General features: G+C 48.7%; 49 protein-coding genes (2 of these 49 running past the window's edge). 35 read left to right on the top strand and 14 right to left on the bottom strand.

Translation table 11 applies throughout. From position 1 onward, the window contains the following. The 9 genes from MKY82_RS15370 to MKY82_RS15410 all read left to right on the top strand — a co-directional run. Nucleotides 1-852 carry the 3' portion of a zinc ABC transporter substrate-binding protein gene (locus tag MKY82_RS15370; RefSeq protein WP_194542541.1) on the top strand. 120 nt of this gene lie to the left of the window's left edge, so the window shows 852 of its 972 coding nt (coding positions 121-972); its start codon lies beyond the left edge, outside the window; the stop codon is at nt 850-852. Nucleotide 853: 1 nt separating this feature from the next. Then, on the top strand, nt 854-1,582 hold the full coding sequence (locus MKY82_RS15375; protein ID WP_339296501.1) for a metal ABC transporter ATP-binding protein: 729 nt from the start codon (nt 854-856) through the stop codon (nt 1,580-1,582). A gap of 3 nt (nt 1,583-1,585) precedes the next feature. Then, on the top strand, nt 1,586-2,524 hold the full coding sequence (locus tag MKY82_RS15380) for a metal ABC transporter permease (RefSeq protein WP_071220638.1): 939 nt from the start codon (nt 1,586-1,588) through the stop codon (nt 2,522-2,524). Then, nucleotides 2,521-3,423, top strand: coding sequence for a metal ABC transporter permease (locus MKY82_RS15385; RefSeq protein ID WP_339296502.1), 903 nt, complete (start codon nt 2,521-2,523; stop codon nt 3,421-3,423). Before MKY82_RS15380 ends, MKY82_RS15385 begins: the two co-directional genes overlap by 4 nt. A gap of 133 nt (nt 3,424-3,556) precedes the next feature. Continuing rightward, on the top strand, nt 3,557-4,084 hold the full coding sequence (locus MKY82_RS15390) for a GNAT family protein (RefSeq protein ID WP_339296503.1): 528 nt from the start codon (nt 3,557-3,559) through the stop codon (nt 4,082-4,084). 32 nt (nt 4,085-4,116) lie between these two features. Beyond that, entirely contained in the window at nt 4,117-4,476 is a 360-nt protein-coding gene (locus MKY82_RS15395; protein WP_339296504.1) for an NUDIX hydrolase, read from the top strand. 147 nt (nt 4,477-4,623) lie between these two features. Beyond that, nucleotides 4,624-5,583 (top strand): glycosyltransferase family 4 protein, encoded by a 960-nt coding sequence (locus MKY82_RS15400; RefSeq protein WP_339296505.1) that lies wholly within the window; start codon nt 4,624-4,626, stop codon nt 5,581-5,583. A 13-nt stretch (nt 5,584-5,596) separates the two neighbouring features. Then, the gene (locus tag MKY82_RS15405; protein WP_339296506.1) at nt 5,597-6,295 is read left to right on the top strand and encodes a galactosyltransferase-related protein; all 699 of its coding nucleotides are present in this window, start codon (nt 5,597-5,599) and stop codon (nt 6,293-6,295) included. Nucleotides 6,296-6,312: 17 nt separating this feature from the next. After that, a complete protein-coding gene (locus MKY82_RS15410; protein WP_339223960.1) occupies nt 6,313-7,071 on the top strand; it encodes a glycosyltransferase in 759 nt (252 codons plus the stop codon). An 81-nt stretch (nt 7,072-7,152) separates the two neighbouring features. On the opposite strand, the gene MKY82_RS15415 is transcribed toward MKY82_RS15410, so the two are convergent. Continuing rightward, nucleotides 7,153-9,756: a glycosyltransferase gene (locus MKY82_RS15415; RefSeq protein WP_339296507.1), complete on the bottom strand. Its 2,604-nt coding sequence runs from the start codon at nt 9,754-9,756 to the stop codon at nt 7,153-7,155. Between the two features lie 238 nt (nt 9,757-9,994). Between MKY82_RS15415 and MKY82_RS15420 the strand changes: the two genes are divergently transcribed. Both MKY82_RS15420 and MKY82_RS15425 read left to right on the top strand, forming a co-directional pair. Further along, the gene (locus MKY82_RS15420) at nt 9,995-10,459 is read left to right on the top strand and encodes a hypothetical protein (protein WP_339296508.1); all 465 of its coding nucleotides are present in this window, start codon (nt 9,995-9,997) and stop codon (nt 10,457-10,459) included. Nucleotides 10,460-10,484: 25 nt separating this feature from the next. Next, nucleotides 10,485-10,688: a hypothetical protein gene (locus MKY82_RS15425; protein WP_071220647.1), complete on the top strand. Its 204-nt coding sequence runs from the start codon at nt 10,485-10,487 to the stop codon at nt 10,686-10,688. Here the strand turns inward: MKY82_RS15425 and MKY82_RS15430 are convergent. Further along, nucleotides 10,662-11,594, bottom strand: coding sequence for a glycosyltransferase family 2 protein (locus MKY82_RS15430; RefSeq protein ID WP_339296509.1), 933 nt, complete (start codon nt 11,592-11,594; stop codon nt 10,662-10,664). The two genes, MKY82_RS15425 and MKY82_RS15430, sit on opposite strands and share 27 nt — an antisense overlap. Nucleotides 11,595-12,220: 626 nt before the next feature. On the opposite strand from MKY82_RS15430, the gene MKY82_RS15435 reads away from it, so the two are divergent. Beyond that, a complete protein-coding gene (locus tag MKY82_RS15435) occupies nt 12,221-14,032 on the top strand; it encodes a DUF3658 domain-containing protein (protein WP_339296510.1) in 1,812 nt (603 codons plus the stop codon). Nucleotides 14,033-14,107: 75 nt separating this feature from the next. Further along, nucleotides 14,108-15,181, top strand: a complete 1,074-nt coding sequence (locus MKY82_RS15440; RefSeq protein ID WP_339296511.1) for an acyl-CoA dehydrogenase — start codon at nt 14,108-14,110, stop codon at nt 15,179-15,181. Nucleotides 15,182-15,293: 112 nt separating this feature from the next. Here the strand turns inward: MKY82_RS15440 and ureC are convergent, their stop codons facing one another. The 5 genes from ureC to MKY82_RS15465 form a co-directional block, all read right to left on the bottom strand. Continuing rightward, nucleotides 15,294-17,006 carry an urease subunit alpha gene (ureC, locus tag MKY82_RS15445; RefSeq protein ID WP_339296512.1) on the bottom strand — a complete coding sequence of 571 codons (1,713 nt, stop codon included), beginning with the start codon at nt 17,004-17,006 and terminating at the stop codon, nt 15,294-15,296. After that, nucleotides 17,003-17,650 (bottom strand): urease subunit gamma, encoded by a 648-nt coding sequence (ureA, locus tag MKY82_RS15450; RefSeq protein ID WP_339296513.1) that lies wholly within the window; start codon nt 17,648-17,650, stop codon nt 17,003-17,005. The genes ureC and ureA overlap by 4 nt, the downstream gene beginning before the upstream one ends. 238 nt (nt 17,651-17,888) lie before the next feature. After that, nucleotides 17,889-18,995: a Ger(x)C family spore germination protein gene (locus MKY82_RS15455; RefSeq protein ID WP_220685352.1), complete on the bottom strand. Its 1,107-nt coding sequence runs from the start codon at nt 18,993-18,995 to the stop codon at nt 17,889-17,891. Nucleotides 18,996-19,001: 6 nt separating this feature from the next. After that, complete coding sequence (locus MKY82_RS15460; protein WP_220685351.1) at nt 19,002-20,078, bottom strand: GerAB/ArcD/ProY family transporter; 1,077 nt, start codon at nt 20,076-20,078, stop codon at nt 19,002-19,004. A gap of 6 nt (nt 20,079-20,084) precedes the next feature. Beyond that, nucleotides 20,085-21,584, bottom strand: a complete 1,500-nt coding sequence (locus MKY82_RS15465; RefSeq protein ID WP_259445289.1) for a spore germination protein — start codon at nt 21,582-21,584, stop codon at nt 20,085-20,087. Nucleotides 21,585-21,752: 168 nt separating this feature from the next. On the opposite strand from MKY82_RS15465, the gene MKY82_RS15470 reads away from it, so the two are divergent. The 4 genes from MKY82_RS15470 to MKY82_RS15485 all read left to right on the top strand — a co-directional run bounded on the left by MKY82_RS15470 (nt 21,753) and on the right by MKY82_RS15485 (nt 26,774). Further along, nucleotides 21,753-22,535: a YqzG/YhdC family protein gene (locus MKY82_RS15470; RefSeq protein ID WP_339296514.1), complete on the top strand. Its 783-nt coding sequence runs from the start codon at nt 21,753-21,755 to the stop codon at nt 22,533-22,535. A 185-nt stretch (nt 22,536-22,720) separates the two neighbouring features. Next, a complete protein-coding gene (locus MKY82_RS15475; protein WP_339296515.1) occupies nt 22,721-24,283 on the top strand; it encodes an ATP-binding protein in 1,563 nt (520 codons plus the stop codon). Nucleotides 24,284-24,410: 127 nt separating this feature from the next. Next, nucleotides 24,411-25,661, top strand: a complete 1,251-nt coding sequence (locus MKY82_RS15480; protein ID WP_220685347.1) for a multidrug effflux MFS transporter — start codon at nt 24,411-24,413, stop codon at nt 25,659-25,661. A gap of 180 nt (nt 25,662-25,841) precedes the next feature. Continuing rightward, nucleotides 25,842-26,774: a VanW family protein gene (locus MKY82_RS15485; RefSeq protein ID WP_194542562.1), complete on the top strand. Its 933-nt coding sequence runs from the start codon at nt 25,842-25,844 to the stop codon at nt 26,772-26,774. On the opposite strand, the gene MKY82_RS15490 is transcribed toward MKY82_RS15485, so the two are convergent. From MKY82_RS15490 to MKY82_RS15500, 3 genes are all read right to left on the bottom strand, one after another. After that, nucleotides 26,771-27,481, bottom strand: a complete 711-nt coding sequence (locus tag MKY82_RS15490; RefSeq protein WP_339296678.1) for a cytochrome c oxidase assembly protein — start codon at nt 27,479-27,481, stop codon at nt 26,771-26,773. The two genes, MKY82_RS15485 and MKY82_RS15490, sit on opposite strands and share 4 nt — an antisense overlap. Nucleotides 27,482-27,602: 121 nt before the next feature. Next, on the bottom strand, nt 27,603-28,091 hold the full coding sequence (locus tag MKY82_RS15495) for a DUF2243 domain-containing protein (protein WP_339296516.1): 489 nt from the start codon (nt 28,089-28,091) through the stop codon (nt 27,603-27,605). Nucleotides 28,092-28,429: 338 nt separating this feature from the next. Beyond that, entirely contained in the window at nt 28,430-29,626 is a 1,197-nt protein-coding gene (locus tag MKY82_RS15500) for a cytochrome P450 (protein WP_339296517.1), read from the bottom strand. Nucleotides 29,627-29,857: 231 nt separating this feature from the next. Here MKY82_RS15500 and MKY82_RS15505 point away from each other — a divergent pair, with 231 nt between their 5' ends. The 11 genes from MKY82_RS15505 (at nt 29,858) to MKY82_RS15555 (ending at nt 41,967) form a co-directional block, all read left to right on the top strand. Beyond that, nucleotides 29,858-32,167: a helix-turn-helix domain-containing protein gene (locus MKY82_RS15505; RefSeq protein ID WP_339296518.1), complete on the top strand. Its 2,310-nt coding sequence runs from the start codon at nt 29,858-29,860 to the stop codon at nt 32,165-32,167. A gap of 198 nt (nt 32,168-32,365) precedes the next feature. Beyond that, complete coding sequence (locus MKY82_RS15510) at nt 32,366-33,238, top strand: ABC transporter permease subunit (RefSeq protein ID WP_220685343.1); 873 nt, start codon at nt 32,366-32,368, stop codon at nt 33,236-33,238. A gap of 16 nt (nt 33,239-33,254) precedes the next feature. Continuing rightward, nucleotides 33,255-34,151 carry a carbohydrate ABC transporter permease gene (locus MKY82_RS15515; RefSeq protein WP_194542567.1) on the top strand — a complete coding sequence of 299 codons (897 nt, stop codon included), beginning with the start codon at nt 33,255-33,257 and terminating at the stop codon, nt 34,149-34,151. 30 nt (nt 34,152-34,181) lie between these two features. Continuing rightward, entirely contained in the window at nt 34,182-35,852 is a 1,671-nt protein-coding gene (locus MKY82_RS15520; RefSeq protein ID WP_071220663.1) for an ABC transporter substrate-binding protein, read from the top strand. A 15-nt stretch (nt 35,853-35,867) separates the two neighbouring features. Next, nucleotides 35,868-36,740, top strand: coding sequence for a sugar phosphate isomerase/epimerase family protein (locus tag MKY82_RS15525; protein ID WP_339296519.1), 873 nt, complete (start codon nt 35,868-35,870; stop codon nt 36,738-36,740). A 319-nt stretch (nt 36,741-37,059) separates the two neighbouring features. Continuing rightward, complete coding sequence (locus MKY82_RS15530; protein WP_194542569.1) at nt 37,060-37,542, top strand: Rrf2 family transcriptional regulator; 483 nt, start codon at nt 37,060-37,062, stop codon at nt 37,540-37,542. A 21-nt stretch (nt 37,543-37,563) separates the two neighbouring features. Beyond that, nucleotides 37,564-38,556 (top strand): LLM class flavin-dependent oxidoreductase, encoded by a 993-nt coding sequence (locus tag MKY82_RS15535; RefSeq protein WP_220685339.1) that lies wholly within the window; start codon nt 37,564-37,566, stop codon nt 38,554-38,556. A 134-nt stretch (nt 38,557-38,690) separates the two neighbouring features. Beyond that, complete coding sequence (locus MKY82_RS15540; RefSeq protein ID WP_339296520.1) at nt 38,691-39,437, top strand: DUF4184 family protein; 747 nt, start codon at nt 38,691-38,693, stop codon at nt 39,435-39,437. A 32-nt stretch (nt 39,438-39,469) separates the two neighbouring features. After that, the gene (locus MKY82_RS15545; RefSeq protein WP_339296521.1) at nt 39,470-40,324 is read left to right on the top strand and encodes a protein phosphatase 2C domain-containing protein; all 855 of its coding nucleotides are present in this window, start codon (nt 39,470-39,472) and stop codon (nt 40,322-40,324) included. 178 nt (nt 40,325-40,502) lie between these two features. After that, nucleotides 40,503-41,696, top strand: coding sequence for an epoxide hydrolase N-terminal domain-containing protein (locus tag MKY82_RS15550; protein ID WP_339296522.1), 1,194 nt, complete (start codon nt 40,503-40,505; stop codon nt 41,694-41,696). A gap of 100 nt (nt 41,697-41,796) precedes the next feature. Continuing rightward, on the top strand, nt 41,797-41,967 hold the full coding sequence (locus MKY82_RS15555; protein ID WP_194542573.1) for a hypothetical protein: 171 nt from the start codon (nt 41,797-41,799) through the stop codon (nt 41,965-41,967). Between the two features lie 134 nt (nt 41,968-42,101). Here MKY82_RS15555 and MKY82_RS15560 read toward each other — a convergent pair whose 3' ends face one another. The 3 genes from MKY82_RS15560 to MKY82_RS15570 are packed head-to-tail and all read right to left on the bottom strand — an operon-like array spanning nt 42,102 to nt 45,927. Then, nucleotides 42,102-43,271 carry a Ger(x)C family spore germination protein gene (locus tag MKY82_RS15560; protein WP_339296523.1) on the bottom strand — a complete coding sequence of 390 codons (1,170 nt, stop codon included), beginning with the start codon at nt 43,269-43,271 and terminating at the stop codon, nt 42,102-42,104. A gap of 31 nt (nt 43,272-43,302) precedes the next feature. Next, nucleotides 43,303-44,835, bottom strand: coding sequence for a spore germination protein (locus MKY82_RS15565; RefSeq protein WP_339296524.1), 1,533 nt, complete (start codon nt 44,833-44,835; stop codon nt 43,303-43,305). Nucleotides 44,836-44,838: 3 nt separating this feature from the next. Then, the gene (locus MKY82_RS15570) at nt 44,839-45,927 is read right to left on the bottom strand and encodes an endospore germination permease (RefSeq protein WP_339296525.1); all 1,089 of its coding nucleotides are present in this window, start codon (nt 45,925-45,927) and stop codon (nt 44,839-44,841) included. Nucleotides 45,928-46,081: 154 nt separating this feature from the next. On the opposite strand from MKY82_RS15570, the gene MKY82_RS15575 reads away from it, so the two are divergent. Next, nucleotides 46,082-46,213, top strand: coding sequence for a hypothetical protein (locus tag MKY82_RS15575; protein ID WP_339296526.1), 132 nt, complete (start codon nt 46,082-46,084; stop codon nt 46,211-46,213). Between the two features lie 244 nt (nt 46,214-46,457). On the opposite strand, the gene MKY82_RS15580 is transcribed toward MKY82_RS15575, so the two are convergent. Then, nucleotides 46,458-48,512 (bottom strand): GxGYxYP domain-containing protein, encoded by a 2,055-nt coding sequence (locus MKY82_RS15580; RefSeq protein ID WP_339224003.1) that lies wholly within the window; start codon nt 48,510-48,512, stop codon nt 46,458-46,460. A gap of 319 nt (nt 48,513-48,831) precedes the next feature. On the opposite strand from MKY82_RS15580, the gene MKY82_RS15585 reads away from it, so the two are divergent. The 6 genes from MKY82_RS15585 to MKY82_RS15610 form a co-directional block, all read left to right on the top strand. Then, nucleotides 48,832-49,980, top strand: coding sequence for a GntR family transcriptional regulator (locus MKY82_RS15585; protein WP_339296527.1), 1,149 nt, complete (start codon nt 48,832-48,834; stop codon nt 49,978-49,980). A 165-nt stretch (nt 49,981-50,145) separates the two neighbouring features. Then, nucleotides 50,146-52,365, top strand: a complete 2,220-nt coding sequence (locus MKY82_RS15590; RefSeq protein ID WP_339296528.1) for a hypothetical protein — start codon at nt 50,146-50,148, stop codon at nt 52,363-52,365. Nucleotides 52,366-52,405: 40 nt separating this feature from the next. After that, entirely contained in the window at nt 52,406-55,483 is a 3,078-nt protein-coding gene (locus MKY82_RS15595; protein ID WP_339296529.1) for a glycoside hydrolase family 38 C-terminal domain-containing protein, read from the top strand. Nucleotides 55,484-55,526: 43 nt separating this feature from the next. Continuing rightward, on the top strand, nt 55,527-56,453 hold the full coding sequence (locus MKY82_RS15600) for an ABC transporter permease subunit (protein ID WP_113059944.1): 927 nt from the start codon (nt 55,527-55,529) through the stop codon (nt 56,451-56,453). Between the two features lie 12 nt (nt 56,454-56,465). Beyond that, nucleotides 56,466-57,362 carry a carbohydrate ABC transporter permease gene (locus MKY82_RS15605; protein WP_071220677.1) on the top strand — a complete coding sequence of 299 codons (897 nt, stop codon included), beginning with the start codon at nt 56,466-56,468 and terminating at the stop codon, nt 57,360-57,362. A gap of 72 nt (nt 57,363-57,434) precedes the next feature. Further along, nucleotides 57,435-57,671, top strand: the 5' end (the start) of a protein-coding gene (locus MKY82_RS15610; protein WP_339296530.1) for an extracellular solute-binding protein. It continues 1,413 nt past the right edge of the window; the window shows 237 of its 1,650 coding nt (coding positions 1-237); its start codon is at nt 57,435-57,437; its stop codon lies off the right edge, out of view.

Below are 57,671 nucleotides of genomic sequence, written 5' to 3' on the forward strand. Positions count from 1 at the left end.
CAAGGGGATAAGAAAATCCGAGTGGTTACAACCATTGGACAGATTGCGGAACCCATCTCCGTTATTGGGGGAGATCGGGTCGAGGTACTGAGCTTGATGGGGCCTGGCGTCGATCCGCATTTATATAATGCTACCCAAGGCGATATCAAGAAACTGGATAGTGGCGATGTTATTTTCTATAGCGGGCTTCATCTCGAAGGCAACATGACGGAAATATTCGAACAGATCGGTAAGAACAAACCTGTACTGGCGATTGCAGATGCCATCCCGAAGGATCAATTGCTGCAGGATGATACGCAGGCCATTGATCCCCATGTGTGGTTTGACATCGATTTGTGGAAAGTGTCTTTGGATTCGGCTGTAGAGGAGCTGAAGTCCCTTGCTCCGAATGACGCTGACTATTTTGAAGAGAACAAGCAGAAGTATTTTGCCCAGCTGGATGAATTGAAAGCCGAGGCCAAGGATAAGTTGAGTCAAATTCCGGAAGAACAGCGGGTGATGGTTACCGCTCATGATGCCTTTGGGTATTTCGGCCGTTTGCATGGTCTGGAGGTAGTTGGACTGCAAGGATTGAGTACGGAGGATGAAATCGGCCTCTCGGACATTAACGGAACGATCGATATCCTGCTGCAGCACAAGGTGCCTGCCGTATTCGTTGAGAGCAGCGTCAATCCAGCTTCCATTAATGCCGTTATTGAAGGTGCTGCCAAGAATGGGCTGGATATAAAGCTTGGAGGAGAGCTTTTCTCCGATGCCATGGGCGAAGCGGGAACAACGGAAGGAACTTATATCGGAATGTATCGTCATAATGTCGAAACCATCTATCATGCATTAACAGGAAGTGGTGAATAAAATGTCTGTACTTCAAGTTCAAGACCTCAATGCATCCTATCGTAAAAATAAAGTGCTCCACCAAGTCTCCTTTCATGTGGAACAAGGCTCTTTAACCAGCATTGTCGGGCCAAACGGCGCCGGTAAATCAACGCTGTTAAAGGTCATGCTGGAGCTTCACCCCAAGCTGTCCGGGAATGTGTCATTCTTTGGATCAAGCTTAAGCAAAACCAAGACCCGTGTCGGCTATGTGCCGCAGCGCGGATCCGTGGACTGGGATTTCCCGACCGATGCACTGGATGTTGTCATGATGGGTCTATACGGCCGGGTGGGCTGGCTGAAACGACCGAACAAAAACCATAAGGAAAAAGCGATGGCATCGCTGGATCAAATGGGCATGGCGGACTTTGCCGACCGCCAGATCAGCCAGCTCTCCGGCGGACAGCAGCAGCGCGTATTCCTCGCTAGGGCGCTTGTCCAGGATGCCGACCTCTATTTCATGGATGAACCGTTAGCTGGTGTTGATGCGGCAACCGAGCGGGCGATTATGACCACGCTGAAGGATCTAAAAATGGCCGGTAAAACGGTCATGGTGGTCCATCATGATCTGCAGACGGTTGAGGATTATTTCGACCATGTGCTGCTTCTGAACCGTACGGTCATTGCACATGGGAAGACGGAAGATGTATTCACGAAGGAACATGTATACCGCGCCTACGGCGGTTCGCTTCGCTGGATGAAGGAGGCGTAATTCATGCTGAATTCATTATTATCTCCGAACACGCAATGGGTGCTATTGAGCACATTAATTCTGGGCATGGCAGCCGGCATGATCGGCTGTCTCGCCTATTGGAAGCGGCAAAGTTTGATGAGTGACGCATTGTCTCATGCGGCTCTTCCGGGTGTCGTGGTTGCATTTGCATTGACCGGAAGCAAGAATCTGCTGGTGATGATACTCGGAGCTGCTGTCAGTGCCTTAATCGGAGCCTGGATGATCCAGTGGATCCGTACTTCCAGCCGCATTAAGGAAGATACGGCCATGGGCATGATTCTATCCGTATTTTTCGGACTGGGCATTATGCTGCTTACCATTGTGAACCGAACAGCGGGCGGGAATCAGAGCGGACTGGATAACTTTATTTTCGGTCAGGCTGCATCCATGGTTCGTAAGGATGTTTTTACGATGCTCATTCTGGCTGCTTTAGTTATTCTGGTTGTCTCGATTGGCTTTAAGGAATGGAAGCTATTCCTGTTTGATCCCGATTTTGCCCGGGGATTAGGGATGAATAGCCGTCTGATGAATTCCCTCTATATGGGGGTGCTTGTTCTTGTCATTGTCATTGGTATTCAGGCCGTTGGCGTCATTTTGATGGCGGCCATGCTGATCATACCTGCCGTAAGCGCAAGATATTGGACTCAATCCTTCAGAATGATGGTCATTTTGTCGGCAATATTTGGTGGCGGCTCCGGGTTTGTCGGCACCTTGGTCAGCACGATCGGAAAAGGATGGCCTACAGGACCGTTTATCGTTGTCGCCTCTTCCGTATTGTTCACGGTTTCTCTGGTCTTCGGTGCCGAGAAAGGACTGCTAATCCAGGCGCTGCAGCTCCGCTCTCAGAAAAAAGAACATATGGACTCCAATAACCCATCGGTTCTAAGTCCGCGGTTGTCCGAAAGGGGGAGCAATCAATGACCTATACAGGATGGATATTGCTAACGGCTTCTCTCGTCGGATTATCTTGCGGTATCGTTGGCGTGTTCCTGATACTGCGCAGAATGGCGATGATGGCCGATGCTATCAGTCATACTGTGCTGCTTGGGATCGTTACGGCTTTTATCGTAACAAGAGAATTAAGCGGACCTCATATGCTGATCGGTGCGATTATTGCCGGATTGCTGACAGCGGTTCTCGTTCAATGGTTTCATTCCCGGGGCGTTCAGCAGGATGCTTCCATCGGTGTTGTATTTACAACCTTGTTTGCGATTGGCGTCATCCTGATTGCAACCCAGGTTGGCAATGCCCATCTGGATACCAAGCATGCCCTCATGGGTGAGATTACGTTTGTGCCTTGGGATGTGATGTACGTTCCTCTATTAGGGGAGGTACCCAAAGCTACCTTCATGCTGGCAGCCGTACTCCTCGTTGTACTGATCGTCATCCTGGCGTTCTATAAGGAATGGAAGATTACGTCCTTTGATCCGGCTTTGGCGGCCAGTATCGGCATTCCTGTCGTGCTCATGCACTATGTATTTATGTCGCTGGTCTCCATCACGACGGTTGCATCGTTTGATGCCGTGGGAGCGATCATGGTGGTGGCTATGCTTATAACACCTGCCGCAGCAGCCTATCTATGGACGGATAAACTCTCCATCATGCTGGTGTTAAGCGGAGTCTTCGGCGTCATTTCTGCATTCATGGGTTACTATGTCGCGTTATGGCTGGACACCTCCATCTCAGGCTCTATGGCATTTGCTACCGGAATTGTATTTATTCTCAGCTTCCTGTTCTCTCCGAGACATGGCGTGCTTTCCCGTTATCTTCATAAATTTAATACACATGGCAGTGAAGAGAAACTGGACGGTGTATCCTGAAATAAGGGATGCTGCATGAAGCTTGGGCGATGAGATGCCCAGGCTTCTTTTTGTCTTCCAAAACATGGGGTGTGTTATAATCAGGAATTAATGCCGTGGTGTGAAGAAGGTTATTTCAAAGGAGTGAGTACATATGCAGATGGAGTCGACAAGACTGGTGATCCGGGATTTTGAGGAGGAGGATTTTGCTAGTATTCATGCCTATGCCTCTGACCCATTAGTGACCGAGTATACGATGTGGGGACCGAATACGGAAGAGGAAACTTTAGAATATATAAAGGAAATCCACCAAATGAAAGAGCAGAGCCCCCGTGACAGCTATGAACTGGCGATCGTGCTAAAAGATAACGGCCAGTTAATCGGCGGTGTAGGTCTTCACCGATCCAAGACAAACGCAGAGCTTGGGTACTGCTTGAATTCCGCCTATTGGCGACAGGGTTATGCTTCGGAAGCTGCTAGCGTGATGTGCCGTTTTGGTTTTCAGGAGCTGGGAGTTCATCGGATTTACGCCACCTGCAGGCCGGGAAACATCGGGTCAGCTGCGGTTATGCGCCATATCGGAATGAAGCAGGAAGGGCTTCTTCGTCAGCACCTATGGTTTAAAGGGGCTTACCATGATTCCTATTTATTCTCCATCCTCAAAGATGAATTCGAAGTTTAAATCTATCACATGGTTAAGGAGCTTCTGCCTGTATGGATAATACCCTATTGTTGATCCGTCATAACGGAATTTCGATTTACGAGGAAGCGTCAGGTAAAGTGTATTATACGAAAGAGAATCATGTGTCCGTTGTTGTTCTGGCTAAGCATGGCGATCGACTGCTGTTGATCCGTCAATATCGCGCCGCCGTGGATGACTACGTCATTCAGTTACCCGGTGGTGGCGTAAGCGAGGAGGAGGATCTGGAATCGGCAGCACGCCGTGAGATGCTGGAGGAAACGGGCTGCACCTGCGGCAAACTTCATTATCTGGGCAAGCTCTATCCGGCGTCCTGGAGATGCAATGAGATTGCCCAGTCGATCTCGATCCACCATGAACTACAATCCGTATGAAGAGCCGTGCCGATACAGAACTTGTCTGTATGGGGCGGCTCTTTTTTTCGTGAATGATGGACAAATTCATCATTTATGCCGCGGTGACAAACTTGGCGGCCTTGGAACGAATATAATTCACTATGAGCATAAAGGAGTGTTCGACCCATGGGAAGGCATCTGCTGATCTATGATGTGGAGTGGTGGATTTTAGGTAAACATGCAAAGGTCATTCAACAGTTTCACCCATCCCTGGATCTGATGTCCATCGGGGAATTGGATCGGTATCTGGAACGGCACAGCAGTGAGGATATGAATCAGGCCTATGACCGAATCGGTGCAATGTGCTTGGGAATCGCAGCCTATTGTATTTTCAAGCATATTCGTATCGACGCCTCGGCAGCGGTCTCTTATTATTATTTCAGTCAGAATTACGAAACCTTTCGCGAATGGATCGGTGACGAACTGATCCCCGACCCGGAGTTTCTCAGGCTGGTCATTCCCCGAATCGGCGTAATCGGTGCGATGAATCAACAGCTGACCCAAGCGCTTAGACAGGTGGCTCCGGAGGCTAACGTGGAATATATCGGGCATTTTGTAGACCATCGATTATTCCAACCATGCAAGATATTGAGCAGGGGTAGTGCTCCGTTTGTCATAGGCTGGGCTGGAGATCCTGCGAAACGATCCAAAAATTACGCTACATTATATAAGCATATCCGTGACCATTTCCGCCAAGATGAACGGATTCGATTTATTGAAACAGCCGGAGCTTACTCCTATGAAGAGATGCCTAAATTTTATCATCAGCTGGACCTGCTGCTCATCACTTCGGCAAATGAGGGCAGCGCAGCTCCTGCACTGGAGGCCTACGCATGCGGGGTACCCGTGTTAGGAACAAATGTGGGTAATATTAAAGCTGCGGCTCATCCGGATGCGCACGGCTTGATCTTGGACAGTGACAATCCGGAGAATTTTATCAACATGATCGATCAATGGATGGGAGAGCAGCGTAAGCTGGCTGACATCGGACAGCAGTGCAGACACTACATTGAGTCATATTGGACAATAGAACAAGTAATAGAGCGCTGGTTAAGGGTGTTATTCCAATGGGAGAAGCAGCCGTGAAGGAGGGGAGCCTGTGTTAGATCGAGTATCCGTGCTGATTCCGTATCAATCGGATGGAAACGGACCCAGAGATACAGCGTTTGAGTGGGTATTGGGCTTCTACGCACGGATGATGCCGGAAGTCGAGGTATGTGTAGGCGAAATAGCGGACGCAAGGGAGCTCTTCAGCAGATCCAGGGCGATCAATCGTGCGTATCACCAGTCTACCAAAGACATTATCGTGATTGCGGATAGCGATATCGTATACGACCCGAACCTGTTGAGGAAATCCATCACTTACGTGAACAGCGGGCAGTGGGTCATTCCCTTCAGCCGGATCCTTCGTTTATCCAAAGAAATATCGCATTTGCTGCTGCAGCAAGAAAACATATGGCCATTGACCGTTAAAACTGAAACAGCCGCGGAGCAAGCGACCGCATTTGTTGGCGGATTTAATGTGCTTGGCCGCGAAGCCTATGAAACGGTAGGAGGATATGATGAACGATTTGTCGGTTGGGGCGGGGAAGATGAGGCTTTTGCCTATGCGCTGGATACTTTGGTCGGCAGCCATATCCGCCTGGAAGGGGAAATGGTTCATTTTTGGCATCCATTCGTAGGACCTGACGGGAATCCCAATTACGATTCCAATTATGCGCTGTATCTGCGCTATCTAAAGGCGCGCGGCAATCAGGAAGAGATGCGGCTATTGATTCAGGAAGCATCTTCTCAATAAGGAGGGGTGAATAGCTTATGAGGCTGTCAGTTATTGTACCGGTATTAAATGAAATCACCTTCGTTCCATTGTATATAGAAAGTGCGATCCGTTACGCGGATGAGATTATCATTGCCGACGGTGGCAGCACCGACGGGACCATTGAGGAGATCGAGCGCCTTCAGCAGCGCTATGCGATTCGACTGTTCCATGTCCAGCAGAGCGGAATGCCATACACCGAGGATTGGAACGAATCCGTGGTCCGTAATTTTTTGATTGATCAGGCCCAAGGAGACTGGATCATGAATCTGGATATCGACGAGCTGATGGATGATCGATTCGCTGATGTTTTGCCAGAGCTCGTGAACCGTCAAGACGTGGATATCTATCAGTTTCCCTTCGTTAATTTCTGGGGGGATCCGTGGACGATTCGGATGAATAGCCCTGGCGATGAGCGCTGGTCCAATGATATCACCCGAATGTGGAGGGCCAAGCAAGGAATACGCTATCGTGATGAGAAGCATCACTGCACGCTGGAAGCTGCGGATGGCCGGAGTATATGGAGTATCCCCCGCGGGCGATGCGATGTGAACGTGTATCACTACCACTATGCACTTGGCAACAAAATCAAGTACAATGATAACCGCCGAGGAGATGTCAATGTGCAGATGAATCTCGGACAGCCGGATTGGACATTCAAGCCTGAAGCCTATGATATCGTCACACAGCCTTATGAGGGCAAGCATCCTGAGGTTATCATGAACTATCTAAATCGGCGGGATGCTTTAGGATCTTAACCGAATAATCAAGAAATAACCCCTCCAAGACCTGATTGTAGAATCAGTCATCTTGAAGGGGTTACTTTTATTATTCCGTTGTCATATTGTTGAAGCGTGGACAGACGAGCATAAGTGGCTGACAGCTTGAGTTACCCCGACCCGGTCCAATACCTGCAGATTGGATATTTGAGTTAGCAAGGAATTGAGCTGCTGTTCATGATAGCTTAGGGAATCCACCCAATAATGATCGGAGTGGACCTGCGGGTGGACATCTGTAGAGCCGCAATATACGACTTGATCAAATCGAACCTCCGAGAACAGATCAATCCGGTTTGTAAAATACAGCCGCGGGCCTATTTTTCGGGTTCCTACGATGAGATGGCCATGATATACATGGGTGTACACAATTACTAGCAGATTCTCGTTCTCGCTCAAACCCTTCACAATCTGCTGCCAGCGTCTGGAATTGGTCTCCCAAACGGTAAGACCGAGCACCAGCACCACTTTTGTTCCGGCTTGATTGACTCTAGATGCGATTTCATCCGGACGATCTACCATATGAAAAATGCTATCCGGTCCTTTTGGCGACCTCCACGGTTTGTTCCATTTTTGTTCATAATAGGCTTTATTCTTATTCCATAACTCGTTATAGACATGATTCTTAAGCTTCTTGATCGTAACGCTCCCGTGATGATAAACAAAGGCGTCTTCCACGATGGCCAGGCGGTACCCTGCGTTCCGGACACGTTCACAATAATCATCGTCTTCAAACATCCCGAGTCCATAAGCGGGATCCAGTGCCCCTACACGTTCCCATACATTCCGCCTAATGGCTACACAGAAAAATCCAAGCAGATCGGTATAACGGTATCTTCGCCGGTAATGCTCGTAGAATTCGCTAAGCCAGCGGGGGTGAGCGCCTTGAACAGCATCCCCTATAAAATGATCCAGCGCTTGATCGTTCCCCACGTGATTAGACATCGGACCCGTCATAGCTAACATTTCGTCTTTCTGAAAAGGTCTCAGCAGGCGCGAGATCCAGCTTCCATCCGGAACAAGCGTATCATTATTGAGCAGAATGATAAATTCTCCGCTTGATTGCGCGCATCCCAGCGTGTTGCCAGCGGCAAAACCGAGATTCGTAGGCGAGGTGATCACTTTGATCAGCGGATGATTTTGACTCCTGAGATAGGCGGATGTCTGATCATTTGAGGCATTATCTACGATGATTATCTCCAGGTTCGGATAATGACCCGGTTGAAGGAGTCGATGAAGGCATTGCTGTGTATAAGACCAGTTATTATGAACAACCAGGATTACACTGACTTTGGGGAACAGGTACTGCACGATATCACCATGAAGCACTTCATATCGATGATCCCAGTTGTTGAGCTCGGCAAACTGCTGGCGCTGTTCAATGACGCTATGCTCGGACTGTAGAAGGGCAGCTTCAATTGCCTCTTCAAATTGCGCGGGAGTATCCGCAATCGTGACCAGGTGATCTGCAACGGTTTTCACTTCAGGAAGTTCCGTTGAGATGACCGGCTTGCCTGCTGCCAAATATTCGTACAGCTTAACTGGATTGGTAGCTTGCGTCAGCTCGTTCTTCTTGAACGGAATTAAAGCGACCTGGAAGCGATGCAGATAAGCAGGGAGTTCATGGTACGGCTTCTCACCTAGCAATAATACGTTACTCAGTTCCTCGATCCCCGAGGTGTCACAGCCGAAAGTATTTCCAATGAGGACAAACGTCCAATCCGGCCGACTTCTGGCGAGTGACTCCATCAGCTGAATGTCAAACCAGTCGGATATTGCCCCGTAGTAACCAATTATCGGCTGATGAATAGACTCAAGCTCTGGCAGCGCCTCATCAGGCGGCTTCGAGAAGTGAGCAGTATCTGCTGCATTGCGGATAAGTACAGCCGAAGGATTGTACTGGGAGGCCCAGTCATGCAGATGCTGGGAGGTTGTTACCACGAGCCCCGCTTCTTGCAGCAGCTGTTCTTCCAGCAGAAGCATTGTCTTGTCGTTCGTTGAGAAACCTGCATGATGATCCATGCAGTCGTAGACGATATGATGCTGATCCATAGCGGTAACGAGTGGAGTCCAGAATGGAAGATCCACGATGGAGACCAGTTGGGATAATCCAAATTTATCCCTTACATGCTCTACCGACCACTTCAAATACTGGATATCCCAGTATTCCATTCGATCCCGGTACAAATTCAAAGGCTGATTGGCGCATAAGGTAACCAGCCATATATTACGATCAATATTTTTAACCTTAACCTGACGGCTGATTTCTTCTCTTGACGCTTCCTCTTTTCCTAACCCTACAATCTCGGGATTTACGTAGAACACTCGATGCCCCTGCTGAGCGAATTGCTCTGACATCTGCTGGGGGCGCTGCCATCGGAACTGCCAATCAATGACGGGAAACCGCATGATGTCGTACAACGGCATCGTACCAGGCTCGGGCTGCTCCCCAGCGGGCATGCTTACGTCCACGGCCTGGACAGGTGCCTGATCCATAAGTTGTATGGATCGCGGGTATGTCATTGGTAATGTGTACGCGGGAGTTGGAGGTGGAGCGGATCGCTTCCTTCGGATATATTTCAAAGCAAGTTGGCGCTGTTTCCATTGACGCAAGGCCGAGCGATGGGTTGAAGATTTACGTCGGCGGTAAGGCTTGATTTTATTCAAGGTTAGCCTCCTCTCTGGTGCAAGGGTCTATTTAACAAACTATGTATCATTCCAAATATCTGTATGGGTAGAACACCAGATGAAGGGGAAATACCGGGAAAGATTGGAAAGGGCACCACTGATTGCAGGCTTCCGGTGTCCAGGAATTTAGGCCATTTCCTTATCTTTGACCTTCCAGGTAGCCATTGTCCCGGCATTCACATAAGGTACCAATGACCAAACAAAGGGAGGGGCACTTGTGAGGAGATACTGGAACAGGAGTCTTGATGAGGGATGCAAAGAAATCACAGTCCGAAAAAAGAAAAAGCGTAAAAAAACCTCGTATTCGATATGGAGTAAATTTTTATCTCTGCGTCGAAAGCTCATCCGCAGTATTGCAGGAATCCGATTGCAGATTGCTCGATTGAATGAACGGCTAAATGCGCTTCAAGAGCAGGTGAACGGTTTACGAGGTGGAGCAAGTCCAGGTGCAGGTCCAGGTGCAGGTCCAGGAGTAGGTCCAGGAGTAGGTCCAGGGGTAGGTCCAGGCAGCAGCATCATTGCTTTTTTAAGAGGCAGGTTGAACAGCCGGGTTACAGTGGAAACAACGGCAGGTACCATATTCGGAACGCTGATCGCGATTGGAGAAGATTATGTTCAGATTGCAGAGCCGAACGGTAGTATCGTCATAATCCCGCTCCGCAGTTTCTTGTCTATCGCTTGATAAAAGATGGGAGGAAGCAGATAGTATGGACTTTTCAGAAATTCTGGCTACTTTCGTGGGCAGAACGGTAGAGGTTGTTCAGGTCAATCAATTTCTGCAAGGTCAGTTACGATCCTCAGCAGACGGATTAATTACAGTGGAAGTGGTAAGCTCGAATTATATCCCTACCTCTCAAGTGGTCACTGTGCTTAATGAGAGTATTTCATTCGTGCGCATTCTGCCTCTCTGAAGGATGGCCATGTTTCAGTGTTTCGGTCTCGTCAATCATGGAATTCCTCCATTTCAAGTAATGATGGGGGTGTCGATGCGTCAAGCTGGTCATTCGTAGTCTTCGGTGGTATAGCGCCTCCGCCACGTGGCATAGCTTGTGTGTACCGGATAGCTTCATTAATTGTCCGATATCCTCATACAATCTCCCTTCAAAGAGAGTATGAGGATCCCAGCCGTCGACCTGCTTAAGTATAGGAACATTGAACATGCGCGGAGCTACGGCTGGGGCCTCGTGCAGCAGCACATAAGGAGACAAGGAAGAGGGCGCTGCTTTAACTCCTTGATACACGAGCTGTTTATTTGCGCGTTCCAGCCACTCCGTATGATTAGCATAAACGACGGCCGTATCCTGTTGGCTGCCAGCCTCCCTCAGGAGGATCTCCAGCGCATCAGGAGCAAGCCAGTCATCGGCATCCAGCTCCAATAACCAGGGGGCTTTTGCTATTTTCAATATTTTGTTCAGAGCTCGTGATTTGCCTTTATTCTCTTCTTGCCGAATCAGCTTAATGCGTGGATCCTGAGGCAGTCTCATCAGATAATGTGCGGTCTCTGCATCGGTTGACCCGTCATCGAGAATCACAAGCTCCCATGCCCCGAGGGTCTGCGCTAAAACGGACCGCACAGCCCAAGGAAGATATGCGCCATCATTATAGGTGCACAAAGCAATAGTCACCAGAGGAGGGCAGTCAATATCCGGTGGCTGTGATTGAGCTTGGGCACCAGCTTCGAGAAGAGGGAATAAGGCCTGCCATTCCTCAGCTTCTTTCATCCAGGAGGGCGTCTGGCGTTGAAGGTACAAGAATCCATCGGAATCAACTTCCGTCCATTCATACCGCGTGGATAACTCGAATTGTTTATCGATCAATACGTACCTCTGGAATGGCAACTGCTCTCTAGTTCTGAAACCCGGTGTCTGTCCTGTCATGACAGTCTTCGTGCGCCATAACAGCGGACCACGGGGAATGCGTAAAGGTGAAACGTATCTGTTCCTAGATGGTGACAACTGATCTATACTCGAAGCTGGATTCATGATATAGCCGGCAGAGTACTCGCTACAGGACCTTAGCCAACGTTCAATCTCTTCCTTGGCATGAGGCTGGACAGTATCTCCGGCATGGAGCGTTATGAACCACGGCTTAATCTCCCGGGCAAGTGTCTCATTTAGGATCGATGCGGTCACTTCTTCGCTAGGAATTATCACAGGAAGGGCATCGGGGCAAACGCGTTTTATCGAAGCTGCGGTATTCTCGCTTAAATGGGGATATGAACCTGGAAGAATAAACACCAGCATAACCGTTCAGTTCCTTTCTATCTTGTCTTGGCCGTTGTTAAACCCAATTCGTCAACCCAATCCTGTTTATCGTATGCCCGCAAGCGCTAGGCGGATACAACAGCCTATAACATTCTCTAAGTTGCGACGCTCTAGTAAATCGGGAATAATAGAACCTAGAGGCAAAAGCCGGAACCTTTAGATTGGGGAAAATAAATCAGATGAAATCGACTCATAGTCATATCATTCAGCAAGCTCAAGATTTTGCACGTTCCGTGCATGGACAAGATTCCAGCGGTCATGATTGGTGGCATGTTCAGCGTGTCACCCGCATCGCCCGACTCCTAGCTTATCTTGAAGGGGCGAATGCATACATATGTGAGTTGTCAGCCTACCTGCATGACGTTGCTGATGAGAAGCTGAATGAATCAAAGGAAGCGGGTTACGAGCGGGTTCAGCAATGGTTGAACCAAGCCGGTGTTGAAGCATCTGACCAGGAGAACGTGTTGGAGATTATTAGTACGATGTCGTTCTCAGGCGGAACGGGGAGCGCCATGCGTACATTGGAAGGGCGAATTGTACAGGATGCAGATCGTCTGGATGCGATTGGTGCAATCGGGATTGCCCGTACTTTCGCTTATTCCGGATGGAAGGGTCAAAGCATGTACGATCCATACATTTCCCTTCGGGAGCATATGACACAAGAGGAATATCGAAAAGGCAAAAGCACGGCCGTTAACCATTTCCATGAAAAGCTTCTGAAGCTGAAGGATAAAATGAATACGGAATCGGCAAGGCTGCTGGCAGATGGCAAGCATCAAAGTCTCGAGCTCTTTCTCCAGTTATTCGATAAAGAGTGGGCGATGGGGAATGAAGCCTACCTGCACGAATCCCCGATTCATCGCCGTAATGTATCACGTGTCCATATTGCCTTCGATGATTCAACGGCAGGGTCGTTAAAGATGATGCTGCGCTCGAAACCGGGAGAGATCGTGGTTACATTGGGCGATAACCTTATGGTAGGGCCGCTTCCAAACGACCATGATTTCTCCCGTTCGTTCACTACCCGAAATAAGTGGTTTCAGGAACGATACAGCATTGCGCATGCGGATGACAGGAAGTTAGGGATACTGCAAGCAGCCTTCGCTTGGCTTACTTGGCCCCAGCAGCTGAAGGAGGTGCCGTGCTTGGTTTGGGCAGGGGATTCCGCCTCGGAACAGCTAGGTTTACGCAGGTTGTTGTCTTTGATACCAGATCATCCTGAAGTCATACTGGTAAATGCAACAAGCGTTCATCGTCAGCAAGATCCAAACAGTTGGTATCGGGGTACGTTTGAGATGACTTCAGATAAACTTCAAAACGTTCTGGACACAGCAGAGCAAGTTCCATTGTCGCCGCAGGATCAAGCTGGCTATCGTGCGGATTGGCAGCGTCTCGTAAACGACGATGGGTTCCTGCGCGTCCTTCAAGGCGAGCGGCTGTGCACCGTTCCTGAAGCTTACTATGATGCAGATATACTGCAAGCCGCTTATCGTCTTGAGGCCAGACATGGGTTCTTCAAGAAATCAGCCCGCATTATTGGCGAGGTGATCGGCATGGGTGAATTAACCGTTTCCGACTCTTTTATCGAATATCGGGTTCGTCACCTGATTCAGGAAGGCGCATTAACCTACTCTGGCGAGCTGGATGCCATGCGAAATTACAGCGTATCACTTGTGGATGCATCGACTTCCGAGGAACAGTGGAGCCATGAACAACGCTTGGCTAAGATCGTGAAGCTGAAGTCGCTGCTGCATGAGATGATGGAAATTAACCTTGCAGAGAGTGGATTCATGGACGAACTACGCCAATTGGATGCAGAGGGTCTGGGATCATCTGTTTCCACCAACCAGGAAGCTGTTACGACCAGCATACAATCTCAAATCGAGGACTTTATGAGTTCGTATCAACATCATCAAGAACAACGTATATCCTTGATGGGTTCCCTGGAGAAGGTGTTAACCCAGATCGATGAAACGACTCCGATAGAATAGATGAAACACATTCGAACAAGGCCTTAATTGTTATATCATTCAGACCGAGAAATGAAAGTGGAAAGCGGTGGAGTTATGTTATTTACAGCACAGCAGATTCAAACCATAAGAGAACAAGCGCTTGGGATGGACAAGCGTCGACAAGTAACACCCGAAGTGTTGGCAGCAATATATGATCATCGTTTGTTTCACTTGTTTGTGCCCGATGAGCTTGAAGGAAGAATGACATCGCTGCCGGAGGCTGCGCGCATTTTTCAGGAGAGTGCCAGGATCGACGGCAACCTGGGATGGCTGGTTACGATTGGTGCAGGTGGAGGATTCTTCGCTGCGCTGATGAGCCGGGAGGTGAGCCGCCGCGTATTCGCGCACCGCGAAGCGGTGATTGCGGGCAGCGGGATGTCAACAGGTACGGCAAGACAGGTAGATGGCGGATATATTGTGAACGGCAGCTGGAAGTATTGCAGCGGTTCTACCTATGCAACGACCTTTACAGCCAATGCAGTTATTGAACCGGCTTCCACGGTACAAGATGCAGCTGATGTACCGAATGCGGACCAGGACGAGTCTCATATTCGATCCTTTATTCTGAATCCTGATCAAATCGAGATTCTGGAGGATTGGAATGCCTTCGGACTGCGGGCAACGGCGAGTCATACGATATCTGCTGTGGAGGCGTTCGTGCCGGTGGAGATGACGTTCTCCCTTACGGAAATCCAAGCGTATGAGAACGAAACGATCTATCAATATCCCTTCCTTCCGTTTGCCCAAGTGTCTTTTGCTGGCGTCGCAGCGGGCATCGCCGAGCATTTCCTTGAGGCCGCGGAATCGCTTGCGACACAGCGAGGTAGCTCTTCTCATGTGTTCAGCAAGCTGGAGGAGCGTAAGGCTGCTTTGGAGCTATCTGTTTCGGATTTTTATAAAACGGTGGAAAGCTCATGGGAGGAGCTGCTGCGTAATGGTGAAATATCAAATGCAACGGAAGTAGAGGTAACCGCCCGCAGCATAGCAGCAGCCCAAACCGCGTTATCCTGCGGCCAGCAGATGTTCCCGCTGTTGGGTTTATCCGCTGCGATGGAAGACGCCGATATCAATCGCTGCTGGAGGGATCTTCAGACGGCATGCTCGCATTCGCTGCTAAGAAACTTCTGATGGAGAAGCAAAACCATGAGCTGCATACCAAGCAGCTCATGGTTTTTAGGTTTCGGCATTGCCAGAGTATCTACATTCGCTTCATTTGATAGGATTTTATTTCGCTTATTCGTTAAACCAGGAAATAACGCTGCGATAAAGGCAGGTGGGAGGATGGGGCGCTTGTCAGCCTCTCGCCGTTAACGGTTACCGCATAAGTCACTGGATCGACCATAATTTCTGGTGTCTCACCATTGTGAACCAGATCGGCCTTTCTTACGGTTCGGCAGTTTCGAACAGGCAGTAGCTGTTTGCGCAATCCTAATGGATCAAGCGTGCCCAGCTGCAGGGAGGACTGGGAAACGAATGTTGCGCTTAGTGCAGCCTGCGCTCCGCCATAGCTGCCGAACATCGGCCGATACATATAAGGCTGTGGTGTAGCGATGGAAGCGTTCGGATCGCCCATGACCGCGTGTACAATCATGCCGCTCTTCAGTACGATCTCCGGCTTGGCTCCGAAGAAGGCGGGTTTCCAGAGTACGAGGTCGGCCATTTTCCCGACTTCGATGGAGCCAACGTAATCGGATATGCCATGGGTCATGGCAGGGTTAATGGTGTATTTGGCGATGTAGCGCTTGATTCGGAAATTGTCCGATTTCGTATCCGATCCTAGCGAACCGCGCTGTTGTTTCACTTTGTCCGCCGTTTGCCATGTACGGATAGCGACTTCACCAACACGGCCCATCGCTTGTGAATCGGAGCTGGTCATGCTGATTGCGCCAATGTCATGGAGAATATCTTCAGCCCCAATGGTCTCTGCCCGGATCCTTGATGCGGCAAAGGCAACATCCTCCGGAATACGCGGATCAAGATGATGGCAAATCATCAGCATATCCAGATGTTCGTCAACCGTATTTACCGTATAGGGCATGGTCGGACTGGTCGAGGAAGGGAGGACATTCGGCATGGATGCTACCCGCAGCAGATCAGGGGCGTGACCGCCTCCCGCACCCTCGGTATGATAGGTATGAATCGCCCGGCCGTTAAAGGATCGCAAGCTGTCTTCAACAAAACCCGCTTCATTCAGTGTATCGGTATGGATGTTAACCTGCACATCCAGTTCTTCGGCAACATTTAGACATTTGTCAATCACATAGGGCGTGCTGCCCCAGTCTTCGTGAATTTTGAGTCCGGCCGCACCTGCATGGACTTGTTCCGCCAGCGCTTCCGGACGGCTGCTATTCCCGCGGCCCAGAAAAACCATATTTATCGGAAGAGCATCCGTCGCCTGCAGCATCCGCTGCAGATTCCATACCCCGGAAGTACAATTGGTTGCCAGAGTTCCCGTAGCAGGCCCGGTGCCTCCCCCAACAAAGGTAGTGACACCGCTTTGGAGCGCGATTTCGACTTGCTGTGGACTAATGAAGTGCACATGCGAATCCACACCGCCAGCTGTTACGATCATGTTCTCGGCGGAGATAACTTCGGTGCCCACACCGATAATCATACCTTCGGTGACCCCATCCATCATGAGTGGATTTCCCGCTTTTCCGATACCGCAGATGAACCCGTCCTTGATCCCGATATCCGCTTTAACAATTCCCCAAGTATCGATAATGATGGCATTCGTAATGACCAGATCCAGTGCGCCTTCCGCGCGGGTCGCGAGGGGATGCTGCCCCATGCCGTCACGTATCACTTTACCGCCGCCAAACACGCATTCATCCCCGTAGACGGTATAATCCTTCTCGATCTCAAGCCAGAGGGAGGTGTCGGCCAGCCTAACCCGATCCCCAATTGTTGGCCCGTACATGCTGGCATAGGTAGCACGATCAATTGTTGTCATAAGCTCACCACCCCATTGATTTTTCCGTTCGTTAACCCTGCAAAACCGTGAATCTCCTGGGTGCCGCCAATTTGAACAAGTGTGACCTCCAAGGTTTCCCCGGGTTCGAACCTGGTCGACAATCCGGAAGCAATGTCTAGCCTGTATCCCTGCGTGCCGTTCCGCTCGAATAACAAGGCGGGATTGCATTCGTAAAAATGGAAGTGCGACCCTACCTGAATCGGTCGGTCTCCACTGTTGGTGACTTCACGCGTAATGCGAGGTCGGCCGGGTACCAGCTCAATCGGCTCATCTCGCAGGTCGTATTCGCCTGCAATAATGCCGGGTGCGTCTGACGCGCCTTGAAGAATCGGGTCATGAACGCTGACCAGCTTGGTACCATCCACAAAGGTGGCTTCGACCTGGACTTCCCTAAGCAAGTGGGCGACGCCGTCCATCACTTGATCCGCTGACAGCACATGACGCGCTTTTTCCATTAATTCGGCTACAGACTTACCATCACGAGCTCCTTCAACAACATAACCTGAAATGAGTGCGGCCGCTTCAGGGTAGTTCAATTTCAACCCGCGGGCTAACCGTTTCTGCGCTAATTCCGACGCGAGGAAAAGCAATAATTTGTCTCTTTCCTGGTAAGTGAGATGCATCCTGGCCACTCCTTCACATTGTATTTGTTAGAATACTTTACACACTGAGTGGTGTGTATAAAGATAATGATGCATAATGGTGTTTGTTTTGGATAAATGTAGCACTACCCAAATAAATAGTCAATATTAATGTAAGATATTATTACATTAACTTCACTTCACTATCAGATTTACTCCAAGCGGGATAGAGGATTTCTTATAAGCACAAAAAAAAGACCCTATTCGGGCCTTTCCCATTTTATCGAAACTTGCCGTAATCTTTAATATGCACTTCAACCAAACATTCCACCGGCAGCTTCTGAAGCTCCTTTCGCCAGTTCATCTTTTTCCACTGCGCATAGCCAACGCGGTTACGGACAACCGTTCCTATTCCGAGGTTATCTACCTGATGCTGTTTCATGAGCGTAATGATGGCATCGCCTTTTTTCGAAATATACTTACTGATTCGCTTCTCCAGCTCATGCCGTTCCCGATCATTGCTCAATCTGGCATCGCCGATGTATTCCAGAACAGTGCCGGTCACTTTAATATGATACGTCACTTTGTCAACGCCCTGAGCTCCACGGGTGACTTTCACTTTACGTGAGCTGATCAATGAACTGAACATGACGTTTTCCTTCGCGTCACCGGGCTCCGCTAGTTCAATATTTATTTGGCCATCTCTGAATTTGCCTTTCAGAAAAGCGAAGACCATTGCATCCTGAGGTTCGATCTTCGTTACATAACGATCATCTCGAAATAATGCGATTCCATTCGTCGTAATGTAATTATTCTCATGCTTCTTAAGAATCGGAGCAACAGGATCTATACCCTGATCGAAAAAATCCCTGGCAAAGTTGAATAAAGTTACCTTTGGAATCGTCTGCCCCAGTGCTTCTTTTTCAAGCAGCATGTCGATATATCGACCTGTACGGGGATGCTGCCTGTAATCTTCGATCAAAAGTTCGCCTGCATTACCTTCAACCACACTCACTTTGACCTGTGATGAAATGGAGGGATCCCTGAACAAGGTGTCCAGATGTCCGTGCAGTCCATTTTCCGCCATCGAAAGACCGAACAATACGTTGCGGATCTGCCCGCTTACCAGCAGCATACCCGTTCTCCTGGACATGATCATTTTCGCCTCTTTGCTGCTATTGGCGGTCGCCGTCAATACCTCCCGTTTAGCGGTGGTTTCCGGATCCGCTTGCGGAATGGAGACCGAAATGGCTAGCTTTCCATCCGGCATCAAATCATAACTGGTGGTCTGGATGAAACCCAGGTCTTCCAGAATCCGTTGATCTCCGCAAGCTGATAAAGGGATGATACACAGCAGGAGGAGCAAGTATGAACATTTTTTTAACATATCACATCACGCTGCCTTTTTTCGCCGCTGCCATAGCAGCAGAATGATTAGTATCACCGGTACAATATAGGCGAATCCGATCTGGATATAACCCAGATACAAAATCCATTCTCGGATGGTATTCAATACGGTTGGAATGTAGGATATGAGCAAGGCAAAAAGAATGATAAAGAAATAGTGAACATTGATCTTGATCTTTGGGAAAACTCGTTGGGTGCTCTCACCGGCTGCCCAAAAGTAAAGGACGAGGGTGATGATGGTGGTGAACAGGAAGAAGCCGTAGAAGAGATTCTCAATTCGCTCCATGAACGGCAGCTTGATATAAGCCAATAAATCGAGTAACGGAAACAACATAACCTTCAGCATATCGCTGCCAATGACTCCGAACGAGACAAAACCCAAGAGAACGTAGGATACTGTACGAATAAGATGACCGTAAATAACGGCCCTGAACAATTTTGTCTTCTTATCGGTGTAGGGAAACAATAGTAAACACAGCTCATATCCCATATATGCCAAATAGATATGAAAGAATCCTTCGGTCATATTGCTGTTGTCTTGAAAAATATAAGGCGTTAATCGCTCGAATCTGAATTCCTCAGTATAGTAAATAAGCAGCAAACTCAACCAAATAGTGCACCAGAAGAAAACGGTCGAAGCCTTGGAAATGTTATAGAGCCCTTTGGTCAGCAGCATAAAGGCTAGAACATCGATCGCAATCTTGAATGCCATCGGGTCGGTTGTCGGAAAGGCAAACATCTGAAAGATCAGCACATATTCCTTGGCAACGAGACAGCCGATTAGTGCCCATACTATGCTAAAACCCAGATAGAAGGGGACCAGGATGAACTTTGGGATGCTTTTCTCCAGTATTTCAAAGATCGATTGCCCTTTGCCCAACCGATACACCCAAGACATTAGGTAAATATTGAGACAGATCAGAATGGATATCGGGATCACAATAAGCCAGCCATTGGTCCCGAAATACTGGGCTTCGATCTGCGCGATGCTGAATACGTAGACGCCCGTTTGAATCATATAGATGAGGATTGCTGTATGAAATTGGGATAGTTTTTCTTTCAAATGTCCTCACCTCTTCATTTTTAACTTCACTTTGTTTCTCGCTTTAACTTGAGTTGGCCGCTTGGCCAGGGCGGAAAAAGGCAGCCTCATAAATACGTCTTTCCAGTCATAGGGTTCAAAAGGAGCAATTGGCGATAAATAAGAGCTGCCAATACTCGTCAAACCGCTAAGGTGAATGACGATATACGCCAGTCCAAAGGCCAGGCCCAGATTGCCCCAAAATCCTGCCATAATAATGAGCCCGAATCGGAGCAGGCGAAAAGAAGCGCTCATGACATAATTGGGAATAACAAAGGAGGCAATAGCCGAGGAAGCGACGGCAATAATCAGAATGTTACTGGTTAATCCTGCCTGGACGGCAGCTTGTCCAATAACGATACCGCCTACGATACCAATGGTCTGACCGATCTTGGTAGGCAGTCTGGCCCCGGCCTCCCTTAGAAGCTCAATGGTTGTCTCCATCAGAAGCGCTTCAAAGATCGGGGGGAAAGGCACTCTGCTTCTGGACTCGGTTAATGTCAGGAGTAGATTCTGTGGAATCATTTCATAGTGAAAGGAAGTCACCGAGACGTAAAGGGCCGTCAATGTCACCGTGATGATGAGCGCTGCAAACCTCAGGAACAAGGTCGCTGTACCAATGCTCCACCTCTGGTAATAATCATCGGAGGATGAGAAGAACTCAAAAAAGTTGACCGGAGCGCTGAAGGCAGTTGGACTCCCGTCCATAATCCCGACGACTCGACCTGAAACCAGCTTGGATGCAATCGTATCCGGCCGCTCGGTGGTCAGAAATTGCGCGAAGATCGAATACGGAGCATCATCAATGCACTGAATAAGCATGTTCGTATCATGTATAGCATCGATTTCAATATCCTTAATTCGCTTTATCACTTCATTTACATATTTCTCATTCGTGATGTCCTTGACGTATAGAACATACACATCTGATTTCGTGACTTCTCCTACGGAAAGTTTAATGACTTTGAGATGAGAACTCTGAACTCTCTTTCGAATTAAAGACAGATTCGTATAAGCTTGCTCGGTAAACGCCTCGTGCGGCCCAATAATGATGGATTCCGTTTCGGATTCTGCAACCGTACGGGACACCGGGAATATGACATCGATCATGAATGCATTTTCCTCGTAAAAGATAGCCGCCATGCCGCTAAGAATGCCTTCAACACATTTTTTGGTTTCCGTTACTGGTTTAAATTGGGATTGTTCCGTTAACAACGCAAGCGGCGCTTCAGCGGTCAACACAGGGGGAAGCAGATCACGCTCCAGCCGATCCTCATTGACTAAATGACTGAAATACAGAACATGCAGACGTTCATTAAGATAGGATTTATGGACAAAATCGGCGGCATGATCAAATTGATCGATGATATGCTGCAGTGTCAGCGTTGCTCCCTCCTGAGGATGAGGGTCCTGTTGATTTTCTTGAGCCGGACCTTTATCGGCATGCTCATGGTTGACCAGAAAGATGGATTTTAACTTCTGCTTCATTCCCACGTCTTTACACCTCGGATTCCTGCATAGTCTGTCATAGTGTGCGTACTTTGCCCTGGATCTATCCAACGAATCCCATATCGAATTAGGAAGACCGTTAGCGGGAATCCTAGGCTTGAGAGACGAAGCCAGATTGTATCTAGAAGTGTAAAGAGGAGGTTTACTATGTTGGGCAGTATCTTAATGGCCGGTGCTTTATTGCTTGGGATTAGTCCTGATCATGATCAAGGGATTAACAAACTTCAGGATTCTTATAATCAGCAGGTCATCTTTGAATCCGGTGGTGAGCTTGTGGAGGAGGCAGTGAGGGCGTGTGAGAAACATTTCGGTACAGCGGTCAACTTACCGCCGAAGTTGCCGCCCGTCGCTTTCACGCATCAGTATGGCCTCTGTTATGACATGGAGAGCGGATTGGACGAGCACTTGGAGATCCATTATCTTAACCGACATAAACCTGATAATGACTACAAAATCGAATTATATCCGCTGGAGAATAAACAGCAATTGAAACATCTATCTTTTCAGGAATCGGAGCTGACAGATCATACAACCGCAAAGTTTTACAAGGGGCCGACCAATACGTTGCAACTGTTCGTATTTGAAAAGGGGAACTGGCAATACCTTTTAACTGCTGCAAATGGCGCTTCTTCAGAAATCAGGCAGCAGGAATTGACAGAAATTGCAGAGTCCTTGACCCAAGCGATGAACAGCAAAGACCCTGCTTACGCCACGTGGGGAACTCTTGCCGTCACGGAAGCAAAGCGTAAATACAATATGGATGTAGTCGACTACCTCTATATGGGAAGAACCAAGATCTCTAGTGAACTGGCGGAGGAGAAGTTTAAACTTTGGCTTAAGGAGGGGGCTCGTGAATTTGGCGTATATGTAACCGTTGCGTTTCATCCGACAACCCATCAGTTCATATCGATTCGGTTCGAGGAAATCTAGCCGGAAAAACGAGCTTGTTAGCAGGAATAAACACGATTTCCTGAAAGAGATTCACGGTTGCTTTTTTTGAAAGTCGTGTTTTCCTGCTGTTCAGACGCATACATATGGTGTACCATATTTGGTGAAACTTGCCTCCGTGATTTCTACATTTTGCGCCAGTAATAGTGGTTTAGGAGTGATTCGCTTTGTCTTTTATAGTACTTAAGCTCCTATTTGTTCCATTGATATCGGTTTTTATTATGGTGTCATCGGTTTATCTTGGATATCAAACGTCAATCCCTATGATGCTGCTCACGGCATCGTTACTGTATGCATCCGTTATTTTTGATCGAAAGTTCAAATGGCTTCGAAATATTCAATTTCTCTTTCTCGGGGCGTTTCATTTTGTCAGTCATTTGAATTGGTGTATCTTGTTGTATTACATACTCATCATCAACCTCATTCATAAAAAAGAGCGTTTCATAGAATCGTTGCCGCTGTGCCTTCTTATGATCCTTCAATATTCCATTATTCGTCTGACTTATGTGCCGATTACAAAGTACAACATACTGGTCGCTGTATTTGATTGTTTGTCTTCCTTTGTCATCGTGGTTTCTTTTCACTTTGTAAACTTTCTCGAATCGGAGAAGAAGAAGTTATATAAGCAAAACGATTATTTGACCTATCACGATCCCTTGACGGGGCTACTGAATTATGATGGATATTTGCATAAAGTCCAGCATCTCGTTGAGTTGAACAAGCCTTTCCAGTTGGTGCTGCTGGACATCAACAATTTTAAATCGTTAAATGCGAAGGACATCTCCACAGCCAATGAGATTCTGATCAACTTCTCTCGTGCGCTGCGCATGCTGTTCCTGAGTGATATGCTGGCAGCCTCCCGATATGCAGGGGATCGCTTTGCTGTGCTGCTCCCCGAGCATGTCAACATCGACAGCAGCCTGTTCAATTTTGAAAGTATCGGCGTACAGGTGACCTATAGCATCACTTGTTACCCGCACGAAGCTTTAACTTATCAAGAGATGATCAGCACGGCAGAAGACCGGATATTTCAAATGCGGCGAAATTCCTGGATGCGAGGCCAGGAGGAAATGATCCGAACGGAAAAGATGAAGATGGTTGGGGAATTGGCTGCCGGAATGGCCCATGAAATTCGGAATCCGCTTACCTCTATTAAAGGCTTCATCCAACTCTCCAAAAATCAAGGTTATAACATTCAGCCGTGGTATGAGGTCATTATGGGGGAAATCACGCGGGTAGGGGAGCTGACGGCAGAATTTTTGCACTTTTCCAAGCCGCATGGCAGCAATATGAGGGTTGAATCCCTAACGGATTGTTTGACCCGGGTCTATTCCTTGTGTGAATCCGAAGCAGCTTCACGCGGTCATTTGTTTAGGCTGGACTTAAGTGATGAGCCGATTCAGATTGTCATGGACCGTGATAAGATCATTCAGGTGCTTATCAACCTGATCCGTAATTCTTTTCAAGCGATGGAGCACACCGGTACTGTCCGACTCTCGCTCAGGGCGGAAGAACGAATGGCTGTTGTGGAAGTTGAGGATACCGGAAAAGGCATTCCCGATGAAAATCTGGTCAAGATTTTTGATCCGTTCTATACAACCAAAGAAGAAGGGACCGGCCTTGGGCTGTCCCTGTGTCAAAAAATTGTAGAGGACCATGGCGGCAGAATAACGGTTCACAGCGAGCTAGGGATCGGCACGACGTTTACCTTGCGGATTCCACTGGCTTAGAAAATTTGGATGGCAATTGACCGAAATATATCCTATGATAGGATAGTTGTTTAGCAAATCCAACATGGTTTTGCAAAAATTTATACTCATGCATCAATGTGTTGCAAGAAAGGAAGTAACAGATCGTATGTCGATGTCCACGAAAGAAGCCGGTTCAACCATGGTTCTATCTCGCAGGAAGAGGCTTCAGTTTGCCTTGATTCTCGGATCTCTTTCGGCTTTCGGGCCACTTTCCGTTGATATGTATTTACCTGCACTGCCTAAACTCTCCGAGAGTTTGGGATCGCCAGCATCGTTGGCCCAATTAAGCCTGACGGCATTTCTACTTGGTCTTGCACTAGGACAGCTTGTAGCAGGCCCACTCAGCGATATTCGGGGGAGAAGAACACCACTCATCATATCCTTGATTATTTATTCGATTACCTCTTTGCTGTGTGCGTTTGCCCCAAGTATATGGGTTCTGGTTGCTCTTCGGTTTGTACAGGGAGCAAGTGGAGCAGCCGGTATTGTCATATCCAGGGCTGTCGTCCGGGATTTATACACCGGTTCAGAGCTGACCAAGTTTTTTACATTGCTGATGCTGATCAATGGTTTGGCACCCATTATCGCTCCAGTATTCGGTGCGTTTATCCTTAATTTTGTCTCTTGGCGGGGGGTTTTTGTCGTCCTGTTCCTGATTGGACTGCTGATGCTGTTCGCGGTATGGTTTGGTCTTCCGGAAACGCTCAATCGGGAGAAAAGGGCCAATGGAGGGATCAAACAAACCTTCCGTACCTTCGGTACGCTGATTCGGGACCGCGTATTTGTCGGTTATGCGCTCTCTCAAGCGTTCGTATCCGCTGCGATGTTTGCGTATATCTCAGGGTCACCATTCGTGCTGCAGGATATCTTCGGCGTATCCCCTCAAATGTACAGCCTGTTCTTTGCCGTTAATGGGGTTGGCATTGTGCTGTTCTCTCAAATCACGGGTAGATTGGCCTCTCGCACAGGGGAGTCCAAATTGTTGACAACGGGTCTCATCATTGCGGCCTTTGGCGGGACTTCGCTGTTCGCGATCACCTGGCTTGGCGGCGGACTGCTGCTGATTGCCCCGATGTTATTCCTGATTGTTTCTGCCGTCGGCATGGTCAGTGCAACGACAACATCACTGGCGATGCAGAAGCAAGCAGCTCATACATCAGGCAGTGCGTCCGCGCTTCTTGGATTACTGCCTTTGCTATTAGGCGCAGCCGCAAGTCCACTGGTGGGCCTGGGAGACGGAACGACTGCTGCACCTATGGGAACGGTTATCGGGATTGCAGAATTACTGGCTGTAAGCTCGTTCCTGTTCCTTGTTAAGCCCTTTAGTCATAGGAAAGAGACGCCGGTCTCCTTGTAAAATAAAGACAGAACATATAAAGAAACTCGCACATACATGGTGCGGGTTTCTTTGGTTTATAAAACAATCTGAATGAAATACCTGTAATGCAATCATAATACCAGAGAGTAAACGAAACCGGACATATCACACGTAAACCGAAAGTAGAGAAAAACACAAAGATAAAGCAGGTGAACCAGCTTGAGATGGATGTCAGTCTTCGGTCTATTGTTTATGCTCCTGCAAGGGGATGAACCGGAAAACAACAATTTAATGATAACGCAAGAAGGCAAGGTCATGGCCAGCGTGAGCCGAAGCGAACATGCACTTGATGTGTTCCCGCTGCTGGATATGGATAAATACAATCAATGGGTGGATGCGCTTGATCGGAAAACCTATCTGGAAGCCAGGAATGCCCGGATTGGCAGCAGCGGCCAAATCATTCCGGGGCAGAATGGTCATAGACTGGATCGACGCAAACTGCTGGAACGATATTATTCGTATTGGTACGGGACTGGGGGCGCTACCGTCGAAGCGCCGAGGTATCCGATTTATCCGAAGGTGGATACCGAGCTTCTTGCCTCCATTCGGGTTAAACCGATAGGTTACTATGTCACCTATTTTAATTCCAACAACAAAAACCGTTCCCATAATATAGCATTAGCTGCCCAGGCGATTGACAGTGCAGTCGTGTTCCCCGGAGAAACCTTCTCATTTAATCAGGTGGTTGGCATGAGAACAGTAGACAGAGGTTACAGACGTGCCGGTGTTATCGTCAGAGGTGAGTTATCAGAGGGAGTAGGAGGAGGGATCTGTCAGGTTTCTTCTACATTGTATAACGCCATTGACCGTGCAGGCTTGCAGATTGTAAAGCGTTACTCTCACAGCCGGAACGTCCCTTATGTGCTGCCGGGGCGCGATGCTACGGTGAGCTGGGGAGGTCCGGATTTTGTTTTTGAGAACGCCTATAATCAGCCTATCCTCATCCGGGCATTCGGTAATGGAGGAAGAATGACCGTTGCCATCTACTCTTCCGAACTCATAGAATATAAGCCGCGCAATGTACCAAGCATATCTAACATGCTGCCGGAGGAGACGAGTGACACCAAGCACAATCCGGTAAACGGTGATTAATCCAAGGCTTGGAGGATGGATGCAGCAGGTCGCGGGCGCGCCGACTTATACCATTGCATACACAGCCAAAACACTAGAATGAGCTCAATCGCGTCGCCGCCGTAATACATCAGCATTCCGCCGAGCTTGGCCTGTTCCGAAGGGACGCCGTCTGGCGGATGGGCATATATGTATTTGGAGAGTATTCCATGTCCGGCAATGGCGATGACCAGGATGATCGCACGAGCCTGGAAGCTGTGACGGTGCGGAGCCACATCTACGTAAATCATAGATACCGTAAATATATATCCGGCTGCAAAAACATGAAAATGCACCACGATATGAAGCAAAAGACTATGATGCATATCCATGAATAGGCCGGTTGTGTACAGGACCCATAGTCCACCAATATTCAACAAGGCCGCTACCGCTGGATGAGCAACGATTTGAGCTGGCTTGCTCTTCAGCAAACGAGCGATCCGTCTTGCGAATAGTAATGGGGTAGACCTGAGCAGCAGCGTCATCGGAGTGGAGAATGCAATCAACAGCGGCCCCAGCATACCAAGCAGCAGATGTCCGAGCATGTGGATCGTGAAGTTCGCAGGGGCGAGTCGCGCCAGCGGACCGATCAGCGGCAAACCAACGCAAAGCATTCCCGCAACCCAGCACAGATAACGATAGACCGGCCATGTTCGGTAGTTTCGATTGGAGACTCTAGCAGCAACCATATACAAAAGAATGAGAAAGGCAAAGATCAAGCCACCTATGATTAAATTCCAGGACGCCCAAGAAGCAGAGGCTCCGGACATTCCAGCCCCATGATCAAACGAATGGTTACTCACCATAAGATCAGGCCTCCCTGGAAAGAGCACGGTTATGAGTTCGCACGATGAGAATCACACCCACTATGATCATGCCCGCAGCAATCAGGTTCCAGACCCAATCGTAGGGACGGATATCGACGTTGTAACGAATCTGGTGCAGACGCATCCACTTATGCTGAATGATGCCGTCATACAGCTGGAAGGCGCCGCCTCCAAGCAGGATACCTCCAATCCACCGTTTCAGCCAGAACGCATTTCGGCGGTGAAGATCGGCAAGCATGAACGAGGATCCGATGGTGGCGAACCAGCTGAAAGCGTGAAACAGTCCATCGGAGACAAGACCGATATCGCTTGTAGATTTATCATAGAAATGATGCCAATGCAGCAATTGATGAAACACAGCCTCATCGATAAAACCGACTAGACCTAATCCGAATAAGATTCCGGCCCATAAATTACGTGCGGAGTAACGTCTGCGCTGTAATTGGTGTTCTTTGGATTTTGTTGACTTCATTCGGTTCATCCTCTTCCATTTCATAAAAATTCGAAGTGTATTGTTTTAAAAGGGTTCTACTAACTAAGGTTACCCATTTTTACCATTTCAATAACTCCTGGGGCTTGGAACGAGGATTCCTTATTGAACTAAAAGATAAACGGCAATACGGTGAATAGTTTACATAATGTATAATATGTAACCTAGTGGATAAATCCTAACGATGAATTCCTGCCCGTTAGATGACTGTATCAAAAGTTCCAACTTCAATACACTTTGGTTGTCTTCTAAAAACACATGAAAAAGGCGAACCCCTAACAGGATTCGCCTTTTGATATTGGCATTGATGTTGTTGAGCATCAGGCATGAAGTGAAATCGGAATCTCCTTCACACCGCGAACAATCATACCCGGTCTCCATTCAAGCTCATCGATGTCCTGTTGAAGCTCAAAATGGGGGTAGCGGCGGAGCAGCGTGTTGATTGCGATTTCACCCTCCAGTCTGGCGAGCGGGGCTCCCAGGCAGAGATGAATTCCTTTGCCGAAGGCTAAATGCTGGCTTTTCTCCCGGGTAATATCAAAGATATCCGGATTCTCGAATTGTGAGGCATCCCGATTTGCGGAGTTCAAAGCGATGACAACCAAGTCGCCTTTTTTCATGTGAACGCCATGAAAATCCATATCCTCCGCTGCCCAGCGGGATGTACTGAATTCAACGGGACCGTTGTAGCGAAGCATTTCCTCAATTGCGCCATGAATGAGTTCGGGTTGTTCCTGCAGAAGCTTGCGCTGCTCCGGATGCTCCAATAACGCAAGCACGCCATTGCCGATCAGGTTCACCGTCGTTTCATGACCGGCTATGATCATCAGGGTGACGACGCCATATAACTCCTGTTCGGATAAGCGATCACCCTGATTCTCGGCAATCACAAGCTGACTGATCAAATCATCGCCCGGTTGTTCGCGAACCTTCGCGAACCAATCCTTCAAATAAGCGATAAATTCATTCATATGCTGGACCACTTGCTCGTTCAATTCCTGGTTGGAGGCGCCGATGATGGAGTTGGACCATACCCGGAACTTGTCCTGATCCTCCGTAGGCACGCCAAGGATTTCACTTATTACGATAATGGGAAGTTTAAAGGCATAATCGTCAATGAGATTTATGGTGTCTCTGGAGGAGACAGCATCCAGCAGGTTGTCCGCGATCTCTTGGATATGGCCTCGCATATCTGCGATTCTCTGTGGCGTAAAGCCCTTTTGAACCAAACCGCGAAGCCGTTTGTGATCCGGTGGATCGGAGAACAGCATGTTGGTGCTGAATACGCTGGTCTGTTCCTGACCCATTGCTTTAGCAACGTCTTTGCTAAATCGGCCATCCTTGAGCGCTTCAACAGCTTGCTCGTAATTGCTGATCAGCCATCCGAAACGTCCATCGGGAAATTGCAGATTCAGAATGGGATCGCTCTGCCTCAATTTCTCGTATACCGGATAAGGGTTATGGGTAAATTCCTTCGTAAACAATACATTTTTCAGAGATTCGTTCGCATTTGTCATATAGGGGCTCCTCTCGAAAATGATAGGTTCATCTCCAGTATAAGGGAAGGAGGAGGAGATAACCAATTTACGGATGAAATGCCGACAGTATCCAAATGCTTGATCATACCAATTTGCGAGAAAATAGAACCCTGATTGACTCTTAAAGAGTGCCATTTGGTCTACTGACTATCCGTCGTTTTCTTTGTTATATTGGATCATATCTGAATAGTTGAAAGGGGGAATCAAGCGGTGAAATCCGTTTCCGGGGAGAAGGCAGCGCTGCTGGTTCGATTTTTTATACCGTATGCTGTCATTTTGGTGGGCTCCCTATTGGTTGGATGGTTTGCTTATGGGAAGACCGCAGAGCTTATCGAAAGCGAGACGGTGAGAACCACCTCCGCAGCTCTGCAGCAAATCCAGGAAGCGCTGGATCAGAGATTTGCTGAAATCGAGAACCTTGCACGGCAGATGTCGAGCGAATCGAAGGTGCTCTCTTTTCAATTTGAGAAAGAACCGTTTGCCGGTACGGGTCCCTATCGTCTATGGGATTTGGAAAAGAGTTTGTTTAATTACAAATTGTTCAATCACTTCATTGTGGATTATTACATCGCCTACAGAAACAGCAACATGATCGTATCACCTCGCAAGGTGTATACGGTGGACCAGTATTATCGAATGCAGCTGCACTATGACGACCAGCCATTAAGCGAGTGGAAGCAAGCTTTGTTTGGGCAGTATCATTATAAAACGTATGCCCCGGGCCATTCGGTTGTATATGAAGGGAAACCTTACTCGGTTGTCAGCTACATGCAATCCTTCGGGAATAAAAGGAGCAGCGGAGTGGTCACTGTACTGATCAATAATATGCAGATCCAGGACATGCTTCGTAAAGTCGATCCGGAACAAGAGGGTTTTGCCTACATTGCAGATCAGAACGGCAACCTGATCAGCTCCATTGGTTTGAAAGAACAGGATGTATTGAAAGCGCTTCCTAAAAAAGGAGGCTACTCCCATATTCGATTAGGTGGTCAAGAAATGCTGGTGACGCAATCCACGTCCAAATACAATGGCTGGAGCTATGTATCTGCCCAACCGAAAACCGTGGTTCTGCAAAAGGTAAATTATATCAAACAGCTGACATTGGCGATCTTTATCACGGCTCTTCTCCTAGGGCTTGGCATAGCCGGCTATCTCGCGTATCGAAGCAGCAGGCCATTCCTGAAGATTCTCCAGCTGCTACCCTCATCGCGCCGGGATGTCAAGCATGCTATTGCTCGTAACGCCGTCGATTATATCGGTCATTCCGTGTCCGAGCTGATCGAAAGCCATCATACGCTGAAGGAGCGGTTGGAAGAGCAGATCCCGATGCTGCGAAACGTCGTAGTTGACAGGCTTCTGAAGGGAGGTTTCACCTCGATGCAGGAGATCGACGCTGCCATGGAACATGCACAAGTCCAACTTCGGGGATCTCACCATGCGGTTGCCCTGCTTCACATTCGGGGATATCAGGAGCCGTTTATGGAAGAGATGCTGATGGAACTTGATATTGTAAAAATCAACATCCGCGACCGCATTCAATCGTTATGCGGGGAGGAAGTGCTGCTGCATGATTTTGGTGAAAACCAGTTGGTCCTGATCCTGTCCGGAACGGCGGCAGACAATGAGGATTTCACGACACGGATGCGAGCGTATATCCAGGGAATTTATGAGCATTTGAGCGCAATCCCGGATACGGGCTTGTATATAGCTGTAGGTGAAAGCCAGTCCAGCATTGCTGAGCTATACCGTTCGTACGGAGAAGCCAGGTTTGTGCTTCATCACGCTGGATGGAGCGAGAAGACGCCCATCTTATTTCATGCTGAAATGGAAACGCCGCCCTTCACCTATTATTATCCGGCCGATGAAGAGATGAGATTAATTCAGCTTGTAAAAGCAGGCAATCTGGATGAGACCAAGCACCTATTATTGCAGATCATGGAGAAGAACAGATCGGAGCGGCAATTGCCGATGGCTGTGGAGAAGCTCCTTGCTCAGGAGCTTAGCGGTACCCTGATGAAATGCTGTGAACAGACAGGAGATGATGGAAGCGGCAGAACGGAGGAAATGGATGCCGTCATCAGAGCTCTACATCCGGTGATGTCCCCGGCGGAAGCCATGAATATTCTCCATACCGCTTTCATTCGGCTCTGTCGGAAGAACGAAGAGAGGAAGAAGAGTCATAATGATCATTTAACGAACCGACTGCTAACCTATATCAAGGGGCACTTTTGGGAAAGTGATCTCAGTTTGACCGCCCTTGCCAGAGAAACGCGCACCTCCGAAGCCTATGTATCTTACTTTTTTAAGGAGCAAACAGGCTTGAATTTCTCGGATTACCTGGAGCAGCTCCGAATGGATGAGGCGAAGCGGGAATTGTCGTCTGGCGATAGGCCGGTAAGCGAGATTGCCGCTTCTGTTGGCTATCTCTCACTCAATACCTTCAGCCGTGCGTTCAAACGGGTAAATGGTATTAGCGCTACCGAGTATAGACGCCTTCAACGTGAAGGAGAACATGCTTAATCTAAAGAAATGCGTAGTGCCTGATTGATGAATAACAGCCCATTCTAAAATTCTGAATAATGGACCGGATACATGAAGATTTACGCAGATCCACCCAGTTGTATATACTCCAATCACGGACCGCACCCGGGACGAATCCATTGAAGATTGGAGTGGTAGCCGCTGAGTGGCTGGAAAAGTTTCATCCGCAGCTGGCAGTTGTATGCGCTTTTTTTACTTCCGCTGCTGTACATCATTATTTTCAAGTATGTGCCGATGTACGGAGCGCAAATTGCGTTTAAAGAGTTCAACGTCACGAAGGGGATCAACGGAAGTCCATGGGTAGGATTTGCCCAGTTCGAACGTTTCTTTCAATCGCATGAATTCTGGCGATTGCTGAAGAATACGTTCTCCATCAGCTTGTATACACTGATCGCCAGTTTTCCGTTTCCCATTATGCTGGCGCTTGGACTGAATTATGTAAGGAACCGGCGATTCAAGAATACCGTCCAGATGGTTACATACGCGCCGTATTTCATCTCTCTGGTCGTGCTGGTGGGCTTGATGCTGCAGTTTATGGATCCCAGAACGGGACTCATCAATACGATGCTCGGCTGGATCGGCATCGGTCCGTTTCACTTCATGGCGGAGGCGTCCTGGTTTCAGTCGATCTATGTGTGGTCCCATATCTGGCAGAATGTCGGGTTTTCCTGCATCATTTTTTTGGCAACGCTTTCAGGTATTGATCCGGCACTTCATGAAGCAGCCGTCATGGATGGGGCCACGAAAATGCAGCGGATGCGCCACATTGACCTTCCGGGCATTATGCCCATCGCCATGATTTTGCTCATTCTGAATACGGGGCAAATGCTGGAGACCGGCTTCGAGAAAATTCTGTTAATGCAGAACGCACTGAATTTGCGTTCATCCGAAGTCATTGACACGTATGTGTACAAGGTGGGATTGGTATCCCAAGCGATGAATTTCTCATATGCCACGGCGATTGGATTGTTTAAAGCGATCATCGGTTTCGTGCTGCTGTTGATCGTAAATCAAACGGCCAAAAAGCTGAAGCAGGAGAGTCTATGGTAAGGAAGGGAGGAATCGTATGCAATCACCTGCCATGAAGGAATCCGGCTCGGATCGCGTTTTTACGGTGGTCAACTACGCGATGTTATCCATTTTCCTAATCGTTGTGTTATACCCGCTCATTTATGTAGTCAGCGCCTCATTCAGTTCCAGCAGTGCGGTTTTGTCAGGAAAGGTATGGCTGTGGCCCGTCGAACCGACGCTCGAAGGCTACCGTGCGGTATTCAAAAATACGATGGTTGCCAAAGGCTTCATGAACACACTGTTCTATACGCTGGCAGGCACTGTGATCAATCTCATTCTGTCCGTCATGGCGGCGTACCCGTTATCACGCAAAGATTTTCGGGGCCGCAGCGTGTTCATGCTGTTGTTCGTGTTCACGATGCTGTTTAATGGGGGGCTGATCCCAACCTATCTGCTGGTGAAGGACCTCGGCATGATTGACACGATATGGTCGATGCTGATCCCGGGGGCGCTGTCGGTGTGGAATGTCATCATCATGCGCACTTATTTCCAGACGACCATCCCACAGGAACTGCTGGAGGCTTCCCAGCTGGACGGCTGTACCGATTTTCGCTTCCTGTGGCGCATCGTACTGCCGCTTTCGGGTCCCATCTTGGCCGTTATTGCTTTGTTCTATGCCGTTGGACACTGGAATCAATATTTCAACGCCATGATCTATTTAAAGAGCGCGGATTTGTACCCGCTCCAGCTTGTGCTTCGCGATATTCTGGTTCAGAACGAGGTGAATATCGAAATGCTCGGCGACGCCAAAACCGCTGCGGCCCGGCAAGGGCTGCGGGAGCTGTTGAAATATTCGCTGATCGTCGTGACCTCGGTTCCGCTGTTGATCGTATATCCGTTTTTGCAGAAGTTTTTTGTTAAAGGAGTCATGATCGGTTCGTTAAAGGGATAATCCATCCATTATTCAGGAGGGCGGGACGTTATGAGAAAAAGAACGCGAGTTATTATGGGTGCTTTCACCGCATTCAGCATCCTTCTTGCAGGCTGTACGGGTTCACAGAGCCCGAAGGGCTCGGATGAAGCGCCAAATGCGGGTACCGAGCCAATCGCCTTATCCGAACCGGGGACCTATCCGCTGGTTCAAGAGAAAACCACTTTAAAGGTGATGGTGCGGGGAAATCCGCTGGTCGAGAATTTCGAAACGAATGATTTTACCAAGTGGTACGAAGAAAAAACGAATGTGCACATCGAATGGGAGGTCGTTCCGGAGCAGAGCATACAGGAGAAGTTGAATCTTGTTCTTGCCAGCGAGGATTATCCCGACGTCATTATGGGTTTAAATATTTCGCCGGCGCAGCAGATGATATACGGCTCGCAGGGTGCCTTTCTTCCGTTGAACGACTTGATTGAGAAGCAGGGGACGAATACGAAGAAAATGTTCCAGGACAATCCGGAAATCCAATCCGCGATCACGGCGCTGGACGGCAACATCTATGCGCTTCCGGAAGTGAATGAATGTTATCACTGTTCCATGAGCCAGAAAATGTGGATTTATGAGCCTTGGCTGAAAAAACTCAATCTGAAGATGCCGGAAACCACGGATGAGCTGTACGAGGTGCTGAAAGCTTTCAAAGAGCAAGATCCGAACGGAAACGGCATGCAGGACGAAATTCCTTTGTCGATTTCTCCGAAATCCTGGAGCTCCTCCATCGATGCGTTCCTATTAAATTCATTCATCTATAATCCGGTTTACGGCTCGAGTTATAAGCATATATTCATAAAAGACGACAAGCTTGACGTGGCCTTCAACAAACCGGAGTGGAGGGAAGGCTTGCGGTATATGAATAAGCTGTACGCTGAGGGGCTTCTCGCTCCGGAGTCGTTCACGCAGGATGACAATCAATTGATACAGATCGGCGAGAATCCCGATACCGTGCTTCTTGGCGCTTCAACAGGCGGCCACCAGGGTATATTTACCCAACTCCTCGGCGAAAGCGGAAGATGGTTGGAATATAAGACCGTGCCGCCGCTCAAGGGACCGAATGGAGTTCGATACGCTGCTCTGGATTCCACCGGAATGAATCCGGGTGCATTTGTCATCACGAAAAAGGCGAAGCATCCTGAGCTCGCCTTGCGATGGGCGGATGGCCTGTACGAGCGGGAGCATACGCTGCGAAGCGTGTATGGCCGCCCGGACCAGGAATGGCGTGAAGCGAAGGACGGAGAGGTCGGCATCAACGGGGAGCCTGCGGTCTGGTCTGAGCTAAAGTCTTACGGCACGGTGCAGAACATCGCCTGGATTCAAACCGGCCCGAGCTTGCGGACGAATGATTTCCGTCTGAGCGCCGTTGCCAAAGGGGACGACGATCTGGAAGTCGTTTTGTACAATGAGACGAAGAATAAATACGAACCTCACAAACCTACCGATGTCAGCACCGTGCCGCCGTTATTTCTGACCAACGAGCAGGCGTCCGAGGTTGCGGATCTGTCCAAAACGATCAATGATTACGTGGATGAAATGATGGCCCGCTTCGTGATTGGCGATGCCGATCTGGATAAAGACTGGGATGGCTACGTTCAGCAATTGGAGGCCATGAATGTAGCCCGCTATCTGGAAATCTACCAGGAAGCGTATGATGGAAGAAGCAAATAAAGGAGGGATCCTAGAATGAGGGTTGGTGTGAGCACCTACAGCTTGCTGCCGGCTATTCGAGCAGGTGAGATGACGGTGCTGGATGTTGTGGAATGGATCGCCGAGAACGGAGGACAGCACATGGAGATCGTACCCTATGGATTTACGCTGGAGGACAATCCCGAGCTTACTGACGCAGTGCGTGAGCGGGCGGCAGAAGTCGGCATCGCGTTGTCCAATTATTCCATGCCCGCTAATTTCGTCCAGGAGAGCCGGGACGACTTTGATTCGGAGGTGGAACGAATCAAGCGACATGTGGATACGGTCAACCGGCTGGGAATGAAGCATATGCGCCATGACGTGACAGCTTTCACGCTGCCGCCTGAGAAGATGGGCATTGATTATGTGGAAACCCATCTGGATATGATTGTAGAAGGGTGTCGTCTTATTGCAGATTACGCAGCCGGGTACGGTATTACGACTACGATCGAGAACCATGGCGTGAGCGTACAGGCGAGCGACCGTGTACAGCGTGTGCTTCAGGCGGTCGACCGACCGAACTTCAAGACAACTCTGGATATCGGGAACTTTCTATGCGTTGACGAGCAGCCGCTGGTTGGCGTGAAACGCAACCTGTCGCTGGCCTCGCTCATCCATGTGAAAGACTTCTATTATCGTCCGTTTGATCAGGACCCGGGTGGGGGGAAATGGTTCAGAACATCCCATGGCAATTACCTCCGAGGCTCGATCTTCGGCCAAGGTGATATCGATGTTCGCCGGATTCTGCGTCTCATTAAGAATGAGGGTTATGACGGAGACATTACGCTGGAATTCGAAGGTATGGAAGAATGCCGGGAAGGAACCCGGCTGGGTCTGGACAATCTGAAGCGGTTATGGGACGAAGCGTAGAAGCTTCCTCCGAATCCATTGGATATTGAGTTGCTTCATAGTATATTGAATGCACAAAAGAAACCGTTCTCGTAAATGGTGTGGTAGCCCCGCCATTTTACCAAAGAACGGTTTCTTTACGTCTAAATAAGTAGCATTCTGCACGACATAGCGGAGAGGGCGAATCGATTCCAGACAAGCGTAAGCGCTCGCCTTAACCCCGTTTTACTTTCCGTTTGAAATGATATAATATATAACGTGGATATTGTTTATCCGATTTAATCACGAATGGTTATATGAGTGTGTAGTTTAGATAATTTTCCTGAATGAGGTGCTGTTTATGCATATGAAAACCGGCGTGGAACAGTCGGTGTACGCCCTGGTTCTGCTGAATATGCTGCCGGACAAGGCCGTGCTGCCCGGGGAAGCGATCAGCCAACAGCTGGGGACATCGGCAACCTATTTTCAGAAACTGTTAAGGAAGCTGGTAACAGCAGACATCATCACGTCTGTTCCCGGTATCAAGGGTGGTTTTAGATTAAAGAAGAAACCCGAGGATATCCGTGTATACGACGTATACCTCGCGGTGGAAGGGCAGCAATCCCTCTATTCATCCCACGGAATACTGGTAGACATGCTGGACTTGGAAAAGGAAGAAAGCTGCTGCCTGTTATCCGATTTAATGAAAGAAGCAGAGTCATCCTGGAAGGCTGTATTAAAGCGAGAGACCATCGCTTCGCTGACGGAGGAGATGCGCGGTGAGCGCTTTAAGGACAAGGTGGCGGCTTTAGAGGAATGGATCAACAACAAAATGGTTATTTGACCAAGGAAGGGATGAACTCTCATGAGATTAAGCGTATTAGATCAGGCACCCGTAACAAGCGGCAACACAGCGGAAGGCGCCTTGAATAAAGCGGAAGAACTGGCTGTCTTGGCAGATGAATTGGGATACAGCCGAATGTGGATGGCCGAGCATCATGGCGGGAATACCTTTGCCAGCTCGGCACCCGAAGTGACGGCAGCCCGGCTTGCAGCCAAAACCGACCGGATTCGCATCGGCACCGGCGGTGTGATGATGATGCATTATTCACCTCTTAAACTTGCGGAAGTGTTTAAGACGTTGAGTGCTTTTACCCCGGGAAGGATTGATTTTGGTGTAGGACGAGCGCCAGGCGGTGATACGAGTGCCATGTACGCTTTGTCTGAAGGACGGCAGCTGATGCTTCATAACATGTATGATAAGCTGGCCGTTACCATGCAGCTCCTTCGTGACGAGATCCCGGAAGATGAACTCTACGCCAAGAACGCTGCTGCTCCAACCGGAGTTGCCCTGCCTGAAGTGTGGCTGCTGGGCTCCAGCGGCAATAGCGCGTTAAAAGCGGCTCAGATGGGAGTCGGCTACTCCTTCGCGCAATTCTTTAACGGAGCGATGAGCAACGAAATATTGGATCATTACCGCGATAACTACCAGCCGTCCATATTCATGGAAAAGCCTGAGATTAACGTATCTTATATGGTGACGACGGCCGAAACGAAGGAAGAGGCCGAGTATGAAGCGCTGCCGCAGGATATTTTCCGCTTGATGATGAGCAAGGGCCGGATTACGCAGGTGCTGACGCCCGAAGAGGCTCAGAATGTGTCCTTAACGGAAATCGACCGGATGGCTATCCAGGAAGGCCGCAAGATCCATCTTGTGGGAGCGGTAAAGGATATTGCGGCACGCTTACAGGAAGAGCAAGCGAACTACGGATTCCAGGAAGCCATGATATGCAGCATTCCGCATTCGCAGGAGAAACGGCTGGAGGTTTACCGACTGCTCGCACGCGAATTGCTGTAATATAAAGTAGATGAGGGATAGGCGGATGCCTGTCCTTTTTTTAAGGTGAAATTTCTTTGCCTCTTATGAGTACGAATCTGTTAGAATAGTTAAAAATTAGCTATGTTCAACATTCGCAGCAGTTAGGAGATCTTATGCCGTTTACGTTCGCTCATCCTGTCATCACGATGCCTTGGTGGAAGAAGAAATCGCTGCCGGTATCAGCCCTAATAATCGGCTGCATGGCACCGGATTTTGAATATTTCATCCGATTTCGGGCGTCTGGCTTATGGAGCCACGAGGGTCCTGGCATCTTGCTGTTCAACCTTCCCATGATCTTGCTCCTGTACGTTATTTTCGAGACGGTGGTACGACCCGTTCTATTCGTATATTTACCTTCATGGTTTCCATACCGATGGGATCGGACAGGGAAGGTGCCGGCCACTTTTAAAGGTTGGCTTGTCGTAATGATCTTGGGATTAGTGGGCGTTGGCACACATCTATTATGGGATCAGTTTACGCATAAAGGTGCCTGGATCGTGAATCAGATTCCTTTTCTTACCCATTGGATACATATCGATTCCGTACAAATTCCGGTATATAAATTATGTCAGCACGGCAGCAGTCTGATCGGGCTGGTCCTGATCGTATGGTGGATCCATCGCCATTTGTATGTAGCACCAGCGCAAAGAGAACATTCAAATTCGGTTCTACCATTTTGGTGCGTATTTATAGTGATCTATATTCTGGTTATGCTCATGGCCATGCTGACGGTTGTTGATGGTGAAGGGATGACGTTTGTATTACAGCTTGTCGTTCCGGCTATCAGCAGCTTCATGCTGGCCCTGCTTGTAACATGTCTTGCCTTTTGGCGGGCTGCAAGGGTCAAGTTGCAAAGCTAGTAATTAGAATCGGAATCGACAGGAGGAGCGTTATGGTAACCGTTGAGCAATTCACGCATAGGGGAATCCATTTCTTAAACGAAGATGCACTTGTCATAAACGAACAAGCCTCATTGTATGGCGTGTTAGATGGAGTTTCATCCATCGTTCCATACCTCAGCGACAAGAAGGAAACCGGAGGTTACATCGCTGCCCAAACCGTGAAGAAGTACTTCGAATCACTGGACCGGGTTGTACAGCTTACGGATCATGTTGCGGAAGCGAACCAAAAGCTAAGAGAACTTATGCTGCAAGCCAATATTAACATGAAGAATAAAGAGGGCCTCTGGGGCACTGCCCTTGCTCTTGTTCGAATTCAAGAGGACCGTATGGAATTTATTCAGACAGGCGACTGCATGATTCTTGCCGTCTACCAAGATGGGGAGGTTCGCCCGTTAACCTGGAGACAAGTCGCTCATTTGGAATCTCCGGCCATCGCAAAATGGGAGGAGGGCGTGATTAAGGGATTAACCAATCAAAAAGACCTCCACGGGACGGTTATTGATATCATCAGGGCGAATCGCTTTCAGAGTAATACGAATGGAGGCTATGGCGTATTGAACGGAGAAGCCCAAGCTGCCCATTTTCTCGAATACGGAAAGATCAACAAGTCACGCTTAAAACACGTGATCTTGTTAACGGATGGTTTATTCTGGCCTGAACGCGATGTCCCGAGTGATCGATCCTATTGGAGTTATATGGCGCAGTGTATACTCGAAAAGGGGCTTGAGCAGTATGCACATGAATTACTTGAGGTCGAAGAGGCTGACCCTGAGTGCTTAACTTATGCAAGATTCAAAAAATCCGATGATAAAACAGGCATGGTGATTCACTTTAACAACTCCTAAATGGTCAATCGACAAAGCTTTATGACTTAACAGAACCCGTGTATATCGCGGGTTCTTTCTTTACTTCTGAGTGACTAGGCACCCTCACAATATGAGAAATCTTCCACCAAAACACTGACACATTGTCGTCAGTGTTTCGCTCTTATAATGAAGAAAAAATTGAGAGCGAGGTAATCCGATGGCTAACAATCATCAAGATACCATGTACCAAGATTCCGAAATCTTCATCCGCCCCTTTCACATCGACATTCCTCAACAAGACATTGACGATCTGCGAGCACGTATAGCTCATACCCGGTGGCCTTCCCAGTTACCTGGCGGTGATTGGAGTCGGGGAATTCCTGTTTCGTATCTTAAAGAGCTGGTGGAATATTGGCAGAATGAATATGACTGGCGTGAGTATGAGCAAAAACTTAATGCATTTCCGCAATTTATAACGGACATTGAGGGTCAGCAGATCCACTTTCTTCATGTACGATCTCCCGAGCCACATGCCTTACCGTTGATCATGACCCATAGTTGGCCGAATTCCATCGTTGAATTCATGAACATCATTGGACCACTAACCAATCCACGAGCCTATGGTGGAGATCCAAGCATGGCTTTTCATATCGTGGCACCTTCGCTTCCAGGATTCGCCTTTTCCACTTTTCCGGAGCCGGCAGATGAGACACCGTGGAGCATCAAGCGCGTAGCCAGTGTGTGGGCTGAGCTGATGCACAGACTCGGTTATGAAGCTTATGGAGCACATGGCAACGATGCAGGCGCATTAGTTTCCCCCGAGCTGGCTATCCTTGATGCTGAGCATATGATTGGTGTTCATATTACAGGAGGGCTGGGTATCCCCATGGGAGATCCGAGTGAACTGGAAGGGTGCAGCGAGGAGGAAATGGCCGAAATTACTCATCTAGCCGAGCTGTTTGAAGGTGGGAGCGGTTATGCACCGTATCTGTCCAACCGACCGCAAACACTCAGTTATGGGCTGCTTGACTCGCCGGTGGCAGGACTTGCTTTCCTTGTTGAGCGGTTTAAAGAATTTGACGGATGGCCTAAAAACACGGAAGAGATTCCTCAAGAACCGATCCATAAAGATCTGCTGCTCACTAACGCAAGCGTTTATTGGTTAACGCAGACATTTGCTTCCTCGGCCTGGACCTATTATGAAGGAGCAGCTGGGATGCCAACCAATCAGATGAGAGTCCCGACAGGGGTTTCCCATGGGGGAGGTTCTGTATTCCGGCGTATTGCAGAAGCCAAAAACGACATTATCCACTGGTCGAATCGCGAAAGTGGCAGTCATATGGTTGCCATGGCAGACCCGGAATCACTTATTGAGGATATAAGAGCATTTTTTAGCAAGCTTACCCGATAGGACAAGAATCACGAATGCGATATAACCGTACTTTGCCTAACAACATTTTCATGTCGAATTCATATTTTATGGTAATGGCATGGAGTGGGAGGTATGTCGTATGGGCCAAGGAACGCAAAGAAAACGCAGACAACAAGCAGCTTCAAAAAAAGCTACGGTTAAGCAATTGGCGTTCATTGCAGCTATCTTAGTATTGATTGCCTCAGCTATAGGCCTTTACGTCGCATATGATGACTTGTTTGAGGATGACGATGTGGACGTTATCATCTAACCAAGATGTTATATACCAATATCAAAAATTCGCTTTATCATATATGCCATATGGAGCTTCCTCCAAATCAAAGGCAGCCGTTCTTGACTATAAGAACAGGCTGCCTTTATTATGGGTTCTTTAATTATAGAGTGTCAGGAGTCTGCTTCGTCTTTAGTCGTAGGTGTAATCGGACTATTATGATGAGGGAGCAGCTTCATGCCGGCGTGATCCAGATGGATTTCGACGTGAACTGTCTCCAGTGCGCTTGGATCGATCGCTTGAGCAGATGACTGATTGACTTTTTTCCAAAGCCGGGTGTTCCTCCTGAACAACACGTGCTCCAAGCTGAATAGGTCCGTTTTTGAAGCAGCTCCATTTTTAAACGTAGTCAAAATTTCCTCGCGTACCCCCTTAGCTGCCTGTAATTCAAAATCCGTTTTGTTCATATCATCGAGTGCTTCCACTACGTTTCCACTTAACTTGACGCTAACGCGGTATTTGGGCATGCCGTTGACAATGTTTATTTTCACGCTGATTTTAGGGTTGGATAATACCGCGACTCCTGCTAATTCACCGTTCTGATTGGTAATCGGGATGTGGGAACGCTTAGTATCGGCTTCCAGCCAGCGCAAACCGGTAAGCTTGTCATTGGTGAATAAGCCGTTGGATACCCCTTTGGATATAGCAAATACTCCGTTAATCTCTAACTTCGGATCTTCTTTTTGGTTACGGCTCCATGTCTTTGTATCGATCGTCAGATTTGGAAGCAAAACCGTCCAGCCTGGTTCTGTCATCAGTGCCATGAAATCGAAATATCGGATCGGTTCAATATAGGACCTCTGATTATATTCCTCAACAGGCTCATGGGCTAATGTATTTAAAGGGGAGAGGTTGAAAAATGCCGGGATATTCATCAATTGCTCGATCGAATCCTTTGTGCCGAATACCCAAGGCGTCATGCGAACCTCCTGGTAGCGACCGATGGTATCCAGTTTCGTTAGGACATTCGATTTCAACACGTTATCACTAATGATAATACAGGAAATATGACTCCAGATCGTACGTTCCTGCGTAGAGTCATAAATGTTATTGATGGCCAAGTCCAAGCTTTTTCCTTTTGTTTTGGACGTCCATATTTGTGAGGGCTTATCAGACTTTCCTGAATCAATTTTGGCTACGGAAGTGAAATCCATCATCTGGGTGTAAACGACAAAGTTTCCGCCTTCTTGATCGATTCCGATGGCAGTAATGTAATTGATGTCTTGAATCTCTTTAATGTCCCAGCAGCCGGTTAACAAATGGAGTAATACGATTAACCACATTAATTTTATGATTCTGACGCAGGTTGTCATTTCATTCAGGTTCCCTTTCTTCAGAGGAGTCATCTATCGTTTGAAGCATTTGCGGTCGTTTTTTGTTGAAAGCCCATGGTTTTTTTAAGAGGGAACTCATCAGATCTTTGAACGTTAATGGAGATAGGGGAGCTAAGTACGGAAGTCCGAAGGATTCGAGAACAGACAGGTATGCGACAAGCGTTAATATGCCAATGAAGAATCCGAGCATACCCAGCAAGGCAGACCAGATGAGCACATAGAGTCGAATAATGCTGACCGTCCCGCTAAGCGTCTGATTCACTAAAGTAAAAGTCGCGACCGCGGTTGTTGCAGAGACAACCAGCATGGTTGGTGACGTAAGACCAGCACGGATGGCAGCATCACCGATGATGAGACCGCCTAAAACCGCAATGGTTTGACCGACTGCTTTGGGCAGCCTGATGCCAGCCTCTCTGAAAAGCTCGAACATACCCAGCATCAATAAAATCTCCATGGGGGAGGAAAGCGGAAGCCCAAATCTGGAAACTGTGACGGTCGCAAGAAGTAGAAAGGGGAGCTGATCGATGTTATAGCTTGTGAGGGCAATCCATAATCCCGGTAGCATAATGGCGAGAAAGAGACCCAGCAGCCTGAGAAGCCGTTCAAAGATTACAAAGTAGTAGGGGAAGTAGGAATCTTCAGGCGTTTTTAATAATTCCATCAAATTGCATGGTGCAATTAATGCCATTGGCGAGCCATCCACAAGTATAACAAAACGTCCTCGAAGCAAACACTCCACTACAAAGTCCGGTCTGCCTATATAGTCCATCAGCGGAAACAGGGAGAGGGTGGAATCGGAAAGAGCCTCCTCCAGTTGGCCACTGGTAATGAGTGCATCGACATGGATGCCTTTTAATCGCTCTTTAGCCTCGTTGACGACTTCAGGGCGTATGATATCGGAAATATATAGAAGTGAAACCCGGGTCTGGCTGCGCTCTCCGATGATCATTTGTTCATTATGGAGTGTGGCCGTTCGCAGCCTTTTGCGGACGAGTGCCACGTTCGTGGTGATATCCTCCGTAAAAGCGTCTCTCGCCCCTTTGATGGCCACCTCGGTATTGGATTCATCAGGCTGTCTATTTGGGCGTGCGGCAATATTGATGGAATAACAGCATTTTTCTGTTGTAAAAAACAGGATCATGTGCCCTTCGAACAAAAGCTTTACAACGTCGGCATGCTGGTTAATTTCACTCCATTCCATCGATTTATCCAATTCTCTGGTCAGTGCTTCCCACTCATTGAAGTGCTCCAGCTTTTCTTCCAGATCCGGCAGTACATATTGGGTCATCAGCGTGGGATCAACCATACCTTCGCAGTAGAAGAGCAATGCAGGAAACGCACTAACCTTCTTTGCCGGAAAGGATTGGATGACAACGTCTGCGGAAGAGGCAAACATGGAACGCAGGGTGTTCTCATCCAATGTATCGAGAGCAGGCTTGCGGCGGTCAACTGCAAACTGAGCTTGTTTCGATTGTCGACGGAACATTCGATTTCGAGGTCTGTGATGTGTCATCGTCTACCCGCCCCTTTTGGTTTTAGGTTTAAATGTTACTAGGATCGCAATGAATAGCGTTAGCCCAGACAGGAAGCCAAGGAATGCAGCAGAGTATTTGCCGAGAACGAATAACTCGATTTGTCGATCGATTACCGGTATTAAAGAAAAGACAGTCAGTGCGGTACCCAACCCTAACAAATACCAAAGGCGTCGCCTGGATTTTTTAAATGAGATACCATCGGCCATAATAAGCAGGAAAAGAGAGATGCGGATTAATGTCCCTGATATCCATTGGTATAGAGCCAGAAAATCGACATGGGTTATATATTTCGTAATGGTGACCAGCATCCACTGTTCGTAGGCAGGGTAGCGGGATTCCATCGCGGGAACAGGACCGAATGTGGCGATCGCTCCCATCAATGGTCCCAGCGTGAGCCCGCCGAGAAGAACCGATAAAATAACAATCGAGAGGTAATTCATCTTTCGTTTCATATGATGCTGAAGAAAGATCAGCACAATCATCTCCATGAACCCGCCACCGGCTACGATCATGCTCTTGAGCATAGGAGTGTAACCTTCAACGAATAGCGGAGTTAACAATGAGTAGTCCTTATATTGAAGATTCGACACAGCTACAAAATGGCCCAGTACCCACACAACGGGGAGCAAAATGCCGGATATGATCGCTATCGAGCGAATCCCGTTATTGGCCACATATACGCATAGCAGAATAATGGTCAGCGAGACGACCGTTTTCGGCGTTTGCGGCAGGTAGGTAACCCGAATCCATGTCACCGTTTCTCTTAATATGACTACGGACATCCAAAAAAAGTAGAGTGACATGATGCATATAAATATCCAGCCGATGATCGGACCAAAACCATCTTTGAACCAGGCGAATATCGATTGTTGCTGCGTTCGTTTCATGATAAAAAACAAAATGTAGACCCAGCCAATATGCAGGATCATGGTCAACAGGGTGCCCATCCATGCGTCGCGGCCCGCGTACTGCAGAATAAGCGGAATCAGGATGACATGATTGGTGATACCCAAGGACAACAGCATGATGAAGTAGACCTCAATCAATGATATCTTTTTGCTAGTGGGCATTATACTAATCTCCATATGAGGGAATACATGCTAATCGATATAGTGAGTATTCACCATTTGCCGCATTTTATGTATCAGGGGAAGAGTTCGGTCTTCTGTCGAATGGATGTGGTTTTTGCGATTACCCAAGAAATAATCAGGAGAAATCATCTGGATGCAAGCTACAGAGTCTGCGGAAATCGTGGGGCTGTTGTGCGGATGGAGAGGAAATGTGCCGGTTAGGGAGGATGTATGGTGGAGATCATGGAGTCGCGAGTTTCTATTGGTTCATGAATTAGGAGGTTGATCGCATTTAATTAATGCTATTAATTAAATTAATTAACTACATTAAATGCATGCAGCGAATAGTGACCGTAAGATTAATTAATGGCATTAACTAACTATATTTAATGTCGTTAATTATCCTTCCTAAATCCCGTGACCACGGGGTGGGGAAGGATCTCCATTCCATCATCAAAAACATCGCAGATCCATGATAATCGGACCTGCGATGCCCTTAATACATCTGTCACTTGTTTAATCGAAAATCGTCATTTCTTGATTGGCAAGTTGTAGCTTTCGCGGATCAAAGAGAAATAATGATCGGCGCGAACGACTTTGAAATCTGCCCCGAGCTGTTCGGTCAGCGCCAGCGCATCGGACGGGGTCATGCTCCATGCGAGCATACCGAGCGAGACGAACAACGGTGATTTACCATCCCAATTTGCTTTGGCTTCATTGAGCACCTGCAATCCGTCTTGAACGGTGCTGATCCCCCGGATCGTAGACACGGGCAGGCTGTCGCCGATAATTTCAACCCCGTATTTGTCTTCATAACTAATAAATAAACCAGGTACGTTATATTCCTCCTCATAAGCTTTTGCTTTAAACGGTGATAACGGCACATTTTCGCTGTCGATTCGGTTCAGTACATAAGGGATTGTCATTCCTGTCTTTTTCATATACTTCTCGGTTTGCTGCAAAAACTCACGGAAGCTAGCGTCAGGCCATGGACTCGGATAGAAGTAACCGGCACCGGAAGGTCCGGCAATGAGCAAATCGTTCTCTGTTGCCGTGTTTAGATAGTAATTCAATATGGCAGGGGCACCTTCATAGAGCAATGGGCTTGAAGTCCAGTTTATCGGAACCTTGCCTCTGGCCGGGTCATCCCACATGACGCGCATGCGATGCTGGTTATATTGAAAGTTGTCGCCTTCCGTAAAGGTATAGGTCACATAAATTTTGTTCTCAAGGGCCGGCTGTGGAGGTGTTTTCGCCAGCTTGAACTTCGGCTTGGTTCCTGAGAACACGGTCAGATTGCTGAACCAATCGGCTGCCAGCACATAGACGCCGTAACGGGAGGCTATCTCGACCGAGCTGAACTCGCCTTCCACATCGTTGCTGAACCAGCCGAGGTATGGGGTGCCCGGCTCCACATCGGACATGATTTTCTCGAAAAGCGCTTTTTGCTCAGGTACATTGGAATCGAGCCAGAATACCATCGCTTTATTGGCAACGGCGTAATCTCTTAAATAGCCATAGGGCTCCTGCTGCTCTGCAGAAGGCGGACGGATATTCCCCGCCGAAACCTTGTACTGGTTCCACATATCAACTTCTGCGGTCAGTATCTCGGTTCCCGCAGGCGGAGTGAATTCATATACAAAATAACTGCCGTTATCGGCAAAGCGGTGACCGCCTTGGCCTTCACTGAACTTGGAGTTTTGCCGATCATAGAGATAAGACTCTTCTTCAGGCGTTCCTGCGATGAAGCTCGCTATCTCTTTGTCGTCAGCCTTGATCGTTATTTCATGTACCGCGGGTCCCCAGCCATCCTGGGTAAAAGCATCATCAAAGCGCAGATAAACGGATGCTTCTCCCAAGAGGGAGGAGAGGTCGAGGTTATAAGTATCACGGTTGCTCGCATCCCGCACCTGCTGCTTCTCTTCCGCAATCGTCACGAACGATTCAGGCATTCCGGAAGGAATACGAATCGCTGTATCCGGATCCAGCCCGATCAGCATCTGATGAGTTGTCTGCTCCCACAGATGCTCATATTGCCAGGTGTATGCTTCAAGTCGATTATCGAATTTACCGCGAAGATCGTCGAGGATCTTCAAGTCGAATGGAGCTTTAGACAATTTGTCGGCCAGCTCAGGGCTGGCAACGACCGCATTCTTCAAACCTGCGAGCGTGGTGGCGACATTAATCGTATCAGGAACTTCCGGATCATATACAATCATGCCTTTCGCCTCGCTGCGATATGCGGAGAACACGTCCCAATAGTCTTCATGAAGCGTGTAAGGAACATTGATATCGTTAAGCCAGGTCATTTTCCCTTCTTCCTGGGATTCAATCAAATAGATTCGGGGCTGTTCCCTGTTTACGATTCCCTGCAAGGTCCCTAACAACAATTTGATGTCACCTGGTGCATCATAAATATCTGCGACGTCCAGATGCTTAGGCTTCTTGAAACTTGGCAGTTCACGATGATTGGAGCTGTCAGTTTGCGCTGACTGTGGATTCGTTTCCGAAGCATAAGCTGCGCTGGTCGTTAATGAAAAAGCACATAGGATAGCTAAACAGAGAATCGTGAATCTACGAGCCATGGCGAATTCACTCCTTGTTATGATCTGTGGTCAGAAATCAAAGCGTGTGTTCATCCGCAAACATCGATCCTCCTTTTTCGGCCCAATAGCCGGTCAACACTCCGCTTATCAACACATATTTAATATATTCAAGTATGGTTTTACAAGTAGTTCGACAAAACTTCCTATAATTCTTGAAAATCAGGCAAATTAAACATAGGTGTATCAAGAGTTTGCCGTTATAGTCTGGTGATCGACTCATGCTTGTTTATTGCGCTTGTATGTGTAAGGATATATTATATATTTCAAATATCATGAATGAATTGGTGATGTGATTAGAATGAGTGCAAACGATCGAATTCCGTTGTATCAGCAAATCCAGGACTATATAAGGCACGTCATAACAACAGAAAATATGAAGCCTGGGGACCGCATTCCGACAGAGAAGGAGCTGATGGATCAGTTTCATGTCAGTAAAATAACGGTTGCCAATGCCCTAACCGGATTAGCGAATGAGAAATTAATTGCCCGGGTGCCGGGCAAAGGCAGTTTTGTAGCAGAGGAGGCCGATTTCTTAACTGCGGGCCAGTCATCAACTGCGAAGCTTAAGGGAAAAGAGGGGAAGCTGGCTACGGGCATCATAGGCGTGATCATGCCTACCATCCATGATTATTTCGCCATCAGGCTCATTGAGGGAATCCAAGCTGCGCTGAATGACGAAGGTTATCGCAGCATGATCATGCTGACCGACGGCAAGCTGGAAAAAGAAAAGGATGCCATCAAAGAGCTGAAGGTTCTCGGAGCCGAAGGCCTGCTGATTTTCCCGGTAGACGAAGAGAACTACAACGAGGAAATACTGGGTATGAAGCTATCCGGGTTTCCTTTTGTGCTGATTGACCGGTATTTGCCAGGGGTCGAGACGCATTATATTGCGGCTGATGGAAGGCGCGGTACGAGGCTCGCCGTTGAACATCTATGGGAGTTAGGACATCGGGACATCGCCATATGCTCGGATTCTCCCCTGCAAACCGTCACGGTTCAGGAGCGGATCGAAGGCTATATTGATGCATTAAAGGACAAGGGCGCATTAATCAATCCGGCGCATATGATTACGGATTTCAAACCGCTGAGTGTGCTCAAGGATGCCGAAGCTCATCCATTGTACCGATATATCCGAAATCGCATGGTTACCGCCTATATCTCGCTAAACGGGAGATTGGGCGTCCAAATCTATCAGATGGCCAAGCAAGCGGGACTTCGCGTGCCGGAAGACGTTTCGATCGTCAGCTTCGACGATCCGACTTCTATCGTGGAGGAATTCAGCATATTTACCCATGTCAAACAGTTTGAATGGGATATGGGATACCAGGCTGCCGGTAAACTGCTCGAAGTATTGCGCGGTCATGGAGAAGTGAAGAGCTACAGCAAATTGCTGATTGAGCCGGAGCTGGTCATTCGCCAAACGTCGGGTCATGTTCCACAAACGTAATACTTACGCTAAGGAAAAGCCTTTTCCGTTAACTAACGGAGAGGGCTTTTTTTATTTCTCACTAAAAAACATATTGAATATATTAATATTATATATTATATTCTAGAAAATGATGAATACCCAAGAAGCAAGAGTGCATCTAACCAGAGCAAGGAGGTTTAGAACGTGCCAAGAGACCGCAGAGAAGAACGAACCGGTTTTCAGGAATCGGCTCCGTATCATCCCGACTATGATCTTCAGACTGACTTTGTGATGGTCTACGGAATTGATGAAACGATGCCGGAGCGCATTCAGAATTGGAAGGATAAAGGATATATCGTCCATCTGATGACAGGAGTCGCATGGGGGACATACAACAACTACCTGGACGGAGAGGTTGACGGTTCATCACATTGGGATGAAGCACAGACCGATCGTCACGGAGAGATGATCCTGCATGGCAAACAACCGGTTATTCCTTATATGGTGCCAACGATTTCCTTTGGGCGCTATCTAGCGGATCGAATACGCATTGCGGTTGATGCGGGCGTAGAGGCCATTCATCTGGAGGAGCCCGAATTCTGGGTAAATGGCGGTTATTCGGAAGCATTTAAGCGGGAATGGCTGCTGTATTACAAAGAGCCATGGATTCCACCGCACGCTTCCCCTGACGCGCAATACCGGGCTTCCAAATTGAAAGCGTATTTATATACACGCGTGCTGGACCGGTTATGTGCAGAGATGAAGGATTACGCGCTGCATCGTTATGGCCGAGTCCTTCGCTTTTACGTTCCGACTCATTCCCTGATCAATTACACGCAGTGGCGAATTGTCAGCCCGCAATCCGGGCTCGTTGAGCTTCCGTCCATTGACGGGTACATTGCACAGATCTGGACGGGGACGTCCCGAACGCCGAATGTGTATGAAGGACTGCGCAAGGAACGGACGTTTGAAACCGCTTACCTTGAATATGGCGTGATGCAGGAGCTGGTCCGCGGAACCGACAGACGCATGTGGTTCTTGCATGATCCGATTGAAGATAACCCGAACCACACTTGGGCGGATTACAAACAGAACTACTTAAAGACCGTGGTCGCCTCACTGCTGCATCCCGGAGTGGCCCATTACGAAGTTTCACCCTGGCCGCGAAGAATCTTTAAGGGAATTTATCCATCTGAAGACGGCTCGGGTAAGGAGTCCATCCCGTCTGACTATGCAGCGACGCTGCTCCAGGTCATGCACACGCTGGGTAACATGGACCAGGAGGTGATCGAATCGGCAGAAGATGAGTTGCAGGTTGGCGTTCTTATTGCCGACTCCGCGATGTTTCAGCGGATGAAGCCGGATCCGGAAGCGCCCGATGCCGGTAAATACGACGGTACGGACCCTGAAGGATTTCAGGCGGAAGGGGACACCGAGCTTCTCGATTTTTCCCCTTTCTACGGTCTGTCACTGCCGCTGCTGAAACATGGAATCCCGGTTCGTCCGCTTCAGCTGGATAATGTAAGGCGGTATCCGGGTTATTTGGCTCCATACCGCGTGCTGGTTCTGAGCTATGAATTTATTAAACCGGAGTATCCGGACATTCATAATGCTCTTGCCCAGTGGGTGCAGGATGGCGGGGCGTTGATCTATGTTGGCGATGACAGCGATCCATATCACGGTATTCGTTCATGGTGGAACAATGACCGCAAGGATCAACCGTTTGGCTCGAAGTATAACTCGCCGCGGGAGCATCTGTTTGAGCAGCTTGGCCTGAAGGGGAAAGCGGAAGGCGTCCATCCGGTAGGAAAAGGCATCGTGTGCTGGTTGGATCAGCATCCGGCTGAACTCACCCTATCCAAAGCGGGGGCAGACCGGCTGCGGCAAGCCGTCCAATCCACGCTGGAAGCACATCATGGCGCAGAACGACCGTGGAATTCCAAACATTATTTCAAGCTCAAGAGAGGCCCTTATCTGATCGCTTCGGTTCTGGAGGAATCGATCTCCGCTGAGCCGTTGAATATCTCGGGCCCGATTGTGGACTTGTTCGATTCGAAGCTATCCGTTCTGGATCAGGTTACGTTAAGCCCCGGGAAACAGGTGCTGCTCTATGATGTTGAGGCCGGACGTCCTTCGGACGGCAAGGTGTCCGTCATTGCCGCTTCTTCCCGAATCGAGGATCTTGTCCAGACGGAATCAGGCTTCCGATTCATCGCGAGAGGGCCGTCCAATCTGCAGGCAAGCGCGAGATTGTATTGCCCAATGGAGCCGAAATCTGTACAGTACGTTATTCAGGATCAAGCCGTACCTGCTGAATGGGAGTGGGATCCGAAGTCGCAAACCGTGCTGCTGCAGTATGAACATGGCAGCGTGAACCATGCAGAGATCCAGGTGGATTGGACAGCAAGCGAGGTTCATACCTGAATCTGCAGCCGATTGACGCACTAGAGAGGAGCAAATCATCATGCCATACGAACCGATAAGGCCCGAACGGTTAAAACAAATGTTAAACCAGCTTCGGGAAGCGATATATGAGCCGGTTGCCGAGTTGGAAGTGAAGGCATGGGTTACGCCCGAGCCCGTATCGTTCATGGATCGAATGACGGGTGTGCCAATGACGCTTGTCCACGGAGAACGATGGGGCAACCTGTGGGATTGTGCCTGGTTCCGATTTACCGGCAGCCTACCGGAAAATAGCCGCAAGGAAGACCACGTCCTTTTACTGGACATTAACGGTGAGTTGTGTCTGGTCGACCAGGAAGGATCGCCGGTCCAGGGATTGACTACCGTGAATTCGGAATTCGATTTTTCATTAGGACTCCCCGGCAAGCGTGTTGTCCGGCTTCATGATATGTACATGAGCGGATATGACATTGAAGTATGGGCAGATGCAGGCAATAACGATCTCTTCGGCAAATACCAGGGAGGTACTTTGAAAGAAGCTGTCATCGCAGTCTGCCGGGAAGACATTCGTGGCCTCTATTACGATGTCGAAGTCCTCTTGGAAGCTGCCGAGCAGCTCCCTGCCGGAACCGCGCGTAAAGAGAGGATCTATCAGGCCCTCTATGACGTATCACTGAAGCTAACGGATTTCTCGCCGGAGCAGGTCAATCAAGCGAAGAAGCAATTGGGTAAACAATTAAGCTTGCAAGGAGGCGATCCGATCTTAACGATCAGCGCGGTGGGTCATGCGCATATCGATCTGGCCTGGTTGTGGCCCATCCGCGAAACGATCCGGAAAGGCGCCAGGACGTTCTCGACCGCGCTTCGCATGATGGAACGCTATCCGGAGTATGTATTCGGCGCAAGCCAGCCCCAGCTGTACGACTGGATGAAACAGCATTATCCCGCGTTATATGAACAGATCAAGGAGCGGGTACGCGAAGGCAGATGGGAACCGCAGGGGGCCATGTGGGTGGAGTCGGATACCAATGTGCCGGGCGGCGAATCTCTGGTGCGCCAGATCCTGTATGGCAAGCGGTATTTTCAGCAGGAATTCGGTTTGGAGATGAAATCGCTCTGGATGCCGGATGTTTTCGGTTACTCCGCTAGCCTGCCGCAGCTGCTCAAGAAGTCGGGCGTGGATTACATGATGACCCAGAAGCTTTCCTGGAGCGAATATAACCGGCACCCTCACCATTCCTTTCTATGGGAAGGGATTGACGGCTCCGCCGTATTAACGCATATGCCGCCTGAAGATACGTACAACAGCCCGGCAGCCCCGCGTTCCATCGCCAAAGCGGAGCGGGAATATTTAGATAAAAATGTATCCAGTCATGCCCTGATGCTCTTCGGCATCGGGGACGGCGGCGGCGGTCCTGGTGAAGAGCATTTGGAGCGGCTTGCACGCGAGAAGAACCTGCTTGGTCTATCCCCTGTCATTCAGGAGCCCTCGTGGAAGTTCTTTGAGCGATTGAACGAAGAACGCGATTCATTCCAGACGTGGCGCGGTGAGCTTTATCTGGAAAAGCATCAAGGCACCCTGACCAGTCAGGCGCGAAGCAAGCGGTACAACCGGAAGATGGAGAAAGCGCTGCGTGAGCTGGAGTTTGCTTCCGTGCTGGCAGCCCGGTTAGGCAGGACATACCCGTCCGAGACGCTGGAGACGATCTGGAAAGAAGTTCTGCTGTATCAATTCCACGACATTCTTCCGGGCTCTTCCATTAAGCGGGTGTATGATGAGTCGTTAGAACGTTATGAAGAGCTGCTATCAAACACGGAAGCTATGATTGCCGAGACCTATCGCTATCTGGCAGATCACATTTCACACGATGCCAAAGCTTCTCCCGGAACGGTCGTATTTAATTCGCTGCCTTGGGAACGCCGGGAGTGGCTGCGCGCGAAAGGAAGATGGCATCACGTTGTGGTTCCATCGATGGGCTACACCGTCATATCGAATGACGCCGATACCGGAGCTGAAGATGAAGTAGCCTCAGGCATTGAAATGCTTTTGGAAACACCGGAAGCGGAATTAGACGTTACAGTTTCCGAGCGAAGCCTGGAGAACGACAAACTGATCGTGAAGTTTGATCAAAACGGGGGCATTCTATCGATCCTGGATAAGGCGGAAGCTCGCGAAGTCATCCAGCAAGGCCACTCGGGTAACGATCTTCGCGTGTACCATGACGAGGGGGATGCATGGGATTTCCGTCATGACTATTCGGCGAATCCGGGCAAGCCGTTAAACCTCCTCGCGATACAAAAGCTGCGGGACGGCCCGCGAATCGGGCTGGTCTTCGAATACGCATATGGCGAATCTGCGCTGACGCAGACCGTTGTGCTGACGGAGGGCAGCCAGCGTATCGATTTCGAGACGTCCGTCGATTGGAGAGAGAACGGCAAGATGCTAAGAACCTCGTTCCCGGTCAATATACGTACGGATCAGGTTCATTGCGAGATCCAGTTCGGCAGCTTGAGCAGGCCGACCCACCGCAATACGATGTGGGATTTTGCGAAGGACGAGATTTGTGCCCATCAATGGATTGATTTATCGGAGCCGGATTATGGGGTCGCGCTGCTCAATGATTGCAAATACGGCCATCGGGCGATCCATAACGTGCTGGATCTGCATTTGCTTCGCAGCAGCTCTTATCCGGATCCGGATGCAGACCGTGCGGAGCACCGATTCACATATTCGTTATATCCGCATCAAGGGAACCATGTTCAAGCCGAAATCTATCGACGAGGCAATGAGCTGAATATCCCGCTTCGGGCGATATCCTTGCCTTCCGTGCCTGACCAAGCGACAGGAAAGCTTCCGTCTTCCCAAGCATTTCTGCGGCCGGATCATCCGAACATTATGGTGGAATCCGTCAAGAAAGCCGAGGATGGCGACGACATCGTGGTTCGTCTGTATGAAACATCGGGAACACATGCCAGCACGACACTTCATTGTGGATTTGAAGCGGCCGAAGCCTGGACTACGGATCTGATGGAAAACATCCTTGCAGCGCTGCCGCTTGGCGAAGCATCCAACAAAATTACGCTATCCTTTACGCCATTTGAAATCATTACGCTGCGTTTGAGATTACCGCTAGGATAACCCGGGGCGGCCCGTCCGCCCCACTGAAAGGAGAGGTGGGAATGTGAGCAAGTCACGATTAACCAACAACCGATTCATGAAACGAATCTGGCAGCACAAGCTCTTTTACTTGTTCATGCTGCCAGGCATCGTCTGGTTTTTTCTATTCTCTTACGTGCCCTTATACGGAATTCAAGTTGCTTTCCGGGACTATACCTTCGTTGGCGGCTTCACCGGGAGTCCCTGGGCAGGATTCAAGTACTTTGAACAATTCTTCAATTACTATCAGTCCGGTGACATCATTCGCAACACGGTCATCATCAGTCTTATGAAGCTGTTGATCGGATTTCCGATGCCGATCATTCTTGCGCTCCTATTGAATGAAGTTCGGAAGATGAAATTCAAGAAGACGATTCAAACGCTTTCTTATTTACCTTATTTCGTATCCTGGATCGTGGTTGTCACGCTGATGCAGCGTTTACTGACTCCATATGGCGGTCCGGTCAATGACTTGCTGGGATCGTTTGGGGTCGAATCGATCCAGTTCCTGAACAATCCTACCTGGTTCTATCAGATGATTGTTGGGTCCGATATCTGGAAGAACATCGGCTGGAATTCGATTATCTTCATGGCCGCCATTGCGGGTATCGATCAGCAGCTGTACGAAGCTGCCAAGATCGATGGCGCAGGACGCTTCAAGCAGATGTGGCATGTGACACTTCCTGGTATCCGCAATGTGGCCATCATCTTATTTATTCTCGCCGTGGGAAATCTGATGAGCGCCGGGTATGAACAGCTCCTTCTCTTGAATGGTCCTGCGACTGCCAGTATGGGCAGCGTGCTGGACGTGCACGCCATCAATTCCGGTATCCGGGAAGGGCGTCTCAGTTACGCCGCTGCGGTCGGCCTATTCCAAAGCATTATCGGGCTCATCCTGGTTCTGACCGTCAATCGCATCGCCCGTAAAGTCAGTGATGTATCCCTGTTCTAAGGAGGTGACGTAATGAAACGTAAATGGTCTTTTTTCTCGATGTTCAATTACACCGTTCTCGCCATCATCGGATTTTCGATGATCTATCCGTTTATTTACATTTTGGCGTATTCCCTTAACGACGGGAAGGATTCGATGATGGGGGCGATCTATTTTTTGCCCCGTAAATTCACGCTGGAGAACTACGCCCAGGTATTCGATAACGCCCGCATCTGGAAGGCGTACCAAATTACGCTCATGCGCACCGTGCTGGGTACATTCCTGCATGTCGTGCTGTGTACGCTCATGGCCTACGCGCTTTCCAAAAAGACATTGCCGGGCCGCTCCTTTTTCACCTTTTACATCTTTTTGCCGACGATTTTCAGTGCCGGGTTCATCCCGTTCTTCATCACGCTGCAAAAGCTGCATCTGATCAACAGCTTCTGGGTGTATGTGCTGCCGATGCTGTTCAATTTCATGCATATCGTCATCATCCGCACCTTCCTGCAAGGCATCCCCGAGGAGTTGGAGGAGTCTGCCCGCATTGACGGGTACGGCGATTTTCAAATCTTCGTGCGGATTATACTGCCGCTATCGGGCCCGGTGCTTGCCACTATCTCCTTGTTCATCGGGGTGGCCCATTGGAATGATTGGTTCTCGGGTGCTTACTATGTATCCAACAAAGATTTGATACCGGTGCAGACCCTCTTGCAAGAAATGCTGACGGAAGCTGAAGCACTGTCGAATTCGATGCAGCGAGCCGCGCAGCAGGGTGGACAGACGATTGGCGGAACCAGCGGTGCTGGCGCGACGCCGGAATCGCTCCGGATGGCCTTGCTTGTCATTACGGTCTTCCCGATCTTGTGCATTTATCCGTTCCTGCAGCGATATTTCGTAAAGGGGGTTATGATCGGTTCAGTTAAAGGTTAGGTCATCCTGACCCGGAATTTGTCCAAAGCTTTACCAAGATCATTGATATCCATATTCCAGGAGGCGATTGGTTTGAAGAGGATTTGGTCGAAAGGCGTATCCACATTGCTCGTGTCCATCATGGTTGGAGGTTTGCTGATCAGCTGCACGAATTCATCAGGGAACGGAGATAACGGAGAAGGGGCAGAAGGATACAAACTCAAAATACTACACAATTGGAATGGTTCCAACGGTTCTGATGCCATAACGCCCGTGGAGGAAGTCATTAAGGAGAAAACCGGTGTTACCCTCGAGTGGGAATATACAAAA

The sequence above is a fragment of the Paenibacillus sp. FSL W7-1279 genome (assembly GCF_037969845.1).
In the GTDB taxonomy this organism is placed as follows: Bacteria; Bacillota; Bacilli; order Paenibacillales; family Paenibacillaceae; genus Paenibacillus_AQ.

What these genes read in the sequence shown, in the direction of transcription:
- MKY82_RS15375 (WP_339296501.1), top strand. Translation starts at nt 854, where the DNA reads ATGTCTGTACTTCAAGTTCAAGACCTCAATGCATCCTATCGTAAAAAT.
- MKY82_RS15380 (WP_071220638.1), top strand. Translation starts at nt 1,586, where the DNA reads ATGCTGAATTCATTATTATCTCCGAACACGCAATGGGTGCTATTGAGC.
- MKY82_RS15385 (WP_339296502.1), top strand. Translation starts at nt 2,521, where the DNA reads ATGACCTATACAGGATGGATATTGCTAACGGCTTCTCTCGTCGGATTA.
- MKY82_RS15390 (WP_339296503.1), top strand. Translation starts at nt 3,557, where the DNA reads ATGCAGATGGAGTCGACAAGACTGGTGATCCGGGATTTTGAGGAGGAG.
- MKY82_RS15395 (WP_339296504.1), top strand. Translation starts at nt 4,117, where the DNA reads ATGGATAATACCCTATTGTTGATCCGTCATAACGGAATTTCGATTTAC.
- MKY82_RS15400 (WP_339296505.1), top strand. Translation starts at nt 4,624, where the DNA reads ATGGGAAGGCATCTGCTGATCTATGATGTGGAGTGGTGGATTTTAGGT.
- MKY82_RS15410 (WP_339223960.1), top strand. Translation starts at nt 6,313, where the DNA reads ATGAGGCTGTCAGTTATTGTACCGGTATTAAATGAAATCACCTTCGTT.
- MKY82_RS15425 (WP_071220647.1), top strand. Translation starts at nt 10,485, where the DNA reads ATGGACTTTTCAGAAATTCTGGCTACTTTCGTGGGCAGAACGGTAGAG.
- MKY82_RS15435 (WP_339296510.1), top strand. Translation starts at nt 12,221, where the DNA reads ATGAAATCGACTCATAGTCATATCATTCAGCAAGCTCAAGATTTTGCA.
- MKY82_RS15440 (WP_339296511.1), top strand. Translation starts at nt 14,108, where the DNA reads ATGTTATTTACAGCACAGCAGATTCAAACCATAAGAGAACAAGCGCTT.
- ureC (WP_339296512.1), bottom strand. Translation starts at nt 17,006, where the DNA reads ATGACAACAATTGATCGTGCTACCTATGCCAGCATGTACGGGCCAACA.
- ureA (WP_339296513.1), bottom strand. Translation starts at nt 17,650, where the DNA reads ATGCATCTCACTTACCAGGAAAGAGACAAATTATTGCTTTTCCTCGCG.
- MKY82_RS15455 (WP_220685352.1), bottom strand. Translation starts at nt 18,995, where the DNA reads ATGTTAAAAAAATGTTCATACTTGCTCCTCCTGCTGTGTATCATCCCT.
- MKY82_RS15465 (WP_259445289.1), bottom strand. Translation starts at nt 21,584, where the DNA reads ATGAAGCAGAAGTTAAAATCCATCTTTCTGGTCAACCATGAGCATGCC.
- MKY82_RS15470 (WP_339296514.1), top strand. Translation starts at nt 21,753, where the DNA reads ATGTTGGGCAGTATCTTAATGGCCGGTGCTTTATTGCTTGGGATTAGT.
- MKY82_RS15480 (WP_220685347.1), top strand. Translation starts at nt 24,411, where the DNA reads ATGTCGATGTCCACGAAAGAAGCCGGTTCAACCATGGTTCTATCTCGC.
- MKY82_RS15490 (WP_339296678.1), bottom strand. Translation starts at nt 27,481, where the DNA reads ATGGTTGCTGCTAGAGTCTCCAATCGAAACTACCGAACATGGCCGGTC.
- MKY82_RS15495 (WP_339296516.1), bottom strand. Translation starts at nt 28,091, where the DNA reads ATGAAGTCAACAAAATCCAAAGAACACCAATTACAGCGCAGACGTTAC.
- MKY82_RS15500 (WP_339296517.1), bottom strand. Translation starts at nt 29,626, where the DNA reads ATGACAAATGCGAACGAATCTCTGAAAAATGTATTGTTTACGAAGGAA.
- MKY82_RS15515 (WP_194542567.1), top strand. Translation starts at nt 33,255, where the DNA reads ATGCAATCACCTGCCATGAAGGAATCCGGCTCGGATCGCGTTTTTACG.
- MKY82_RS15520 (WP_071220663.1), top strand. Translation starts at nt 34,182, where the DNA reads ATGAGAAAAAGAACGCGAGTTATTATGGGTGCTTTCACCGCATTCAGC.
- MKY82_RS15525 (WP_339296519.1), top strand. Translation starts at nt 35,868, where the DNA reads ATGAGGGTTGGTGTGAGCACCTACAGCTTGCTGCCGGCTATTCGAGCA.
- MKY82_RS15530 (WP_194542569.1), top strand. Translation starts at nt 37,060, where the DNA reads ATGCATATGAAAACCGGCGTGGAACAGTCGGTGTACGCCCTGGTTCTG.
- MKY82_RS15535 (WP_220685339.1), top strand. Translation starts at nt 37,564, where the DNA reads ATGAGATTAAGCGTATTAGATCAGGCACCCGTAACAAGCGGCAACACA.
- MKY82_RS15540 (WP_339296520.1), top strand. Translation starts at nt 38,691, where the DNA reads ATGCCGTTTACGTTCGCTCATCCTGTCATCACGATGCCTTGGTGGAAG.
- MKY82_RS15545 (WP_339296521.1), top strand. Translation starts at nt 39,470, where the DNA reads ATGGTAACCGTTGAGCAATTCACGCATAGGGGAATCCATTTCTTAAAC.
- MKY82_RS15550 (WP_339296522.1), top strand. Translation starts at nt 40,503, where the DNA reads ATGGCTAACAATCATCAAGATACCATGTACCAAGATTCCGAAATCTTC.
- MKY82_RS15555 (WP_194542573.1), top strand. Translation starts at nt 41,797, where the DNA reads ATGGGCCAAGGAACGCAAAGAAAACGCAGACAACAAGCAGCTTCAAAA.
- MKY82_RS15560 (WP_339296523.1), bottom strand. Translation starts at nt 43,271, where the DNA reads ATGTGGTTAATCGTATTACTCCATTTGTTAACCGGCTGCTGGGACATT.
- MKY82_RS15565 (WP_339296524.1), bottom strand. Translation starts at nt 44,835, where the DNA reads ATGACACATCACAGACCTCGAAATCGAATGTTCCGTCGACAATCGAAA.
- MKY82_RS15570 (WP_339296525.1), bottom strand. Translation starts at nt 45,927, where the DNA reads ATGCCCACTAGCAAAAAGATATCATTGATTGAGGTCTACTTCATCATG.
- MKY82_RS15575 (WP_339296526.1), top strand. Translation starts at nt 46,082, where the DNA reads ATGCAAGCTACAGAGTCTGCGGAAATCGTGGGGCTGTTGTGCGGATGG.
- MKY82_RS15580 (WP_339224003.1), bottom strand. Translation starts at nt 48,512, where the DNA reads ATGGCTCGTAGATTCACGATTCTCTGTTTAGCTATCCTATGTGCTTTT.
- MKY82_RS15585 (WP_339296527.1), top strand. Translation starts at nt 48,832, where the DNA reads ATGAGTGCAAACGATCGAATTCCGTTGTATCAGCAAATCCAGGACTAT.
- MKY82_RS15595 (WP_339296529.1), top strand. Translation starts at nt 52,406, where the DNA reads ATGCCATACGAACCGATAAGGCCCGAACGGTTAAAACAAATGTTAAAC.
- MKY82_RS15605 (WP_071220677.1), top strand. Translation starts at nt 56,466, where the DNA reads ATGAAACGTAAATGGTCTTTTTTCTCGATGTTCAATTACACCGTTCTC.